The following is a 54,025-nucleotide window of genomic DNA, read 5'->3' on the forward strand; positions in this document are numbered from 1 at the left end:
CGCGATCACTGATCGCCTACGACCACTGACCCTTGGAATAGGTCATCTAGGCACATCGCCAGGTGCAGGTCCGTCGGATCCACGTCCTCCGATTCGGCCACGATGGTGTGCAGTTCGACGAGATTGCCGATGGCCAAGCGGTCGGGCTCGAGCGGGAGGTCGTCGACCGGGATGAGCAGGTGGACCATCGTGCCGTCGGCCCGGAGCCAAGCGAGGAACAGCCGGCGACAGGACGGCGGACCGTCGAGGTGGAGCAGGTTGCGCCACCGCTCGGTGAGCTCGGCTTCGCTGGTCACCGGGATGTCGGGGTGCGGTCGGGTTTGCATGGCGGAGGACTCTGCCGCGCACAGGTCTCTCGCCGCTGGCGTTGTCCACAGGCGGGCGAATGGTGCCGTTAACTGGTCGCATGGACGACGTCGTTGCCGCCTTGCGCGGCCTGCCCGTACCGCTGGCCGAGGCCGCAGCCGATGTGCCGGCGGCGCCCGGGCTGTACGCCTGGTGGGGGCGGTTCGGAGCGCTGCCCGGGATTTCCGGGCCGCGGCACGAGACGGCCGATCTGCAGCTGCTGTACGTGGGGACAGCTCCGAACGGGGCGACGTCGCAGGCGACGTTGCGCAGCCGGGTGGTGGGGGACCACATCCGCGGGACGACCGGCTCGTCAACGCTGCGCCGGTCGCTGGCCGCGTTGCTCAGCGAGCAGCAGGGCTGGCGGAGCCGGTGGACGACCCGACCGGTGCTGGTCAACGCCGACGAGCTGCGGCTGTCGGAGTGGATGGCGGAGCGGCTGCAGCTGACCTGGGCGGAGCACCCCGAGCCGTGGACGGTCGAGGCTCAGCTGATCGCCGACCTGGAGCCACCGCTCAACCAGGCCGACAACCGGGATCACCCGCTGCACCCGTTCGTCCGGGAGGCCCGGACGCGCTGGCGCGAGGCGGCGAGATCCGGCGGGTGACCCGGACGCCGTTGTGCGCTCGATGTCGGTTCGACCGGGGTGGACCGACACCGAGCGCACAACGGCGCACGGCTCAGGGACGGCGAAGGGCGGCGGCGCCGGCGAGGGCGAGCTGGGCACCGACCAGGGCGAGGCCCAGCCACATCAGCGACGGCGACGTCCCGCCGTGGTGCGCGTGCACCGGTGAACCGCCCATCAGCTGCGCGTGCAACGCCAGCATCCCGGCGTCCACGAGCGCGGTGAACCGCCACACCGACCCGGTGGGCCACCGCCACAGGTGCCACGCGCACGGCAGGCAGGCCGCCGCCATCAGCACCATCACCACCGACCCGAGCGAGCCGTCGACCAGCAGCAGGTGCACCGCCGCCGACGCCACCGCCAGCCCGGCGGCCACCCGGCCGAGGGCCAGCGCCCTCGGCCGGGCCACCAGGACGGCGGAGCTCACGAACAGTGCCCCTCGCCCGTCGCGCAGTGCGAGGACGTGGACTTCGGGACACCGAGCGCCGGGTTCTTGTCGAAGAAGCCGACCGGCTTGAGCGTGAAGCCGCTGTAGTCGGTGGGCATGACCGGCCAGTCCTCGGGGCGCGGGAAGTGGGTGAGCCCGAAGGTGTGCCACAGCACGACGTCGGTGTCCTCCAGGGGAGCGTCGTCGGCGACGAAGGCGGGCAGGCCGCCGTCCCCGGGGTGCTGGTTGACGAAGTCGCCGGCCGGATACCGCTCGGCCGGGTCATAGGCGGTGACCCACAGGCTCTTGGTCGAGAACGCGGCGCGGGAGGCCACCGACGACGACTCGTCGGCGAGCAGCACCGGCGAGGCCTCCGGGTGCAGCGCGTACCCGACCGGCTGGCCCAGCCGGTTGCGCACCGAGGGGTTGACGATGTGCCAGGTCCGCCCGACGGTGGCGTCGGTGAGCCGGGCGGCGTCCAACTCGTGAGTCAGCGGGGTCAGCTTGCGGGTGAAGGCGTTGCCGTACGGGTTGGTCTCGCTGATCGGCACCCGGACGGCGTCCACCTCGTGCACCGTGTTGTCGACCCCGTCCACCGCCATGTCCAGCCGCGCGGAGAACAGGTGCTGGTGGAACGGCGCCCCCAGGCCCGGGGCGATCTCGGTGGCGTACGGGTGCTCGTCGCCGCGGTAGGCGGAGGTGAAGACGATCCCGGTGGCCTTGGACTCCAGCTGGATGGTGCCGTCGGTGTAGAGGTACCAGTAGAAGCCGTAGTCGTAGTTGCCGATCGTGGTGAAGAAGCTGATCACCAGCCGCCGCGACCGCCGGGTCTCCAGCATCCCGTTGAAGATGTCGCTGTGCTTCCAGGCGACGCCGTAGTCCTCCTCGTGGAGGCAGACGGCGTTCTTGATGGTGCGCGGGTTGCCGTCCTCGTCGGCGAGCACACCGTCGAAGTAGTGGATCTCGCCGAGGCAGTCGCAGCCGAGCTCGAGGGAGTTGGTGTAGCGGGCGAAGAGGTACTCGCCGGTGTCGAAGTAGTTCTGCCAGAACCGCACCGGTGAGGGGTCGGCGTAGGGCACGACCATCTCGCTGATCGAGGCGCGGTGGACGACCGAGCGGCCGTCGATGGAGACCTGGTTGAGCGTCAGCCCCTCGCGGGCGTCGAAGCCGACCCGCACCTCCCAGCCGGCCCAGCGGATGACGTCGTCGTCCACGGTGAAGCTGCGGCCCTCGGGCTGGGCGATCTCGATCGGCTTGAGGTCCCGGACGACGTCCGGAGTGAGCTCGGCGCGCTCGGCCGGGACGGGCAGGTCGAAGTGGTCCTGGACGTCGAGGGCCACGCCGCGGGTAACGTCGACGAACGCGACGACGCCGTCCACCGGGTGCGCCCAGGGGAGGTCCTCGGGGTCGGCCTGGTGGAAGCCGAGCACCCGGACGACGCGGTGCCCGTGCTCGTCGGGGAAGTAGGAGCCGGCCGACAGCGGCACCGACCGGACGTCCGCGACGTCCAGCCCGCGCTTGCTCATCGCCGCGACCCAGCGCTCGTCGGCGGCGAGGATCGGCTCGATCGCCTCGAACTCGGCGTCCAGGATCGGCACCTGGCCGTCGACCAGGGCGTCGATCGGCTTGTTCTCGACGACCGCGCCGGCGGTGATCGACACGGTGAGGTCGGCGCCGTTGCCGGTGGCGCGGTCGAGCAACAGCACGCGCGCCTTGCGCTCGATCGGGTCGCCGGGCGACCAGGCCAGGACGACGGACTTGTGCGGCTCGTCCAGGCCGACGTAGACGAACTTCGTCTGCTCACCGACCAGGCCGGCCTCGGCGACGATCGACCGGATCGCGGTGAACTCCTCGGCGCTCAGCCGGGACAGCGGGTGCGTGGCGGTGGTGACGGGAGCGGTCATGGTCATGGGTCAGGCCTCCAGGTTCGAGTCGGTCAGAGCAGCGGCTTCCGGGCGGGCCCGGGCGAGGACGGGGCCGGCGAGCAGGGTGGCGAGCAGCAGGACTCCGGCGGCGACGCCGAGGGTGGTCGACTCGCCCATCAGCAGGGGCAGGTTCTGCACCAGGACGACGAGGACGGCGGCCAGCCCGAGGAACCCGAGGCCGGGTGCGATCAGCGTCTGCCAGGGGCGGGTGTCGACCTTCGTGCGGCGGAAGAAGACGAGCACCGCCGCGCAGGTGAGCAGCATCAGGGCCACGATCCCCACGGTGGCGATCCCGGGAATCGGGAGGTACCCGACTGTATCGGGCCTGCGGGTCACATAGGTTCCGGAAACGGGGGCAAGCAGCACTGCACCCTTCTCAAAGGGCGGTGTCCCGACACTCCCGCTCATTGCCCTCAATGAACCCAACTTCGGTGTGCCTGACGTACCCTTCATCGGTCGACCAGCTAAGGAGTGTCGTGGCCAATCTGCGTGTCTTTATCTCAAGCACGGCCTTCGACTTGTCCGTCTTGCGATCGTCGCTGCGCACTTTCGTAGGCGGCTTGGGTTACGACCCGGTTCTCAGTGACTACTCGGACGTCCTCTATGACCCCAGGGAACACGCTCATAAAAGTTGCCTCGCTGAGGTTCGGACCTGCGACATGGTCATCCTGGTGATTGGTTCCCGCTTTGGAAGCGATCTTGATCCATCGGTTATGACTGATTCATTGCAGGACCTAGATGTTGATCGCCTTCTAGACGGCGATGATGGAGCTCGTCTTTCAATAACGCAAGCCGAGGCGCTGACTGCCGCGTCGGAGGGGATCCCCCTGTTTGCGTTCGTTGATGCCGGCGTTTATCACGACTATGCCGTGTACCAGCGGAACAAGGGTCAGTCATTCGCTAAGCAGATCGTGTACCCGTCAATCTCGCAGGAGGGTACGGCTGAACCGATCTTCAATTTTATCGATTACCTGCAGGGCCGGTCCTTCAATAATGCCGTCATTGGGTTTGAGCGCATTGAAGAGATCGTCGAACACTTGCGAAAGCAGTGGGCTGGGCTCTTTCAACGAATGCTCGCTGAGGCACGCACGCGTAACGATGACACTTTTCGTATCGACAGATTGGCTGATCAGTTTGAGGACTTGAAGACCGCTCTGCTAACAACGGTGGGGGACGCCAGTAGTCGGGCAGTGGCCAAGGCGGTGATCCGGTATCGGCGACTTTTCGACTTTTTGCGGTCGCTACCGAACGCCGGTCGTCCCATGCGTGGCGCGGTTATCGCTGGGAACTCTCCCTTCTGGGACCTGTTAAGAGAGACCGCGGGGGTCATTGGCGTCACCGAGGAGGAAGGGGAGAGTCGGCAAACAAATATGTGGAGCTGTCGACTCCAGTTAGAGGATGGTCAGGAGCTCTTGTCCAGATTCAGTCCGTCGATGCTAGGGCGACTAGAGTCAGACTGGCAAAATTTTCTTGCTCTTTCGTCGGCTGATCGTGAAGTCGTATATGACGCCCTGTTGGACACTGAGGACCGCATCGGCCCGTCGCTCGTTCGTCGAGCGGTCAAGAGAAGCATCGGAGCATCGACCGATGCTAACTCAGCTCCTTCGGCATCTACGGTTGGCGATCAGGCCGAGGTGGCAAATGTTACAGCCCCTCCGGGCTGAAGTGTCCTGCCTTCTTCTCTTCTCGTGAACGTTGCTACTTCGCTTGAGCATCATGTTGGAGAAATTCGGAGACCGAATGGCTGTTGCGGTGGAAGCAGCGGCTGGGGCCGGTGGCTCGCCGCCCGGGTCGGTGCCGTGCCCTTCACCGCCCAGTAGGTGCTGCGTCGTCGCCCGCTGGCTGCACCGTCTGTCCCACACCGACCGGGTCGCCGGTGAATCCGTCCGCTGCAACGAACACGACCGGCGCGGGGCGCTGCTGCACGTGGAAGCGAGAAGCTGGGCAACGGCTGGCCCAGTCGCTGGGACTGGTCGAGCTGGACCTCTTTCACGCTGGCCGCTGGCGTTAACCGGCACCGCCCACCCATCACCCGCTGGACCAACCTCTCCCGGTGATTACAGCTAGATCAATGTGCCCGTGAGGCGCAGGACAGCAACGACCGTGTCGGCGCAATCGTCGAGCATCGACGGAAACCGTGGCTTCGCGGACAAATTGCCACGGGGCGTCGTCTGCGCGAGCAAGACCTCGCCGGTCTCTTCGAGGACGGCGTGGACCTTATGTTCCAGGTACTTGATGTCGTCGCTGCTGAACTGCTGCTGACCACCGCTCCGCACCAGAAGTGCTCGCCGCCACTCGGGCTTGGACTGGCGATGGCTACTGAGGCGACCCAGGAAGTCCTCGCTGAGTCCCACGTAGGCCCACGGGCGAACGATCAGAGTGGTCGTCAGAGTTCGCTCGTTACCCGTCCGGGCTGACGACTGCTGCAGGTCGGTGCCGGTCAGGACGTAGATGCCCGGAACGCCGGCCCAGTCGCTTCCCGGGTCCACGTGTCGTGGCGTCTGCTCCATGGCCAGTGCCGGGTGCGGACAGCTGATCCGCGCGCGACCTTGACCGTCGAGCTCGATGTCGAGCTGGGCGACCGCTCGCGGCCGCGGGGCAGGCGCGATGCGCACCTCAGGAGCCTCGTGCGCGCGCAGGGTCGTCGGCGTCGAGGTGGGTCGCTGGGAAGCGCCATTCGGAGTCAACGGTTCCAGCGCCGTCAGGAAACCACGGAACTCGGCCTCCACGGCGGTCGGGCGGAAGACCGTCGACAACGAGCCCATGGTGTTGGCAGCCGCTTCGCTGATGTCGTCTCGCTGAAAGCGCCCCAGCCACTCCACCGCCCGCCGATGGGGACCGGAGAGCGGTGCATCGGGAATGTGTTGGTAGGGCCCGGTGACGCGCGCGACGAGGTAGTCCCGGTTGGTGGCGGTCAGTCGAGGGACGATCACGATGTCCCCGACCGAAATCCGATAGCCGAACGAGATCAGCTGAGTCGCGTGGCTGCGGTTCACCGGGGACGTCACTCGGGCTTTGATCTTCTCCTCGTCGGTGCGCGCCAGATCATCGGGCGCGAAGTCGACGAAGTTGATCGCGACGTAGGAGTTGTCGATGAACTCCTGAGCGAACCGCGCCTTGAGTCCGGCTCGCACGACCCACATCTCGTCACTCATCGAAGTCTCCCGCTTGGTGGGTGCTCAAGCCGCGTTGTCCGCGTGTTTGCGGCGCGCCGCCCGATATGTCTCAGGCATCACGACCTGCCATGCGGCCTGCGCCAGCTGAGGATCTTCCAGCAGCCGTTTGAGCAACTGCATGGATGCCTCTTGCCGGTCGTAGAGGGCCCCGACCATCTGGTCGTGCTTGAGCGTCAAACCGAACTGTTCCTCGGTGTTGTCGGCTGCGCGCTGCTGCACCGCGGGGTCGTCCGAGAGAGCGCTCGGCAGTCCGATGTAGATCTCCAGCGCGTCCTGTTCGGAGATGTCGATGTCGAACAGGCTGTTGAACTGCTGGATGAGCTCTGACAAGCGGATCTTCAGCGCCTCCTCCACAGAGCTACCGCGCCCGCCGCCGGTGAAGCCCGCGATCTCGCCGTCGTCCTGGCCCGCGACGTTGCTCCCAGAGCTCACCGTGCCGCTCTGGTGGCCCAGGAACTCCAGCGCAGTGTCACCCAGGTCGATCTCCCCACCAGCGGGCCCGGGTGCCTTGATCTTCGCCAGTAGCAGCTTGGCGTAGAGGTACAGCGACTCAAGCTCCGGATCGGTGAACGGCACGACCTGGCCGAGGAAGGCGTACGCCCGGACGAATGCCTTGAGTGCGTCGCGGAGGTCGGTGAGCTCGTGCTCGGGCAGGTCGTGCGCCCGGACGACGGCCGGGTCGACGTTCGCCGACACCACGGCGTGCGTCGCAGAGCTGCCCGAAAGCAGGGCCGCCACGGCCGCCTGCTGCTCGTCGGGGTGGATGACGTTGTGGGACTCGATCCGGGTGAGCAGGTTGTAGAGCAGGTTCGGGTCGGTCTCCTCGGTCCACGTGGTCTCGAAGAACGGCGCGAACTCCTCCTTCATCTCCTCCGCGGTGTTCACGAAGTCCAGGACGAAGGTGTCCTCCTTGCCCGGCGCGGTCCGGTTGAGGCGGGACAGCGTCTGTACCGCCTTGACCCCGGCCAGCCGCTTGTCCACGTACATCGTGTGGAGCAGCGGCTCGTCGAACCCGGTCTGGTACTTCTCCGCGACGATCAGCAGCTGCCCTTCGTCGTGAAAACGCTGCTTGGTCTGCGACTCCGGGAAGCCGTTGAGGCTGGACTCGGTCATCGGCGTCTCTGTGGTGCCGTCCGGGTCGGTCAGCGACCCGGAGAACGCAACGACGGCGTGGACGTCGGAGATCGCGTTCTTGTCCAGGTAGGCGCGGATGGCCTGCACGTAGCGGACGGCGTGCAGGCGGCTGCGGGTGACCACCATGGCCTTGCTGCGCCCGCCGATCTTGCCGGCGGTGACGGCCTGAAAGTGCTTGACGATGATCTCGGCGCGCTGCTCCAAGTTGGAGGGGTGCAGGTCGACGAACCGCGCCAGTGCGACAGCCGCCTTTCCCTTCTCAACTTCGGGGTCGTCGCTGGTCAGCCCGTTGGCCAACCGGTAGTACCGCTTGTAGGTGAGGTAGTGCGCGAGGACGTCGAGGATGAAGCCCTCGTCGATCGCCTGCCGCATCGAGTACAGGTGGAACGCTTGGTGCTGGGTGGGGTCGTCGCTGCGTCGCTGACCGAACAGCTGCAGCGTCTTGGTCTTCGGTGTCGCGGTGAAGGCGAAGAACGACAGATTGCCCTGCTTCCCGCGCGCCCGGGCCGAGGCCAGGACGGCGTCGACCTCGGCGGCGAGTGCGTCCTGCCCGTCGACCTCCTCGTCCTCGGGGTCCAAGGCCGCGCCGAGCACCTTCTTGACGCTCTGCGCGGCGTCGCCGGACTGTGAGGAGTGCGCCTCGTCCACGATGACGGCGACCCGCTTGTCCTCGAGCTGGGTCGAGGCGATCACCGGGAACTTCTGCAGCGTGGTGATCACAATCTTGGTCTGCGTGTCGGTGAGCGCATCCCGCAGCTGCTCGGAGTTGCCGTCGATCCGCTTGAGCAGGCCCGGGACGTGCTCCAGCCCGGCGATCGTGGCTTGCAGCTGCTGATCCAGGATCTTGCGGTCAGTGATGACGACGACCTTGTCGAAGACCAGGGTGTCGACGCCGATGGCAGCGCCGGGGGCCAGCTCGGCCGGGTCGCCGGGGGTGTGCAGGTCGGCGAGGCGGTGGGCCAGCCAGGCGATGGAGTTGGACTTGCCCGACCCGGCGGAGTGCTGCAGCAGGTAGGAGTGCCCGGCGCCGTGGGTGGCGGCGTGTCGGGTGAGCTGCTGGACGACGTGCCACTGGTGGTACCGGGGGAAGAGCACGCTGCGGGTCTTGGTGCTCGAGTTCTCCTGGACGAACCGGTGCAGCACGTCCAGCCAGGTGTCGCGGGCCCAGACCTGCTCCCACAGGTAAGCGGTGCGATGCCCGTTCGGGTTGACCGGGTTGCCGGTGCTCCCGTTGCGGCCGGCACCTCCCGAGCCCTGGTTGAACGGGAGGAAGATCGTCTTTGCGCCGTCCAGCCGGGTGGTGAGGAACACCAGGTCGGGGTCGACGGCGAAGTGCGCGAGCGCCCGTTTGGCGAAAATGCGGTCCTTGGGGTTGCGCTGGGCTGGGTCCCGGTACTGGGCCTTCGCGTGCTCGACGGTCTGCCCAGTGAAGTGGTTCTTCAGCTCCGCAGTAGCGACCGGAATGCCGTTGACCGCCAGCATCAGGTCCAGGCTCTGGTGCGGTGACGACTCGCTGTGGTGCAGCTGCCGGTAGACCAGCGTCCGGTTCGCCGCGTACTTCACGGCCAGGTCGGGGGTGAGCCCGGTGGTCGGGCGGAAGAAGGCCAATCGCAGGTGGACGCCGTTCATCCGTACCCCGCGGCGCAGCACGTGGACGACGCCCATGGCATCGCACTCGCTCGCGATGCGCTGCAGCACCTTGGTTTGGGTGGTGGCGCCGAGCTGAGTGGTGAGCTTGGCGAGCTCTGTGGGCTGAGTGTCGTTGAGGAAGTCGAGCAGCTGGACCGGGTCGAGCCCAAGGGTGACGTTGAAGTCGTTGGGGGAGCCGTGCAGCCAGCCGCAGGTCAGAAGATGCGCCTCGATCGTGGCCTCGAAGGCGGCCTCGTTAGTGCCAGCCATCAACCCACGCTCCGAGCTGTGCTGACGTCGAACTGTCCGGTGACGGCAGCTGTGATCAACGCCTGCTTCCGCTCCTCGATGAGATCCGAGCGTCGAGCCAGGTGGGCTAGCGCTTCCTGGGTGGCCAGACCTTGGGCATCAAGCTCCTCGGCTATGGCTGCTTGCTTTTCCTGGGAGGGCAGGCCGACGGTAAGTCCCAGGTAGCGATTGCTATCGAGGTTTTGAATCCCGGTTGTCTGAGTTACGAATGGACCGTTTTGTCGCGTCTGGTACAGGGCGGCCATAACTAAAGCGGCAAAACGTGCATGGACGCTTCGCCTGGGGCGCAATACGGCGACAAAATTCGAACATACGGCTGGCTCGTCCGAGTCGTACGACACGGCGCATCCCACCGGCTTGTCGGCGGTCCCGCCGGACTTTTCTAATAAAACGTCCCCCCGGCGAAGCAGCCTGGGAGCTCGCTGAGTAGACGGCACACTTCTAACGGTCGGCGCGAGGTTGGCGACAAATCTGCCTCGATCAAAGTCGGCGACTCTAACGCATGAAATATCGTCCGGGCCGCCGCTTGGCTCGCCGCCCCAAATACCGTTGCGTTCGTAATCGAACAGGTGGCGTAAGGGGGTTTCCCGTCGCTCACCGGTGTTCCGCTCGAGTGTCAGGTGAGAAAGGCTCGTTCGGAAGCGTTCGAGCGAGAGGGAGCGTTGAGACCGGGTCTTCTGTTGCGTGTGATCCAGACGCGCGACCTGGTCGTCGAGAAAGTCGGCGATCCGCCGCTGCTCGTCCAGAGGGGGCGCGGGGATCTCCAACGCCTTCAAGTCTGGCATATAGATCGTCAGGTGCGTCGACCCATAGGCGATGCGCATAAGCTCTGGGCGCATGGCAGCAATGGAGAATAAGAGGTAGCGAGGCAGAAGCTCGGGCCCGGCAGTCCATGTCACGAACGCCTGCGTCGTAGCCATTGGCTTATCGGTGATTGTCAGCAGTCCGACAGAGGCGGTCCGACAAAACATCACGGTCTCGGCCGGATGGACGACGGCAGACGAGTTGGCTACGCCAAGATGACTCACGTGCTGAGCTGTTTCAGTGAGCGGCTCGAACTCTGATGGTCGCGCACTTAAGTCGGCCGCCGTAACCCACGGGATCGTGCAGTTCTCCCAGTATTCCGGTTTGGTTCGGTCAGGTGTGTGTCCGGTGCCCATCGCAGCTACACCGCGAAGCGGAACCATCGGCCAGTCCGCGCGAACGCCTTGGTACCAGTCGGAGAGGGGGTTCATCGCTTCAGTCCAGCCAGGAGCTGCTGGATCTGGACCTCAGTCGCATCCAGCTCAGCGTCAATCTCGGCCAGCGCTCGCGGCGACACGTGCTTGTAGAAGAATCGGGTGAATGGGATCTCGTAACCGACCTTAGTTCTCGAGTGGTCGACCCAGGCGTCGGGCACGTGCGGCAGCACATTTCGCGCGACGTAGGTATCGACTTCCTCCGCGAGCGGCACGTTCTCGTTGTCCCGCAGGTCCGGGTCAGGCAGCGGCGAGCCCGTCTTGTCCAGCACGAGTGGCGCTTCCGGATCGGTCACCGCGGCGGCTACCAGCACCGCCTTCTTCAGCGCCGGGGTCAGTCCGATCTGCCCTCGAGCGGTGCACGCGTTGAGCAGCCGCTTGATGAAGGCCCGTTCGTCGTCCTCGATTACGCCGTCAAGGTCACGCAGTGCGCCGAGCACTGCCTCGCGGCACTTGCGCGCGTCGTCGCCCCCACTGAGAAGGGCGACCACCGGCTTGGCGAGCGCGACCTGCTCGGCCGTCTCCCCTGAGACGCAGAAGCGGCGGCGCAGCGGCCGTTCGACGGTGATCCGGCGGAAACCAAAGGTGTCGTTTTCGAACACCTTGACACGCTCGTCAGTCGCCCCGTGTGCGCCGTCGGCGTAGAGCCGGGCGACCTCGGCGATGTGCTCGTCGTCGAGAAACTTGCGCTTGTCGCCCAACGACTTGCGCATCTTCGACCACTCGTTCCGGGCGTCGACCAAGGCGACTTTGCCCTGGCGTTCGGGGCGCTTGCGGTTGGTCACGATCCACACATACGTGCTGATACCGGTGTTGTAGAACAGCTGGTCGGGCAGGGCGACGATGCCTTCGAGCCAGTCGTTCTCGATGATCCAGCGGCGTATGTTGCTCTCCCCGGACTCGGCCCCTCCGGCGAAGAGGGGGCTGCCGGAGAACACGATGGCGACCCGGGCGCCGCCGTCCTCGGGAGTTTTCATCCGGGCGATCATCTGCTGCAGGAAGAGCAGGCTGCCGTCGGAGACCCGGGGCAGTCCGGCGGAGAAGCGGCCGCCAGGCTGCGCTGCCTCGGCGCGAATCGCGGCGGCCGACTTGTTCCAGTCGACGCCGAACGGCGGGTTGGCGAGCAGGTAGTCGAAGCGCTTGTCGGCGTGGCCGTCAGCAGTGAGCGTGTTGCCCAGGACGATGCGGTCGGGGTCCTGGCCCTGGATCAGCAGGTCGGACTGGGCGATGGCCCACGTCTCGGGGTTGAGCTCCTGACCGAACATCTCCAGCCGAGCGGCGGGGTTGCGGCGGGTGAGCCACTGGTCGGCGATGTTGAGCATGCCGCCGGTGCCGCAGGCCGGGTCGTAGATGGAACGGACCGGGGCCTTGCCGGTGAGCACGTCGCCGTCCTCGGCCAGCAGCAGGTCGACGATGAGGCGGATGACCTCGCGCGGGGTGAAGTGCTCGCCCGCGGTCTCGTTGGAGAGCTCGGAGAACCGGCGCAGCAGCTCCTCGAAGACGTAGCCCATCGCGTGGTTCGGCACGACCGACGGGTGCAGGTCGAGGTCGGCGAACTTACCCAGCACCTGGTAGAGCAGGCCGGCCTCGTCGAGCCGGTTGATCTGCTCGTCGAATCGGTACTTCTCCAGTACGGTGGCCGCGCCGTGGGAGAAGGCGCCGATGTAGGCGCGCAGCGAGTCGGCCAGGGCGTTGGGCGAGTCCAGCAGGGTGGCGAAGCTCAGCTTGCTGGTGTTGTAGAACGGCAGGCCGCCGGTTGCCTGCTTGAGCAGCAGGTCCGGGGTGTCGGTGACTCCGGCCAGCTGCTCGGCCCGCTTGAGTACTGCCTCCTTGGTGTCGGCCAGGACGGCGTCCATCCGGCGCAGCACCAGGAGCGGCAGGATCACGCCGCGGTACTCCGCCGGCTTGTAGTCGCCGCGCAACAGGTCAGCGACCTGCCAGACGAACTGGACCTTGCCCTCGAACCCCTGTGTCTGGTCGGACGTAGCGCTGGTCATGGATTCTCTGTGCTCCTTGCTCTGCGTCACCGTGCGGCGACACCGCCTCGGACTCTGCCGGACGTAGCCGTTCCGTCCAACAACGGGGCCCGGCGTGCCGTCTGCGGCGAATGCACCGGCAGGCGGGCCAACCCCATGCAACGCATCACGGCGGCAGAGCTCGCCGGCCTCCTGGGCATGAAGACGTTCGAGGCGCCGCTCCAGTCGACCTCAGACGATCCGCTGTTTGATGACTACGGGCGACGGCTTCTCGACCAGCTCGGTGAAGCACATCCTGAGGACGCAGGCGCGGTGCTCGAGGTGCTGGACCGTTGGCAGGCGGATGGCGGGCACCTCTCCTTCGGCCGGGGAGACGAGACGTCGTGCTTGCTGACGGTCCAAGGGCCAGATCGGCGGGATCAGGAGTCCTGGCCGCTGGCGATCTACCCGCGTGCGGGAACGGTCGAGGTCGTCTTCCAGTACATGCGTCGCCGTCCGGTGTTCGACGAGCTCGACATGCGGCGTGCCTTCCGCGAACGTCTCTCCGCCGCAGGGGTCGAGATTCCGGACGCCAAACTCAACCTCCGTCCATCGTTCTCGCTGGAGGTCCTCCGCGACGACGAGAGGCGCCTTGTCGTGATCGAGGCGCTCGCGTGGTTCGTGCAGACATTCCTGAAGGGGGATGCCGAGAGCCACCCCAATGAGGCGGTCAGCTGACAAGCGGCGCAGAAGTCGGCGAGCCGGACCCGCGGGTCCCGGGTGCGCCGCCACCTCGGAGTGACGCGGCAGGTCAAGACGAGAGAACCGTCACCCCGTGGTGCGAAGATCTGTGCGGCGGCTGACACAGACTGCCGGAGGCATGGGGGAAATCATTGTTCCGAGAGCTGCCAGCCAGGGTGGACGCAACGGGCAACCCGGCAACCGCGATCGGCGTTCCGGAGTGACGATGCTCCCTGCGGTTGCGACCGACGTCGTTGAGACCCACCCAGAGCACCAGGTCGAACAGGCGTACGTAACTCGCGCCTATGAGCTTCTCGACAAGGGCCTTGCCGCGGTTGAGGTCACCTACCAGACCTACGAGGAAGGCAATCGGGCCACCTCCTACGCGCTGAGGCGTGCGCTCGAGCTGCTGCGCAATTCGCGCGGGTCGGGACAACTGGTCTTCGGACGCATCGACCGCCCGGGCGATCAACCGCTCTACATCGGTCGGCGACGGGTGCACGACGAGACGAAAGACCTCGTCGTGGCCAGCTGGCATGCGCCAGCGGCTCAGGTCTTCTACGAGGCCGGGCCGGCAGACAGCCGAGGCCTTGACCTGAAGCGCGTGTTCGTCGAGCAGGATCGCTTGGTCTCACGCGTCATCGACGAGATCACCGCCACTGCCGCAGCCGATGTCTCGGCCGGGCAGCTGGATGTGCCCAGTTTGCTGAGCGACGCCCTCCTGATGGAGCTCGACCGTTCGCGCGACGGGGTCATGCGCGAGGTCGTGGCCACCATCCAAGCCGAGCAGTTCCGCATCATCCGAGCTCCGCGCGATGGGGTGCTCGTGGTCCAGGGAGGACCCGGCACCGGTAAGACCGTCGTCGGCCTGCACCGAGCTGCCTGGCACGCCTTCAACGACGCCGAGCTGAGGCGAGCCGGGATCCTGGTGGTCGCACCGTCGACGGCCTTCCTCAGCTACATGAGCGGCGTCTTGCCATCCCTAGATGCGTCCGATGTTTTGCAAGTCGATCTGGGGTCCCTCTACGCCGGGGAAGCCCTGCCTTCGGGAATTGACACGCAGGCTGCAGCGCGGGTCAAGGGCAGCGGAGCCATGGTCACGGTGTTGAGCCGGGCTCTGTCCGCCCGGCGCGGCTGGGAAGGCGAGGGTCTTGAGTTCTCGCTTGGTGGCGCCCGTGCGGCCCTCACTGAGGACCAGGTGCGGGCGTTGGTCGCCGACGCTGCCAGCAGGGACCTCCCGCACAACCAGACCCGTGACGTCCTGAGGCGGTTGCTGTCGGCGGCCGCGTTCCGCGCCCACTCCGAGGCTCAGGCGGCAGCGGGACGGGCGGTGATCGCCACCGAGCCAGCCATCCGCCGACTCTCCACGTTCACGAACGCGCTCGACCGGATGTGGCCGACCTTCACCCCCGAAGAGTTGCTCCGGAGCCTCTACGGCACGCAGACCTGGCTCGTGAACGCCACCACCGGCGTGCTGTCCGCCGACGAACGGGCGAGCCTGTTCCGCGACCCGCAACCCGGCATCGATGACGAACCGTGGACTCAGGCAGACCTCTTTTGCCTCGACGAGCTCTCGTTCCTGCTGAACGGGGACGGCCGCACCTACGGTCACGTGGTCGTGGACGAGGCGCAAGACCTCTCGCCCATGCACGCACGGGCGCTGGCCCGGCGCTGCCCCAACGGCTCCTTCACGCTGCTCGGCGACCTCGCTCAGGCGACAGGTCCGTGGATCCGGGACAACTGGCACGAGCTCACGCAGTACCTGGGTGACGATTCCCCTTCCATCGAGGAACTGACGATCGGTTACCGCGTGCCCGGCCCCGTGGTCGACCTGGCGGCGCGCTTGCTACCGACCATCGCACCCAGCCTCGCTGCGCCGCGATCGATCCGACGGGGGCTGGGCGAGCCATCCGTGCATCTCGGCCCTGATGACGGGTCGAGCGGGGTGGTCGAGCGCGCCACGTTGCTCGCCGAAGCTGATGTCAACGCAGGATTGACGACCGCGGTCGTTGTCGCTGACGCAGCCTTCGCGGATGTGCTGGCACAGATCAGGCAAGGTCTCCCGGATGCGGGGGACGGATCGGTCGAGGACTTCTCACAGCAGCTCACCGTCATCCCGGTGTCCCTGGTGAAAGGCCTCGAATTTGACTCCGTAGTGCTCCTCGAGCCGAGCGCCATAGTGGCTTCGGGGACGGACGGACTGCGCCACCTGTACGTCGCCATGACGCGGTGCACCCAGGTCCTCCGTCTGGTCGACGGCGCTGATTTGCCGCTGGCTCTCGACCACCGGCAACCCGACCCCGTGACTCGGGGGGTGTCCAGGGAGGAGGCAGTCCTCCCTGGGGCTCCTGGCCCAGCCGACGAAGCGACCCCCACGCTGCATGAGCTGATCGAGCAGCTGGACGACGGCGACCGTGCGCTCGTGACCGCGGTGGTGCTCCGGCTGATGGAAGGAAGAGACGTATGACCAGCGGGCGGCAGTCGACCTTGAGCAGTGATGCCGAGACGAAGTTGACCCGGCAGTTCGAGGCGTGGAAGCGCGCTCTCGTCGCGGTCGACCGCCGCCAGCGGCTGGTCTACTTCAAGCACACGAAGGCTGCATCGCTGGAGGTGGACTCCTCAGACCTCGGCAGTCTGTGGCAGGAGCTGGGAGCCGGAGCGGTCATCGTCCGCGGCACGGCCGTCCCGGGGGACGAGTCCCAGCGGTCTTCACCGCGAGCTGGGCGGGCGGTCCTGAACGTCACCAACAAGTCCGAAAGGGACCTGCCGGCGTCCCTGCGACGGCAGGACCAGGTCAGCCAGCAGACCTTCGCCGACCGGGGGTTCTGGAGCCTGTACCTGGGAATCGGGTTCCTGTCCTGGGTCGACGTCGATGACAAGCCGGTCGAGAGCCCGCTGCTCTTGCTGCCGGTGCGCCTGTCGCGCGAGGGCGACGCCTCGCACTGGACCTTGACGGCGACTGAGGACGACGTAGTGCTCAACCCAGCGCTCCAGCTGGTCATCGAGCAGCGGTTCGGGATCTCCCTGCCTCCAGCAGACATCGACTCCACCGATGTCGGCGGTTACCTCGGTCAGATCCGAGCTGCGGTGGCCGAGGACCCGCGCATGGGCGTACAGGAGCGGGCAGTGCTCGCGACGTTCAGCTTCCACAAGGAAGCCATCTACCGCGACCTGCAGGAGAACGAGCAGGCCGTGCTCACCGACCCGATGGTCCAGGTGCTCGCTCTTGGGCCCGATGCGCCGTCGGGGTCGGACTACGACTTCGACCCGAGCTCGTACGACGACGTCGACCGAGTGCTGCCGCCCGAGCGGATGATGTCCATCCTCGACGCGGACAGCACGCAGCGGCGGTGCATCATCGCGGCGCGCGACGGCAAGAGCTTTGTCATGGACGGCCCACCCGGGACCGGCAAGAGCCAGACGATCGCCAACATCATCGCCGAGCTGATGTCCGCCGGGCGGTCAGTGCTGTTCGTCAGCGAGAAGGCGGCCGCGCTGGACGTCGTCCGCAATCGGCTCACCGCCCAGAAGCTCGACCCCTTCCTCCTGGAGCTGCACAGCCACGCGGCGACCCGCAAGCAGGTGGCCGCTCAGCTGCACACCGCGCTCACCAGGCGATCACGGGTGTCATCGGGATTCAGCAGCGCCCAGGAAACCGCGCTGGTCGCGGACCGGCGCAGCCTCTCGGCCTTCGCGGACGCGATGAACGAGGTACGGGAAGGCATCGGCCAGAGTTTGTTCGACGTGCTCGGCCGTGCTGCGCAGCTGTCGGGGTACAGCGGCATCGCGGTTCCCTACCGTGATGAGTGGTTGGACTTGCGAGAGCACGAGCTCGCCGAGATCCGTGACCGAGCGGCACGCCTGAGCCGGGTGTGGGCACCCGTTGTGCAGGGTGCCGACTTCGTCTGGCGGGGTCTCGAGGTCCCCCCCGGAAAGCGCATCGAGCCCGACGACCTGCACCGACGCGCCGACCAGGCCCGTGGTGCGGCCAGTGCTCTGGCGGGCCTCGTCGAGGCGATCGACGCGGAGATCGGCCGCTCGTTCCCCACGTCGGATGACGGGCTGCGCCGCCGGCTTGCCCTCCTCACCGCCGCTGAGCAACGCCCGGTGGAGGCGCCGGTGGAGTGGTTGAGCGTCGACGCTGGCGCGTTCGCGGCCAAGCACTCCCGGCTGGCCGCTCGCCGGGAGTCGATCGATGCCCTTCGCGCGGCCGAATCCGAGCTGGAGCGCATCGCCGGCGCACGGCACGCCCAACTCGACAGCGAGATGGTCAGCCAGATGGCTGGTCTGGATGACACCGACCGCTTCGGGTGGGCCATCGCGAGCACAGCTCGGGCAAGCGAGGTCGCTTCTCTCACCGCATGGCTGACGGCACTTCCAGCCAGGCTCGTGAGCATCGACCAGCAGGCGCGCCGGCTCGGGGTCGACCTCGGATTCGGCGGTGACGGGCCCAGCTTGGAGGAGGGTCACCGCCTCGCCGAGCTGGCCGTCCTAGGAGCCTCCGCGGCGCGGCCGTTGGGGGAGTGGTTCAACCCGCACCTGCAGGCCGCGCTCACCGAGTCGGAGCAGGTGCTGCGAACCCTCGTGCACTCCGTGCGCGGCCGCAGAGCCGCACTCGACCAGGTGTTCACGCCGGCGGCTCTCGACCTCGACCTTCGCGCGCTGCACCACCGCTTCCAGCACGTGCACACGGGCCTCGGGCGCTTCTCCGGCCAGGCGCGGGCTGACCGCAAGGCGCTCAAAGCGGTCACCCTCTCCGGGAAGGCGAACGCCGCGGTGCTCGCACACCTCGACGAGGCGGCTGAGTGGCAGCACGCCGAACGTGAACTTGCACGGGGAGAACAGGATCGGGCTGCCCAGCTGGGGTCCTACTACCGGCACGTCGACACCGATTTCGACCGGGTGAGCATGGCGATGGAGGTTGCCCGTCGTGCGGTCCAGATTGCCGGCCGGGACCTCGATGTCCCCGCACTGGCCAACCAGCTGGGGGCAGAAGGGCACCCAGACCCGCTGCTGAGCACGATCGGCGCTGAGCTGCGCGACACGATCGCGCAGCTGTGGGCTGAGGTGCACCAGAAGTTCGGTGACCACACCGGGCACCTGACCAACCTGCCAGTGGTCGAGCTGGCTACCTGGGCAGCCGACCTGGCGAATGCGCTTGTGCCCGTCCGGACCGCGTCCGAGCACGTTGCAGTCGTTGCCGGACGTGACGTCACCCTCTCCGATGCCCGGCACGTTCTCCTCAAGGCTGCAGATCGGGACGCCCGCACCGCCGAAATCCTCGATGCTTTCGATGCTGACCGTTGTGAGCTGGGCGATGCCTACACCGGGATGGACACCGACTGGGAATCGGTCGCGGCTGCCTTGGAGTGGGCAGGTCAGATCCGCGGACTGCTCGGTAAGCCCGCCGAGCCCGTCGTCGCACAGGCACTGTGCTCGGCGACGATCACGGCCGCTGATCTCGACACGAGGTTGCGGGGTTGGGGGGAGTCTCGCCCGAGGATGCTGGATGTGTTCACCCCCGAGCGTCGGGAGGAGCTGACCGCTGACCTCGCATCGAATCTTCGTGAGGCGGTGAACCTGCTGGAGGAGATGAGCAGCGAGTCCGGCACCCAGATCCCGACGTACGTCGAGTACGTCCGGCAGAAGGCCTGGTTCGGGGGCCGCTTGGCGAGCGTGCTCGATGAGGTCATCGACCAGGTCCGCCCGGCCGAAGAAGTCGCTTCGCTCCTGGAGCGTGCGGTGCTGCTGGCGTGGATCGACGCTGTTGTCCGAGCGGACGACAGGTTGGAACGTCAGCGTCCGGAAGACAGGGAGGCGCTCGTCGAGCACTTCCGTGAGCTGGACACCCGGTTGGTCGAGCACCGCTTCGCCGACGTCATCGATGCCTGCAACTCCCTTCGACCGGCCTCGCTGCACTCACCGGCAGCGGCTGTCATCCAGCGGGAGGCGCAGAAGAAGTCCAGGCACAAGCCGATCCGGACGTTGATCGGCGAGACCGCAGGCCTTCTCCAGCAGCTGAAGCCCTGCTTTATGATGAGCCCGCTGGCTGTGTCCCAGTACTTGCCCAGCGACATGCGATTCGACGTCGTCATCTTCGACGAGGCGTCCCAGGTGCTCCCGTGGGACGCGATCAACTGCGTGTACCGGGGCAGGGCGCTCATCGTGGCGGGGGACCAGCGACAGCTACCGCCCACCAACTTCTTCGGCGCGACGGACGACGACGCGGGCGACGACGACGAGTCCTCGCCGGACTCGTTCGACTCCGTCCTCGACCTCGCCAAAGCGGCCGGCTCGATCCCCAGCCTCGGGCTGGACTGGCACTACCGCAGCCAGCACGAATCGCTCATCACCTACTCCAACCACCGGGTGTACGAGGGTCGGCTGCACACCTTCCCCGGGGCGACATTCGCCGCCGACGACCTCGGCATTGAGAGCTTCGTGGTCGACGGCAAGTACCAACGGGGGACGACACGCGACAACCCGATCGAGGCCGAATCCGTCGTCGACCGGGTCGTGCACCACCTCGAACACTGCCCCGCGCAGTCCCTGGGCGTGGTGACGTTCTCGGCGGCCCAGGAGGACGCTGTCCTGGCGGCGCTGGAACGCCGGGCAACAGTGAAGCCTGCCCTCAACGCCTTGCTGACTCGGACGGATCGTCTCGACGGGTTCTTCGTCAAGAGCCTGGAGAACGTCCAGGGGGACGAGCGGGACCTAATCATCTTCAGCATCGGTTACGGGCCCGATGAGGACGGCAAGTTCACGATGAACTTCGGTCCGTTGAACAAGAAGCAGGGGTGGCGGCGCCTGAATGTGGCGATCACGCGGGCCCGCCGCCGAGTAGAGGTGGTGTCGTCCTTCCGAGCCGGTCAGATCACCACCAACGAGTTCCCGGGCCCAGACCCTGACCAGGGTGGGATACCCCATTTGAAGGCGTACCTCGACTACGCAGCCCGCGGCCGGGTTGCGCTCGTTGCAGGACCCGTCGATGCGGAAGCAGCGCCCGAGAGCCCGTTCGAGGCGGACGTGCTCGACGTTGTCCGGGCCATGGGCTACCAGGTGGAACCGCAGGTCGGAAGTGCGGGCTACCGGATCGACCTGGCCGTCAGGCATCCGGAGCGACCGGGCGAGTACCTGATCGGCATCGAGTGCGATGGTGCCCAATACCACTCGGCGAAGTCCGCACGGGACCGTGACCGGCTGCGGCAGCAAGTGCTGGAGGGGCTGGGCTGGCGCATGTACCGCATCTGGGGTCTGACCTGGGTGCGGGACCGGAACGGATCGGTCCGGCGGCTGCAGCAGGCCATTGAGTCGGCACTCACCGGTCGCCCCATCACCGCTGCTCCGCTGCGGGAAACGCCCTCCGCAACGGAGGTCGTGGAAGAAGAGGTCGATTTCGACGCACCGCCCTCGTGGGCGGTCTCGTTGCCGGCTACGGCTGGTTACGGGCGCAGGAGCGCTGAGCAGAGCTACTACGTCCCCGGCGCCGTGGAGTCCCGTCCGGCGCTCCGTGCCTACGTCGAGCGGGTGTTGAGGGCCGAAGCCCCGATGCACCGCGACCGGTTGCTCGAGCTGCTGCGGAACGACTGGGGCATCGGTCGGGTTGGGTCGCAGATCCAGGCAAACGTTGATTGGGTGCTCTCCAAGGTCACGGTGGACGGCCTGCGGGTGATCCGAGACGGACAGGACTTCCTCAGCCTCTCCGGTCAGCAGGTCACTGCAGTGCGGGTGCCGGCCGACGACGATGCCGTGCGCAAGATCGGGCAGGTGCCGCCGGCCGAGCTCGACCTGGCGGTCCTGTTGCTTGTGCGCGATGCGCGCTCGATGACCAGTGACGGTGTGCTCAATGCTGTTCGCAACCTGTACAGGTGGCGGAGAGCAGGGGCTGACATCCAAGCTGCCATCTCCGCGTCGGTCTCCCGCTTGACGGACAACGGCAAGCTCATCGCCGATGGAGAGGAGCTGTGCGTTGCGGAGGGAGTGGCCGTCGACTTGCCGCAAGCCGAGACGTCCCCGTTCCGCCCGTTCACCCGGCGGCAGGGTTCCCACGATGGCAATTCCAACACTCGGCCAGCTACGCGCACCCGCGCACCTGTTCAAAGCGGGCCTCATAGCGACCATGGCCTCACGCTTCTCCCGGGCTTGCCCGGTAGCAGAGGCATCTCGTTCCCGTCATGGAGCAAGATGGAAGAACGACTGCGGCAGTTCGTTCGAGCTGTTTGTCTCGACCAGCCGACGATCCAACGGGCTACTCCAGAGATGGGGTGTGACTTCTTCATTACCGTGGAAGTCGCTCTGGTGCCAGAGCCGGACAACTCGCACGACAGCCGCGCTGTCTCCGTAGCTGCGCCACCGACGCACGGCGGGTCGGTGGCGGAGAGGCACATGGGGTACTTGTACGAGGAGTACCTCTCGTCGTTGAGCCACGTGGTTCGCAAGCTGACCGATGAACTCGGCCTGGAGGTGGGGTGTCGCGGGTACATTGCGCTTCACGAACTGGAGCTTGACGATCTATACAGCAGCGAGTTCTTGTCTCCGGAGGAAGAATCTTCGATCGGCTACGCCGTGGGCGACACGCTGTTGTGGCTGGCGCAGGGAGAGGAGCTCGACCAGGAACTCCGGTCGGTGGGGTGGCAGTGATACATGACTTGATCTGCTCCCCACCGCAAGCGGCTAGCATTTCGGTCCCATGCGCGCCGTCGACGAGACGGATCAGCTACGGCATTCAAGCCACTCTCGCCGCGTGGTAGACGTCGCCGGGCAGCGCGTGGTCGAGTCGCCAGAGGATGCGCATCGGCCGGTTGCCGGTGTGCGACTGATAACTCATGGGCCCGGCGTACAGGTACGGCGGCACGCCGAGCGCGCCGTCCGCCGTCTTCGTCTCCCGCACGAACAAGTGCACCGAACTGCCCCGCTCTCGGTGGTGCACGTACCGCTGGCCGACCGGTGACGCCTCGGTCGTGGTGTTCTGCGACTCCCACTGGAACAGCGTCGGCGTGATCGCCGAGTCGGCGTACATGGTGGTGGGAGAGAAGTGCCCCTCAGTCTTGGCCAGCGTCACGAAGAACAGGTCCGCTCGCTCGTCCGGCACCCAGCGCACCCCTGACCCGAAGGTGCCGGCCAGGTCGGTCATCCCGAACGCCGCCAGCGCCTCCTCGCGGCTGTACCGCGCGTGCAGGTGCAGCGGCCGCGATCCGCCGTCCAGCGCTGGCGCCACTCGATGGATGCGCTCCCGCAGCACCCCGATCAGCTGAGCCAGCTCCGCCGATCGAGCCCGGTCAGCGAGCAGCCGCGCCAGTGACTCCTCAACCGAGGAGAACGGCGTCCGTGAACCCCAGAGCGTGAAGTGCAGCATCGCGGCCAGTCGCCGGGCTCGGTCGGTTGACCCCAGCGCCGCGCCCGTCAGCACGTCGCTCAGCCGGTCGAGTCGCTCGGTGTCGTCCAGGTGCAGCATCCGGGCGAAGGCGCCGCGCAGCCGGGCGTCGTCCGGTCCTGGCTCGGCGGTGACCACGCCGGCCGCTCGCTGCAGGTCCAGCCAGGTCCGGTTGCCTCCGCGGTAGAGGTCCTCGACGTCCAGCCCCGTCTCGTCCAGGAAGGTGGGCAGGTCGGCGTCCGGGGAGGCGGCGAGCTCGCTCGCCAGCTGCGGCCAGGGCAGTCGCAGCGACTGACGCACGTTGTCCAGCACCACCTGCTGCGCCACCCGGTCCAGCTGGATCGAGCAGCCCGCGGGCAACGTCGGGAAGCCGAGGTCGATCTCCCGCTCCAGCCCACGCCGGGGGGTGCCGGTCAACGCCCGGAAGCGCAGGTCGAAGCGGAAACTCCGGTGCTGGACGCCGAAGAAGTCCAGCACGGTCAGGCACGGCTTGTCCTCAGCCAGCCGCAGGCCGCGGCCGAGCTGCTGCAAGAACACGGTGGCGCTCTCCGTCGGGCGGAGGAAGAGCACCGTGTCGATCTCTGGCAGGTCGAAGCCCTCGTTGAACAGGTCGACGGTGAACAGCACGTTCACCTCGCCGTTCCGCAATGCGGTCAGGGCTGCCGCCCGGGCTTCCGCGCCGTCCCGCGATGTCACCGCGCGGCTCGGGATGCCGGCCGCGTCGAACCGAGCAGCCATGAAGACGGCGTGGTCGATGCTCACGCAGAAGCCCAGTGCTCGCATCCGTGTCGGCTCGGCCACCGTGTCGACCACGGCCTGCAGGATCAGCCGCACCCGCGCGTCGCTCCCGGTGTAGAGGTTGGTCAGCTCAGCCACGTCGTAGCCAGAACCCCGCCGCCAGCGCACTGTGTCCAGTGGGACGTCGTCGTGCTTTCCGAAGTACTGGAACGGCGCCAGCAGCCGCTGCTCCAGCGCCTCCCACAGTCGCAACTCGACCGCTGCTCGACCGCCGAAGCGGGCGATCACATCTCGTCCGTCGGCCCGCTCGGGCGTCGCCGTCAGCCCGACCAGGACCTTCGGGCGCAGGTGGTCCAACAGCCGTCGATAGGTCGCGGCCTCGGCGTGGTGGAATTCGTCGACCACCACCAGGTCGAACAGGTCCCGCCGCAGGTCGGACAGGTCGAACTGCGCCAGCGACTGCACCGAGGCGAACACGTGCTGCCACTGCGTGGGCTTGGCTCCGTCGACCAGCAGCTCACCGAAGTCACCGCGGCGCAGCACCTGGCGGAACGTCGACCGGCTCTGGGTCAGGATCTCCTTGCGGTGGGCGACGAACAGCACCGTCTCGACGTGCCCTTGGGCGCGTAGCCGCCGGTAGTCCAGCGCGGAGACCACCGTCTTGCCGGTACCGGTCGCCATCACCACGAGGTTCTGCCAGCGGTCGTGCACCAGCCGCTCGGCGTCCAGAGCCTCGAGGATCTCCTGCTGATAGCCGAACGGCCGGACGTCCAGCGAGGTGATCTCGGTCGGCGCGTCGCCGCGACCACCCCGTTCGGCGGCGATGGCGGCGGTGAACCGCTCGGCGTCGTAGGGCTCGAACGCCGGGTCGTGCCAGTAGGAGTCGAACATCTCGGCGAAAGTCTGCAGCAGATGAGCCTGCTCCACCGACGACAGCCGGACGTTCCACTCCAGGCCGTCGATCAGCGCCGCCCGGGACAGGTTCGAGGAACCGACGTAGCCGGTGGAGAAGCCGGAGTTGCGGTGGAAGAGCCAGGCCTTTGCGTGCAGCCGTGTCGTCCGCGTCTCGTAGGAGATCCGGACGTCGGCGCCTGCGGCGATCAGTCGTTCGACGGCGCGCGGTTCGGTCGCGCCCAGGTAGGTGGTGGTGATGACCCGCAGTCGTACGCCGCGCTGCTGCAGGTCCTGCAGGGCCTGCTCCAGCACCCGGACGCCGTGCCAGGTGATGAACGCGCACAGCAGGTCGACGCTGTCCGCGGACGCCAGCTCGCGCTCCACCTCGTACCCGATTCGCGGCTGTCCGCGGCCGTTGACGAGCAGTGCGCTGGTGCTCAGCGGCACCTCCGGCCGCGCCGGGAAGGCCACCGGCGTGGGCGTGGCGGAGGGGGGCGCAACGGCCAGCAGGTGCTGCGCGGTGTCCGCGATGCGGTCACCGGCCAGAACGGCGTTCGGCGCACTGAGCTCGCCGACGGCGGCCGCAATCCGGTTGGCCAACGCGATCTGGGCAGCCAGGCGCTCTCGGTCTGACCCCGGTACGGCCTGCAGCGATCGGCTGATCATCCCTGCGAGGTGCCGGGTCAACGAGAGATGTGAGTCGGCCGCGTCGAGCGCTTCGTACTGCACTAGCTCTGCAGGTGTCGCGGCCAGCGTCCCGGCCAGCTCCTCGGTGACCAGTGCCTCGTAGATCCCAGCGGCGAGTCGGCCACTTGCTGGGAATGGCGAGGTGTCCGGCTGATGCACCGCCGCAGCCTGACATTACTCGCGATCAAGGCGTCCGCGGGGTCCCCCCAGACCGACTTCCCGACCTGCGCGTCCTCGACGGCGTTTCTGGGGGAACGGTCGTGTTCGAGATCCTGCGGCCGCAGCCCTCGAGCGCGACCCCGTGGAGGACAACGACACACGTCGAATCCCGGTACCGGGGCCCGGCTGGAGGGGTAGCAAAGTGGGCGTCACAGTTGGTAGATGGTTCTTGCGGAGCCCCGTCCATGTCGTCAGCTGGCGGGCGGGCGACTCAATGGTTCCGCTGTCGGCGCGGATCGTCTCCCTGGCTTCGAGTCGGCCGCGGTCGTCTGCAATGTGACCGTCCGCACGTATTCCGAATGGCCGGCGACCCATCGGCTGACATTGCGGTCCTTGATGCTTGAGCGTTTGGATCCGAAGCCAGTCTGCCCCACGGCGACTCCATTGCCCTCAGCCAACCTGTATAGCCATCGCAGCACGTTGTCGTTCTCCGACCAGTAGTTCCACACGTCGTTGTCCACGGCGGCGGAGAGACCGTGCCAGTGTCCCTCTCGCCCGACGGTCGCACCCAGGAGGTGCATGGAATCGATCTGCGCGTTGCCGGAACGGGTTGCCAGCGTCTCCGCGGCGGTGACCATTACGCGTGCACCCAGGCTGTGACCCATAAGAACGTAAGGCCCTTCGTCACTCCTGGCGATCAGCTCGGCCAAGGTGGCGCCAGTCATCCCCGCTCGCGTCTTGGCGACGGTCCACGGGTTGGTCGCAATGCCGTGGGCTCCCATGACCCAACCGAGGCCCGGTATCCCCGCGGCCTTGCTCCCACGGCGAGCGCCTTGGAGAAGTATCGCCCGGACCGCGGCCTTACCTCCAGCGACTGCCAGCAGAGCGGTCAGGTCTTTGAGCTCTTTAGCACCCCAGTGGACCTGGTAGACCGGGGCATCTGGGTAGCGGGTGTCGATGAGACGTTGCCACATTGACCACGCTGATTGGCCTTCGGTGAGAAAACCCGTAGCGAACACGACTGGTGTTCCCGAACCTGGCCGCACAAGCTCGATGGAGAAGGACCGGTCGTCTCCTACGTAGGACGACACCGTGGCTGCGCCGAGAGCGCCACCCAGAGCGGTTCCGGTAGCGGTAACCACGGCTGTGCCCCCAGCTATACCGAGCCCGCCGGACGCAATTGCGCCGCCGCCGAGCATCGCCAGGCCATGAGTCGTCGCCGCAGCCCCGGTGAGGGATCCTCCAAAAAGCGAGCTACCGAGCGCAGCTCCGACCGCAGGTGCTGCAAAGAACGCCAGCGGCGCGACGACGGCGGCGGCTCCGACGGTCCCGCCGGCGACCTTGGCAATGCGTACCGCATTCCTCGCCTCATACTTCAGGAAGCTGCGGTAGTCGCCGAGATTTGGGATCCGCGCTTCCAGCTTCTCGAAGGCGGGAATGGCATGGCGGTGCTCGGCGCAGTAGCTGAACCGGATGCGAGTGCGTGGCCGGATGACGGCGCGGTGCGAGCAGCCAGGCACGCCGCAGTCCACCGTCGGGGTACCGCACTGTTGGCACAGGTGGGTGCGCTTCGGTCGGTCAGACCGTCGGACGTGCCGGTGCGTCGCCTTGCTGAAACACCCGGAGCACCATGCGAACGTGGTCTTGTCGCCCAGTCTGGACACCAGATCCGCGAGAGCGATGGCGTCCTTCTGTTCGACGTCGGCAGCCTCGCGATGTCCCGCTCGCTTCTCGGGTGAGCGGGTCCTGCGGTAGCCCAGCTCGTTGGCCGCATATCCCAGAACAAGCGCAACCAGCGACACGTTCTTCAGCAACAAGGTGCTGCCCTCGATCGCCGGGTTGGCGTCGTCCGGTCCCGTTCCGCTCGCCATGAGCTCGAGCTCTCCCGAGACCAGCCGCACGGTGAAGCCACGCTGTCGAGGGGTGTAGGTCAGTTCCGCCATCTCACAACCTTCATCTCAGAGTGCAGGAGCCAGCGGGCCCCTGCGCGCCTTGTCCCGACGGTCGGAGCAAGAGACCGCCGGCCGGGGTGCGTCCGTGCGAGGTGGGCGCACGCGCTCCTGCCTCGCTCATCGGCACGCGGCCGCCCTCTCCCAACCGAAGTGGCTTCTTTGCGCCTTGTCTTCGAGGTGGTCGCCGCCGCAGTCCATGGGGACGGCGGGGGTTGACTCAATCCGCTACCACGTCGTGTCATGATGCCGCTTCGTCGCGTTACGGGGGATTGAGATGACTCTGCACGAGAAATCCGCACAGCAGCCGGTCCCAGCGGCGAGCCGCTCCCTGGGGGAACGGTTCAAGGCGGGCGGTTGGTACTACGTCGTCGTCTTCGCTTCGGCAGGCATCCTCGCGCCGATCCCTATGTGGCACGCATGGACGCGGCTCCGCACGCGCTACATGTTGATCATGGCCAGCGCGTACACAACTGTCGCAATTCTCCTGGTCTACGTGCTGCCCAGCTCGTCCGAGCGTGCTGCGGGCGGAGAGCCTGCGAGCAATGTCAGCGGGCTGGCCGCTGTTGCGCTCATGATCTCGGCGTGTTTCCTGCTCATTCGGCCCCGCCGTGATGTCTTCGGCCTCGGACAGCCGGTGGCGCACCACGAGGACCCAGCCGTGCAGCGCGCACTCGACGGACGCGCCCGACGTGACAGGGCCCGGGCGATCGTCGAGAGCGACCAGCCGCTGGCACGTGAGCTCCGCATCGGTCGTCCAGACCTGCCGCGGGACTACGACGACGGTGGTCTTGTCGACGTCAACAGCGCTCCCGCCCAAGTCGTTGCTGACGTGTGCGGGATCGACGCACGCTGGGGCGAGGAGATCGTTGCGGCCCGCGAGCTGCGGGGCGGCGGCTTCTTTCACATCGCCGAGCTGCTCATCGAAGTCCAGATGCCCGGGCACGTGGGCGAACGGATCCGGGACCGCGGCGTCTGCATCGCTTGAGCGCTCCCGTCAGACCGTTCTGTCGGACCCCTGTCTCGAAACCCGCGTCCGGTCGCTATGGGGCGGCCGCCCACCGTCGTCTGATCACGGCTGGATGGTGACCGTCACCGGGACGTGGTCGCTGCGACCGGTGGCGACCCACGTGTCGAAGTCGCCCGCCTCGACCGCCGCCCCGTCCGCCCAGGCGGAGGCACGAACACGTGGTCGATGTGGAACGGCTGGTCCTGCCGGCGGTGGTGGAAGTACGTCGGCTCGGTTGGCTGCTCGTCGAGCTCGAGCCCGTGGGCCACCCGGTAGGCGTCGACCAGGCCCAGCTCGTTCAGCCGGCGTTCGACCTTGTCGTAGGCATTCTGGGTGGACGAGATCGGCGCGTTGAGGTCGCCGGCCAGGACGGTTGGCGCCTTCGTGGAGAACGGCTCGACCCAGTCAGCGGCCCGGTCGAGCTGCGCCACATAGCCAGGCGTGCCCTGGAAGACCAGGGTCCAGACCGCCACCAGCGTGAACGATGTCGGACCGCTGACCCGGACCGGCAGCACCCACGCCGGCGCGGAGCCGGCGTGCTCGTGCAGTGTCACCATCCACGGCTCGCGGGCGACGACGACCGGCTCCTTCGAGCTCCCCGACCACACCCGCCGCCCCAGCCCGGTCACCGACCGGCCGTCCGCGGTGCTGATGCAGGTGAGGTGCCCTCCGTCGAGCTGGGTGAGGGCCGAGAGCCGGGGCATTAATTGGCCGATCGGACCCGCTTGGCTCGACACTGTCGGCAGTGTCAGTGTCGTGCGGTCCTGCGGGCCGCGCCGACGCGGTCGATGAGGTCGGATTGGGACCATCTATCGCCGTCGCTAAGCTCTCGACTTCCCTCAAACGCCGAGAGACGAGGACGTCCCCATGGCCAAGACCGTCACGAAGTCCAGCAAGAAGTCCGGCAAGAAGGCCGACAAGCTCACCGCGAAGTTCAAGGCCAAGGCCGCCGAGGCGAAGGCCAAGGCGAAGGCGAAGAAGGCCGAGTCCAAGGCGAAGAAGGCCAAGGGCAAGAAGGCCAAGAAGAAGTAGCGGCGGCGCGGTCCCGCCCCCTTGCGGTGGGCGGGACCGGCACGCTGTCAGGCGGTGAGCAGGCCGGACGCCGCCGCTGTCAGCCGGCCGGTGGACGTGGCAGCGGCCAAGGCCGACTCCAGGACGGCGACCTGGGCCGGCGTGCGGCGGCGGAAGCCGAACACCTTTAGCGTCTGCGCGAACAGCTCGTCCTTCGTCATCCCCGCGCTGGCCCGGCACAGCCCGACCATCGCGTTCCCAATCTCCTCCGGCGCCACCTGCTCCATCGGGCGGGTCGCCGCCGGATCGCGACGGAAACCGGTCCACGACGACCGGTCCAGCCCAGCGGGCCACATGAACTCACCGACCCGAGCTGACGCCGGAACCAGCGCCGCCAGCGCGTCCTTGCGCGCCTGCACCACCCGCCCGAGACCGAACGCGCCGGCCGTGAGCCGGGCCAGCCGGTCGAGGTGGATCGGCCCCTCCGCCTCGGCGCCCGCCTGCAGCACCCGCCCCACCTGCTCGGCCACCCGCCGGTTCCCCAGCTGGTCGAGCAGGCTGCGCTCACCCGCCGGCTCCGGCGTCCACGGCACGAACGGCTCCTCACCCTCCAGGACCGCCGCCGGGGGATCAGCCTCCAGAGTCGGACCGACCGGAGCTGGTACGACCGGCGGAACGGGAAGGGGTCCCGCCACAAGAGGGGGAGCGGCCGGGGTCTGGGCGGCGGCGACCAGCCGCTCCACCACTGCGTCCCGGTCGGCCAGCCACGCCGGCAGCCACACCCGCTCCACCGCCGGCCAGCGCAGCATCCCGCCGAGCACCTCCACCGGCAGCCCGTCGCGGTCACCGACCGTCCGCCGTCGCGCCCACGCCGGGCCGTCGAGCAGCACCGCCAGCACCGGCACGTCGGGCGCCGAGGCCAGCGACACGGCCAGGTCGACCTTGAACTCCGACAGCCCGACGTCGGTCCGCACGACCAGTCCACGGGCACGCAGCGCGGCGGCGACCTCGTCCCGGTGTCGGTCGGGCACTGAGGCGAACCGCGCGTCCCGCGGCAGCGCATCGGTGCCGTGGGCCGCCAGGTCCAGGTACGCCCGCAGGTGCTTGATCCCCACCGACGACGTCTGCTCTGCCCGGAGGTCGGCCGGGTCGAAGGAGGAGAACACCACCACCTGCCGCCGGGCGCGGGTGATCGCCACGTTCAGCCGTCGCTCACCGCCCACCTTGTTCAGCGGCCCGAAGTTCAGCGGTAGCTGCCCTCGGTCGTTGGCGCTGAACGCGGTGGAGAACAGCACGACGTCCCGCTCGTCGCCCTGCACGTTCTCCAGGTTCTTGACGAACAGCCCCTCGCCGTCGGTGCGGTCCAGCGCCTCGACCAGCCGCTCGTCGCCGGCGTCCCGCAGCAGTGCATCGATCAGCGCGCGCTGCTGGGCGTTGAACGTCACCACGCCGATCGAGGGCGGCTCGTCGGGGGAGAGCGCGAAGCGGCGGCGGATCTCCGCCACGATCGCTTCGGCCTCGACCGGGTTGGTGCGCAGGAGTTTGCCCGCCCCGGAGCGGTGGAACGTGCCGTCCACCCGCACCAGCGAGACCCCGCGGCCGTCCGGGGCAGAGGAGGCCGGCCCGTGCACCGGTGCCGGGAACGAGGACAGCCGGTTCTCGTAGTACTGGCCGTTGCTGAAGGCGATCAGCGACTCGTCCTGGCTGCGGTAGTGCCAGGACAGCCACTGCCGCGGTACCCGCGCCTGTACGCATTCGGAGAGGATCGACTCCTCGTCCTCCACCGCGGTGGCCAGGTCTTCGGGCAGCGCGTCGTCGTCGGTCGTCGGCTCGGCGAAGGACGTCGGCGGCATCTGCTTGCTGTCCCCGACGACGACCGCGGCGTGCGCCCGGCCCAGCGCGCCGACCGCGTCGGCGACCCGGATCTGCGACGCCTCGTCGAACACCACCAGGTCGAACAGGCCGGCCCGGGCCGGGAAGAACCGGGCCACCGAGTCGGGGCTGACCAGCACGCACGGCATGACGGCGGTGACCAGCTCGCCGTACTCGGCGATCAGCCCGCGCACCCCCAGCCCGCCGCGCTGCCGGTTCAGCTCCCGCTGCAGCGCCCCGACCCGGCCACCGCGGGCGGTGACGTCGAAGGACCGCGCCGAGACGACGGATGCGGGCAGCGCGGCGGTCAGGTGCCGGCGCACCGCCCGGGACGCCGCCGTGAACCGGGAGATCGCCCGCTCGTGCACCGGCGCGTCGAAGGCGGCCAGCCCGGTGGCCTCCTCCCGTTCGGTCATCGCGGCGCGGGCCAGCCCGAGCTCGAAGGAGCGGACGGCGTCGTCGGCCGGCACCGCGCCGGACAGCAGCGCCGACCGGCCCTCACCCAACCCCGCCGAGCGCAGCGGCTCGACCGCGGCGACCAGGTCCAGCCACCGGCGCAGCGACGGCACCCCGGGCGCCGTGACCGCCCGCTCGGCGCGGGTCGCCTGCCACCGGGCGAACAGCCCGTCGATGCCCGCCCACGCCGCGAGCTGCTCGGGCGTCGACCGGCAGACCACCAGCAGTTGCTGCAGCGCGTTCTGCGCGCGGCCGACCACGACGGCGGCCGACGGGTTGGTCGCCGGCCCCTGGGCCAGCAGCGCGCGCAGCGCCCCGGGGAAGCCGTCGCCGCCCTCGACCACCGCGCCGGCCAGCCGGAGCCAGTCGACCTCCCGGTGGACCAGGCCCGGATCGGTCAGCGGGTTCCACGTCGCAGGGATTTGCAGCCCGGGGATCCCTGCGGCCCGGGCGGCCAGCGCCCGCGCCGCCGTCTGCGCGGCGAGCAGCGCCGACGCCAGCGCCGGCACCTCCTTCGGTGCCACCTCGCCGGTCAGCACCGGAGCCAGCTGATCGCGGACGGCGATCAGCCGCTTCTTGCGGCCGAAGAACCCCGACTGCGTCGCGGCCTGCCCGGCGGCGGCGATCTCGGCCAGCGGCAGGTCCAGCGCGGCCGCCGTCGCTCCGTCCACGCCCGGTGCCGCACAGAACGCGGCGACGTCGGCCGACAGCGCGGCCGTGTCGCTGCGCCAGCGGGCCGAGCGGGTCTCGTCCAGCACCGCCAGGTCGACCGGCGGGCCGTCCAACACCCGGGCCAGCCCGGCCAGGTCGCCGGGCGTGCGCACCGCGGCCAGCACCGGCGCCAGCCGTGCGGACCCCAGCAGCTCGGCGACGGCGGCATCGACCGCAGCAGCGGCGGTCGCGGCGGCCGGCACGTCGACGTCGGCGACGTCCACGAAGCCCCACGGGTGGCCCGGCCGCGGCCGGGCCAGGTCGGCGACGTCCGGGAGCCCGGCCAGTGCGCGCCGCACCGCCGTCACGTCCTCGGCGGTCAACCCACCGACCGCGGCCGGGGAGACGGGCAGCGGCGGCACGGAGTCGCCCACGCTCAGCGCGCCGGTGTGCGCGCTGTACAGCGACAGGCCGGCGGCGTTCGGCTCGTGCAGCCGGGTGGCGTACCGGGCCAGTGAGCGCCGGGCCGAACGGAGGTCCTCCCCGTCGGCCGCCAGCCCCTGCTCGTCGACCTGCACCGCGTGCTCCAGCGCCGCGCGGATCTGGGCCCGCACCACGGCCGGCCGGCTGCCCTTGTCGTGCAGGTCGAGGGCGAACGGGCCCATCCCCACCGCGTCCAGCCGCCGGGCGACGACGTCCAGCGCGGCGCGCTTCTCCGCCACGAACAGCACCCGCTTGCCGTCGGCGACCGCCCGGGCCAGCAGGTTGGTGATGGTCTGGGACTTCCCCGTCCCGGGCGGGCCTTCCAGCACGAACGTCCGGCCGGCGGCGGCCTCGGCGACCGCGGTCAGCTGGGAGGCGTCCGCCGGCACCGGCACGGCGGCGGCGAGCTCGTCGAGGTCGACCGAGCCGTCCGCGGCGACCGGGTCGTCGAACGGGTCGGTGGGGGAGTCCACCAGGTGGGCGACCAGCGGGTTCTCGCTCAGCGTCGCCCAGTGCTCGTCGAGGTCTTTCCACAGCCGGAACTTCGCGAACGCCAGGATCGCCAGGTCGGCGGTCGGCTCGACCCGGTACGGCAGCCCCTGCTCGACCAGCGCGATTCGCATCGCCTGCAGCGCGGCGTCCAGGTCGATCCCGGCGCCGTCCTCGGTCGGTTCGGCCAGGCCCGGCACGCTCAGGCCGTGCAGCTGGCGCAGCTTCTCCAGCAGGCAGTAGTTGGGCGTGCTGGTGCCGGACTCGTCCACGGTCAGCCGGTAGGCACCCGACCGCGAATGGGCCTTCAGCACGACCGGCACCAGGATCAGCGGTGAGCGCAACGGCCGGCCGTCGAGCTCCCAGGCGAGGCTGCCCAGCGCCAGGTACAGGTTGTTGGCGCCGGTCTCCTCCAGCACCGTCTTCGCCTTGTAGGCCAGCGCCCGCATCCGAGTGAGGTAGGAGTTCTCCGGGACGTCGACGTACAGGCCCAGGCGGTCCAGGAGCAGCTCGGTCAGCTGCTCCTGCGGCAGCTCCCGGGCCGACCGCAGACCGCGCTCGCGCTGGACGGCAGCCAGCTGGTCGCTGGGCAGCAGGGTCAGCGCCGTCCCGCCGTTGACCAGGTCCTCCAACGCGCCCAGCTGCGCATCCGGCACGGTTAGCGCCATCCCGGCGCGCGGCGTGTAGTTGATCAGCCGGTTGCGCAGGCTCAGGTCCAGCAGCGCGTTCTTCCACTGCGCGATCCGCGGCGGGGCTGCCTCACGAGCATCGAGCGGAGCCGCCGTCCCGCTGTCGGCCGGGCGGGCCGGGGTGCTGTGCACGGCCGGCCGGTACTCGACCACCTGCACGGTGCCGTCGGCGTCCCGCGTGCGGGCCGGCAGCGGGAGGACGCCGTCGCGCCGGGCGCGGTAGACGTCGACGACGCCGATGACCCGGTCGAGGTCGCCGGTGAGCCAGGCGGCGTACGGCGGGCGGTGCAGCTCGTCGAAGCCGACCGGCTCGCTGCGGGTGGTGAGCATCGTGGTCTCCACCAGCCGGATCAGCCCGAGGTCGACCAAGTTCACCAGGCTGGCGACGTCGGTGGTCGCCGAGCTCTGCGCCGACAGCTCCTCGCGCCAGTAGCCGAGGAAGGCGTGCCCCTCCACCAGCCACAGCAACGGGCGGATGCCGGCCTGCTCCAGCGCGGCCGCCAGCACGACGACCAGGTCCAGGCAGGTGCCGACCCGCTCGTCGAGCACCTCGCCGGGGGTGCGCACCTTCTGCCCGACGTCGGCCCAGCTGGCCGGCGGCTCGCTGTAGCGGACGGCACGGCCCTGCACCGCGGCGCAGATCGCGGCGACGATCGCGTCCACCCGCCCGGGGCCGGCCTGGTAGCCCTGGATCGACGGGCTGCCGGTCTCCGTGTCCAGCACCTCAGCGGCCTCGGTGACCAGCGCCGGGATCGACGGGTGGTTGGGCAGGACGTGGGCGGCGAGCATCTCCATCGCCAGCTCCAGCGGAGTGGCCAGCCACTGCGCGGCGGCCAGGAGCTGCACCGGCACGCGGGCCCGGCCGAGCACCTCGCCGTCCTTCTCCACCAGGACCGACAGCCAGCCGGGACGGCGCTCCTCGACCTGCAGCATCGCGGCCGGGTCCAGCCGCAGTCCGACGTCGGTGAGCACCGTGGTGTGCCCGGGGTCGATGTCGGCGAACAGCTCGACGGCCTCGCCGATCGGGCCCTGGGCGTCCCGGACGGCGACGTGCACGCTGGCGTGCCGCACCGGCTGGTCGTGCCCGGTGAGCACCAGTTGCGAGACCACCGCGATGCCGTTGTGGGCCAGCGCGTAGCTGAGCACGGGGACCGCGGTGACCTCGACGGTGACCCGCGCCCCTGTCGCCGCTACGTCGGTCGCCATCGGCTGGGAGGTCACGGGGGCAGTCATGCGCCCTGTCTACCGGCCGGCAGCGACGAGTCCGGGTCAGGCGGTGACGGTTGTGGCAGCTGGGGCGGCCCTGCCGAAGCCGGTACGGATGAGCGCAGGCCAGCGACCGCTGTCGTTGCGGCAACAACGACTAGCTCGTCCTGGGGGGATGGGGGAGGCTGAGCGACATCTGTCGTTGCGATCGCAACGACAGATGTCGTTAGATGGGGCGACGGCTCCAGCTGAGGCGTTATCGGCCTCCTAGCAACGACAAGGGAGTGGCATGTCGGCACCCAGTGGCCCGCGGCGTCGCCGCAAGGACGACCTGACCGGGGTGGGGCAGTTGGTCGCCGACCGGCGGCTCGCGCTGAACCTCACCCAGGCCGAGCTCGCCGACCTGGCCGGGGTGGGCATTTCTTCCGTCCGGACCCTCGAGGCAGGGGCTGACACGCTGACCCTCGCGGTCGCCCTGGCCGTCCTGGACGCCCTCGGGCTAGTGCTGGCCGTCGGCCCACGGCCCGCGCTCGACGCGGTCCCGGACGCCGTGCTGCTCCGACCCGGGACCGGCTCCCGGTGACCACGCCCTCCGTCGCCGACCTGGTCGGTGTCGCGGAGGCCGACGTCTACAAAGCCGGCCTCCTGGCCGGCCGACTGCGCCGGGACGGCGATGACGTCGAGTTCCGCTACACAGACGACTACCTGGCCGATGCCGCCCTGCCGGCGATAGCCGTCTCGCTCCCCAGGAACGCCGAGCCGGTGCGCGCCACCGCAGGGGCAGTCCCGCCGTTCTTCGCCGGCCTGCTCCCGGAGGGTGCTCGCCTGCAAGCGGTCATGGCTGGGGCCCGGACGTCGATCGACGACCACCTCACCCTGCTGCTGGTCGTGGGTTCCGATGCCATCGGCGACGTGCAGGTGCTCCCGAACGGCGCGCCACCCACCGACCCGGCCCTGCTATTCGATCCGGACAAGGCGGGGACGAGCGACTTCGCCGACGTCTTCGCGCGTGCCACGTCCACCGATCCCGACCAGCTCGAGCGGGTCGCGCTGCCGGGGGTGCAGGTCAAGGTCTCTGCGGCGATGCTCTCCACCCCGGTCGGCACCACCTCCGGCCCCGCCATCCTGAAGCTCGACCCGAACGGCTACCCCCACCTGGTCGAGAACGAGCACTTCTTCCTCGGCATGGCTCGCGCATGCGGCCTGCCGGTGCCGCACCACTGGCTGCTGCCCGACCGAGCCGGCCGGCTGGGCCTGCTGGTGGAGCGCTTCGACCGGATCAAGGCAGCCGGCGCGCCGCCGCGCCGACTGGCGCAGGAGGACGCCTGCCAGGTGCTCGGCCGCTACCCGGCAGCGAAGTACCGGCTCACCTTCCAGGAGGCGGCGACCGGTCTGGCCCGCGCCGTCGAGGTGGCCGGTGGCTCGAGACCGCTGGCGCTGCGTCGCATCCTGGAGACAGCGGCCTTCAGCTACCTCATCGGCAACGGCGACCTGCACGGCAAGAACCTGTCCATCCGGCAGGCGCCGTCCGGTCTGTGGGAGGTGACCCCCGCCTACGACCTGCTGTCCACGCAGCCGTACTCGTCCTGGCGCGACCCGATGGCGCTGCCGATGTACGGCCGGGCGAACCGGCTGAGCCGCCGGTGGTGGCTCGACGCGGCGCAGCGACTCGGCCTGGCCGAGCGGGCCCTCGCTCGCGCGCTCGACCGGCTCGTCGACGTCGGCCGGGCACACCTCGACCGACTGGACGAGATCGGCTTCGGCGATGCGACGACCGACCGGCTCCGGGACCTGATCGCGACCCGGTGCGACGAACTCGCAGGCTGAGGGGACCGGAGTCCCGGGGCGATGGAGGTCGACCCGGTCAACCCTGCAGGTCCGAACACCTGGCCCGCGAGCGGCGCCTGAGCCGCGTGTGGCTCATGGGACGAATTCGTTCCGCAGACGCCGGATCCCGTCGGTTCGCCATGTCATGGTCCGCCTCGTTGCACCGAGAGCGGGGGACGCATGAGCGGGATCATCGTGGTCGATCAGCCGACCGACGAGCAGGTGGCCATCTGGCAGGTGAGCGTCGGCGACGGCCTCGAGTCGACGATGGCGGGGGCCTGGGTCCTCCCGGCGGACGACGAGCGGATCGACGGGCTGGTGCGCGGACGCCTCCTGGTGACCACCGAGTCAGCCTCCGGGCGGTTCGGCGTCGGAGCCGACCCCGCGGCCCTGGCGACGGCGATCGGGCAGGAGATCGCCGACCTGGACCGCGCCTTCGCCAGGCACCTGGCGTCCCTCCCGTCGGCCCGCCGGAGCCTCGTCCGTCCGCGGTGGCCCTCCGTCCCCGACACGGCCACCGCCGAGACCGCAGGCGACCCGCTGGCCTCGAGGGCGCTCACCCTGGCCCGCTGGGCCTCCGACCTGCTCACCGCGTGGGACGAGGTGGAGAGCCAGCGGCTCACCCGGCCGTTCCTACTGTCCTCCGGCGGTGAGACCGCCCGCGAGCACCCGCCCGGCTGGCCGGCCGCGCCGGGGACGACGCAGGAGGAGGCAGCGTGAGCGTCGCCGTCCTGGACCTGGAGACCACCGGCCTGCGCCCGGGCGTCGACCGGGTGGTCGAGGTAGGCGTCGTCCTGCTCGACGACCGCGGTGAGGTGGAGGGCGAGTTCTGCACCCTGGTCAACCCCGGCCGCGACGTCGGGCCCACCTCGGTGCACGGCATCTCCGCCCGTGACGTCGCCGACGCACCGGCCTTCACCGACATCGCCGGGTACCTCAGCCACCTGCTGGCCGGCCGGCTCCTCGTCGCGCACAACGCCCTGTTCGACCTGCGGTTCCTGGGCCGTGAGTTCGGCCGCGCCGGCCTGCCGATCGCGCTGTCGCCGTCGCTGTGCACCATGCGCCTGGCGCCGCTGTTCTTCGGCGCCGGCACCCGCTCGCTGCAGGCGCTCTGCGACTACATGTCCATCCCGCTGGATGCACACGCCGCGCTGAACGACGCCCGCGCGACCGCCGAGCTGCTCGTCCGGATGCTCGCCTCCGACCTCGGCACCGAACCGCTGGTCGGCGCCGGCCTCGCCGTCCGCTTCGCCGCCGACGGCGGCTACGAGGGCTTCGAACCGCTCGACGCCGTCTGGGCCGACCTCGTCGCCCGGGCGGTCGAACCCGGCCCGTGCGCGCCGTGCGACCCCTGCCCTTCGGTGCCCCGGGACGCGGCCACCGCACTGTCCCGCCGGCGGGACGGCTACCTCGGCGGGCTCGTCGCGGCCCTGCCCGCGCTGGACGGCGCACCCCCGAGCATGGCGCCCTACCTGACCGTGCTGGACGAGGCGCTCGAGGACCGGCTGGTCAGCATCACCGAGGCCGACCAGCTGTTCTCCCTCGCCGCTGAGCTCGGCTGCGGGCCGGACCACGTGCGGGCCGCGCACCGCCTCTACCTGGAGGCCCTGGCCACCACGGCGCTCGCGGACGACGTGGTCACCGACGCCGAGCTGACCGACCTGCGGCGGGTCGCCGAGCTGCTGGGCATGGAGAGCCGGGACGTCGACGTCGCGCTGACCATGGTGCGCTCCGGCGCGAAGGTCTCCCTGCCTCGCCGGCCCGGGCTGTTCTCCGCTGGCGACAAGATCGTGTTCACCGGCGAGATGTCCCGCAGCCGCGCCGACCTCGAGCAGGCCGCTCAGGACGCGGGCCTCCAGCCGATGTCCTCGGTGTCCGGCAAGACCAGCCTGCTGGTGTGCGCAGACCCGGACTCCCAGTCGGGCAAGGCCCGGAAGGCCCGCAGCCTCGGGGTGCGGGTCATCGGGGAGGCGGTCTTCTGGGAGTCGCTGTCCCTGGCGGGCGCCCGGTGAGCAGCAGGCCGGCGTGACCGCGCGCGTGTTCCCGACGGAGCCGACCTTCGAGTCAGCCGCCGAGCAGTCGTTCGTCCAGGCGCTGCGCGACCAGTTGCCCGACGACGCCGTCCTGTTCTGCAACCTGCGCTTCACCGACCGGTCCGGGGACCGAGAGGCTGACGTCATCGTCGCGTGGCCGGGCGTCGGCGTCGCGGTGATCGAGGTCAAGGGCGGCAGCGTCTCGCTGCGCGAGGGCCAGTGGTGGCAGACCGGCGGGAAGAGCAAGGCGATCCACCCCGTCGAACAGGCGTTGAAGTGCAAGTACGCGTTACGCGACTTCCTCTACCGGCACCCGCGGTGGTCCCGGGGCAACCCACGGTCCAACCACTTCGTCGCGCTGCCGACGACCGTGCTGCCCACCGACTTCGCGGCTCCGGACGCGCCACGCTCGCTGGTCATCGACAGCACGGAGACCAGCCACGCGGCTGGCCGGATCGAGTCGGCGCTGCGCCGCACCGAGGAGGAGCACGACGCGCCGACGCCGGACGACGTCGATCTGCTGGTCGACTGCCTGGCCGGGACGGCGATCCCGCAGGCCGACCTGGTCGCCGACCTGGCCGAGCGGGAGGCCGCCTGCGACCTGCTCACCCACGCGCAGGCGAAGGTGCTCGACTACCTGAGCGGCAACCCCCGGGTGGAGATCCGCGGCGGCGCAGGCTCGGGCAAGACCTGGCTGGCGATCGAGAAGGCCCGGCGGCTCACCTCGGACGGCCAGCGGGTCGCCTTGATGTGCTACTCCCGCGGCCTGGCTGAGTACCTGCGGCGGTGCGTGTTGACCCTCCCGGCGCGTCAGCGACCGGTGTACGTCGGCACCTTTCACAACCTCGGGATCAGCTGGGGCGTGGCTCCCGGCTCCGACGACGACAGCTCGTACTGGGAGCAGCAGCTGCCCGAGACGATGGCGTCACTGGCGGAAGGGCTGCCGGCGGAGGAGCGGTTCGACGCCATCGTGATCGACGAGGCGCAGGACTTCGCCGAGTCGTGGTGGCCCGCCGTCCTCGCGGCGCTGCGGCATCCGGACGACGGCTGCTTGTACGTGTTCTCCGACGAGGGGCAGCGGGTGTTCGCCCGGCAGGGCCGGCCGACGGTGCCACTGGTGCCGATCGAGCTGCCGGAGAACCTGCGCAACACCAAGCAGATCGCCGGCACGTTCAGCAGCCTCGCTCCGGCTCAGATGCGGATCCGCGGCGGTAGCGGCGTCCCGGTGCGGTTCCTCCCGTGCGCGGCGGAGGACGCGATCAGCGTCGCCGACGACGCAGCCGACGCACTTCTCGGCGAGGGCTGGCCACCGGAGTCGCTGGCGCTGCTGACGACGTACAGCCGGCACCCGGTCCAGGTCGAGCGGCAGGCCGCCGGTCAGGACGCGTACTGGGCGACCTACTGGGACGGCGACGACCTGTTCTACGGTCACGTGCTCGGCTTCAAGGGGCTGGAACGGCCGGCCGTCGTCCTCGCGGTGAACGGCTTCCGGAGCGAGGAGCGGGCGCGGGAGATGCTGTACGTCGGGCTCTCCCGGGCGCGTGACCTGCTCGTCGTCTGCGGCGATCTCGAGCTGATCCGCCGCGTCGGTGGCGAAGCAGTCGCGCGGCGGCTGACCTCGGGACCTCCCCGATGACCGCGCCAGGAGCCCGTGGTGGTATCACTTCGGTACCATCGAACGATGGCCATGACCCTGCGGACCGACGACGAACTCGAGCGCGCACTCACCGCGCTCGCGGAGGCGGAGGGCACCTCGCGCCAGGAGATCGTCCGGCGCGCCGTCCTGGAGCGGTATGAGAGAAGCGGCCACGCCGCTCGCGTTCAGGCGAGCTCGGGCCGCCTGATCGAGAAGTGGGGCGACGTGCTCGACCGGCTGGGCACGGTGTGAGCCAGGTCGAGCACCTCGAGCTGGACGACCTCCTGGCTCTCGTCCGGGCGCTGGACACCGGCCCGGTGCGGGATGTGGGCCTGCTGGACTCCGCGGCTGCGCGGCCCCGGGCGACGGCTTTCGGAGAGCCGGCCTACCCGACGTTGTCGCTGCAGGCCGCCGCGCTCCTCCACTCACTGGTGGGCAACCATGCGCTCGTCGACGGGAACAAGCGACTGGGCTGGTTGGCCACAGTCGTCTTCCTCGACCTCAACGCCCACGAACCGGAGCTGAGCGACGACGCCGCCTTCCAGCTGGTCATGGACGTGGCGGCCGGCTCGGCCGAGGTCGAGGAGATCGCCGAGCGACTTCGGGTCAGGTCGCGCTGACCCGCCGCGGATGCCGGGCATGACGAGCGGGTCACCAGAGGGGCAGTTCACGGGCGACGCCGCCGGCCGCAGCGACTCAGCTCGATCGTCCGCCGCGTTGACCTGTTCGGGGGACGGCCTCGACCTTCGCCGCTCGTAGCCAGGCCGGTCCGCTGACTCAGCCACTCGCTGCGCCGGTCGACCGGGGCAGGCGGTCCAGCGTGGCGGTGAAGCTGTCGTTCCAGAGTCCGAGGTGCGGCCACGCGTCCCGCACCCTTGCCGTGGCCTCCGCGGTTGAGAGGCCCTCGGTTCGACGCAGCCACGCCCGCAGCACCAGCCCGGTGCGCGACGCGCCGCCGTGGCAGTGCACGAGCACCGGCCGGCCCTCGGCCCGGAGGGCCGCGATGTCGTCGAGGACGTCGGCCAGCACGGCGTCCAGCTCGCTGTTCGCGTCGTCGTCGGTCAGGTACGCGAACCGCTGCACCTCGTGCCCGAACGGCTCGCCGGTCCGGCACAGCGAGACGACGGCGAAGTCCCGAGCGCTGATCCGCGCACCGTCCAGGTCGGCGGCCCACACACCCGGCAGCACCTCGCGCGGCTCGATCCGGAGGCTGCGGGCCGCCACGTGCCGGTCCGTCCGGCGGCCGTCCAGGGTCATGGCGAGGGCGTGCAGGTCGGCCAGGTCCCAACGCTTGTGGGCGTAGCCCGGCACCCGGCCGTGGACGACGGAGGTCCACCGCATCGGGATGCCGGCGATGCCGAGCACCGCACCGGCCAGCCCGCCGGCGACGGCGGCCACCGTGTCGGTGTCGCCACCGAGGTCGATGACCAGCCGCATCACCCCGGCGAAGTCGGCCGCGTGCCGCAGCGCCCACACCGCCGAGCCGAGCGTCGGCCACACCGCGCCGTTGCTCTCGGTCGCCTGGTCCGGCGTCCAGTCCGGTGCCAGCACGGTCGCCCAGCGGTCGCGGTGCTCGGGAGCCACGAGCTCCAGGGCCGCGGGGATCGCGGCCAGCGGCTCGCCGCCGTCCAGTGCCACCCGAACCAGCTCGTGGAAGACCGCGCAGCCCTCCCCGGCCGACGGGTCGCCGTGGGTCAGGGCGGAGATCCGCCGGGCGGCGTCCATGGTGGCCTCGGTGCCGGACCGGGCGAACCAGATCGCGGCCGGCGTCGTCCGCATCAGCGAGCCGTTGCCGGCCCCGTGCCCGGAGCGGGCGAAGTGCTCAGCCGCGGCGACGTCCCACGGCCGACCGGAACCCAGGACGGCGCGGGTCTGCTTCCCGGCGTCCGGCGCGCCGGCGCGCAGCCAGGTGCGGAACCGGTCGAAGAGGTCGGCCTCGTCCAGACCGTCCCGCTCGACCAGGGACGCCGCCACCAGCAGCGCCATCTGGGTGTCGTCGGTGAACTCGCCCGGCTCCCGGTCCAGCGTTCCGCCGCCGCACATCTCGGTGGCCACCCCGCGGGCGTCGGTGGGGAAGCGGGCGGAGAACTGGCCGGCCGGGCCGAACTCGAACGGCGCGCCGAGGGCATCGCCGACGGCGGAACCGATCAGCGCACCGGCGACACGGTGGTCACGCGGCATGGGTCCGGACATCTGGCCTCCCTCGGTGGCACGGCGTGCAACCGCGTACGAGTCAGCCGCACACGCGCCCTACGGTCAACGGGTGAGTGACCAGGGAGAGCAGGACCGTTCGTCGGCGGGCCACCGACGCCCGTCCGTCGCGGTCGACACCGCCGTCCTGACGGTGGACGTGCGCAACGGCGCCCTCGGCGTCGTCCAGCACCAGCGCCGCGGGGAGTGGGCGCTGCCTGGCACCTTCCTGCACGAGGGCGAGACGCTGGCCGACGCCGTCCTCCGCTCGCTGGCGGAGGAGGTGGGCCTCCGAGGAACGCGCCCGCAGCAGTTGCACGTCTTCGAGGATCCCGAACGCGACGACCGGGGTTGGGTCCTCTGCGTCGCCCACGTCGTCCTGCTGCTCGCCGAGGACGTCGACCCGGTGGCGACGAGCCGGGACGACGTCCGGGTGGTGTCCGTGGACGACGCCGTGGGGCAGCCGTTCGACCACGACGCGATCGTGCGCCTGGCCGTCGACCGGGTGCGGCAGGACTACGCGCTGCAGCCCGACCCCGCCGGCCTGCTCGGCGAGGCGTTCCCGCTCAAGAGCCTGCAGGCGCTGCACGACGCGGTGGCACCGCAGCCCGGGCCGGGGGAGAGCCGGCCGTCCATCGACACGTTCCGGCGGTACATGGTCGGCAAGGGGCTCATCCAGCCCACCGGGGAGTTCGCCCGCAAGGAGCGGCCGGGCGCCATGGGCAAGCCCGCCGAGCTCTACCGCCGCGCGGGAGAGAGCCGGGACGGCCTCGGCATCCGCCCGGTGCGCCAGGAACGGAACCGGGCCGAGCGACCGGCGGACGACGCGGGCTCGGCCCGGACCTTCGGCGAGCTGGGCGCGCACAACGTGGCGCCGGCGATCCAGCGACTGGTGGACGAGGTCGGTGCCGAGGTGCCGCTGACGCTCACGGTGATGCCGCACTACGTGGCCGTGCGGCCGGCGGGGGAGGAGCGGGTCGCTGCCTACGCCCGGCCGCAGACGCTCTCCGTCGGACTCGACCCGGACGCCGCGGTCACCGTCGCCGACGACCACCCGGACTTCCGGCTCGAACGCACCTCAGCGGCGACGCACCACGTGCACGTGCCCGCGTCCGCGCTGGACGAGGCGGCGCGCCGGCAGGTGGCCCGCACGGCGCTGGAGCAGGCCCTCGCCCGCATCACCGGCGCGCACTGAGCCTCGGGGAACCCGCCGGGAGTGGATCTCGTCGTCCTGGGGCACAGGTCCGAAGATGCGCGGCCAGCACCGGCCGCTTCACCAGAGGGAGACCACCATGGCAGGCATGATCCGCAAGCTCCTGATCTCCGGCGTCGCGTCGAAGGTCATCCAGGAGGCCCGCAAGCCGCACAACCAGGCCAAGATCAAGAAGGCGATCGCGGACTTCCAGAACAAGCGCGGCGGCGGAGGTCGCCCGGGCGGCACCACGCGCTACTGAGCCGGGTTCCGGGGCCGCCTGCGGCTCCCGGCCGCCGGTAGCCGCGTTCCTCGAGGCCGGCCCAGCGGCGATCGATGCGCGTCCGGGCGACTCACGCCGGGTGGCTGCGCCACCGGGCGACTCACGCCGGGTGGCTACGCCACCGGGCGATGACGCCCGGGACCAGTTCAGCGCCCGCGGCTCCGACGGCGGCCGACCCGAGCACCACCGACCACGACACCGGGTCCAGCGGCGTACAGCCGAAGAACCGGCTCACCCCGGGGGTCTGCACGATCCCCACGAGGACGGCGAGCGAGCCGGCCACGGTGGCCAGGACCAGTGGGCTGCGCCGGCCGGACCACGCGGTCTGCGCCAGCTGGGTGGTGATCAGCGCGGCCAGACCCATCGTGCTGGCCCGGCCGGGCAGCGGCCCGGTCAACCGGCCGACGACCCAGGCGCCGGTGGCGCCGGCCGTCGTCGCCGCTCCCCGGACCAGGACCATGTGCCGGACCGCGTCGGTGAACCCGCGGTGGGGACCGGCCCGCAGCACCGCGGCGAGCGGGTGCCCGGCGAGCGGGCCGTCGTCATCCCCGGCCGGGACGTGCCGCGGCGCGGCGACCGCGACGGCCAGCGCCGGGAACATGTCGGTGAGCAGGTTGACGAGCAGCAGCTGGCGAGTGCCCAGCGGCGCCCGCCCCCCGACGGCGGTGCCGAGCACGGTGAACGCCACCTCGCCGGCGTTGCCGCCGACGAGGATCGACACCGCGTCGCGGACGCGGGACCACATCGCCCGGCCCTCGGCGATCGCGTCGACCAGCCGAGTGAGGTCCAGGTCGGTGAGCACCAGATCGGCAGCGGCGCGGGCGGCCGGCGACTCCGCGCCCTCGACCCCGACGCCGACGTCGGCCAGCCGGATCGCCGCGGCGTCGTTCACCCCGTCGCCGGTCATCGCGAGCGTCGCCCCGGCCCGGCGCAGCGCGGCCACCAGGGTGACCTTCTGCTCGGGCGAGAGCCGGGCGAACACGGCCGTCTCGCGGACCATCCGGGCCCGCTCGGTGTCCGACGCCCGGGCCAGTTGAGCGCCGGTGACCACTCGGTCAGCGTCGGGGACGCCGGCCTCGGCGGCGATGGCGCTGGCGGTCCCCGGGTGGTCACCGGTGGCGACCACCACCCGGACGCCGGCGGCCCGCAGCTGCTCCACGGCGCGCACCGAGGACTCGCGCAGTGTGTCGGCCAGCCCGATGAACCCGCGCAAGGTCAGCCGGTCGGCCGCCTCGTCGAGGTCCTCGGGCAGGCCGTCGACTGCGCGGTCGGCGACGGCGAGCACCCGCAGCCCGTCGCCGGTCAGCTGCCGGACGCGGTCGCGCACCTGCGGGTCGTCGGCGCAGCGGCGGAGCACCACCTCGGGGGCGCCCTTGACCACGAGCCGGCCGTCCCGGACGGCGGCGGAGAAGCCGCGGCCCGCGGTGAAGGCCAGCGCCTCGTCCGGCGCGCCGTCGTGACCCAGACCGCGATCGGTGGCGGCCGCCACGACCGCGCGGTCGGTCTCGTGCGCCCGGTCGTCGCCGTTGCCCATGCCCGCGGCGGCCAGCCGGAGCAGCTCCGGCTCGGCGGCCTCGTCGTGGGCGGCGCCGCCGTCGGTGCCGCCGTCCGGACCGACGGGGACGAGACGCGCGACGCGCAGCCGGTTCTCCGTCAGCGTGCCGGTCTTGTCGAAGCAGACGGTGTCGACGCGGCCGAGCGCCTCCAGCACCCGGGCGCTGCGCACCACCGCACCGCGCCGGGACAGCCGCCGGGCCGCGGCCTGCTGGGCGACCGTGGCGACCAGCGGCAGCCCCTCGGGGACCGCGGCCACCGCAATCGCCACCCCTGCGGCCACCGACTCGCGGAGCGGGCGGCGCCACAGCAGGCCCAGCGCGGTGACGGCCGCGCCACCGGCGAGCGTGAGCGGCAGGACGGCGCGGGTGAGTTCGGCCAGCCGGGCCTGCACGCCGGCCGGCGGGGCCGCGCCCCCGGCGGCGCGCGCGGCCCGGCCGGCCTGCGTGGCCTGACCGACGGCGACGACGACGGCCCTGCCGCGGCCGGCCACCACCGTGGTCCCGTCGAAGAGCATGCAGCTGCGGTCGGCGACCTCGGCCCCCGGAGTCGGGGCCACCGACTTGGCGACCGACAGCGACTCGCCGGTGAGCCCGGATTCGTCGACCTCCAGGTCCTCGACCTCGAGCAGCCGGGCGTCGGCGGCGACGACGTCGCCGGGTTCGACGAGGACGACGTCGCCGACGCGCAACGCGGTCGCGGGCACATCCTCACTCCCGCCGTCGGTCTCCCGGCGTGCGCAGTGGCCCTGGTCGAGCAGCAGCGCTTCCAGGGCGGTCTCGGCGCGCAGCCGCTGCAGGCCGCTGACGACGGCGTTGATCCCGGTGACGCTGCCGACCAGGAACGCGTCGGTGGCCTCACCGAGGACCGCGGTCGCCGCCGCGCCGGTGGCCAGGACCGGAGTCAGCGGATCGGCGAGCTCGGCGGAGACCGTGCGGGCGAACCGGGCCGGTATCCGGACCGCGGGCACCTCGGCCACCCGGCGGGCTGCGGCGGGCACGCGGCCGGGCCGGTGCTCGGGCTCCCTGGGCAGGTCGGCCAGGCGGCGCAGGACCTCGTCGGGCTCCAGCGCGTGCCAGGGGGTGTGCGCGGTCGGTGCCGGGACAGGGCGGCCGGCGGAACGCACGGCGACCCAACTCCCGGTGGTCATCGTCATGACGGTCGCCCACTTGCCCGGCGTCGTGGCCCGGCGCTGGCCGTAGCGGGCGCTGCCGACAGCGGCGAGCAGGCCGCCGAGGACGTTGCCGGTCAGCGCGGCGCCGGCCGCGCGTCGGCTGACCGCCTTTCCGTCGGGAACGGCGGCGACGATGCGGCAGGCGTCGGCCAGCCCGGGAGCGGTGACCAGGTCGGCACCCCAGGCCGGGCCCCGGCCCTCGAGAACCGGGGCCACCGCGATGTCGGAGGCCAGCAGTGCCGGGCCGTCCACCGCGGACACCAGCAGGACGCCGCGCCCGTCGGACTGCAGCCGCCGGACCGTGTCGACCAGGCCCTCCTCGGCGGAGGTCACGTCGTCGGCCAGGCCGGCGATCTCCCGCGTGCCGACGTGCCGGGAGAGGACCAGCCGGAGGCCGGCGTCGGCGGCGGTGGTGAGCAGCGACTCGGCGTGCGGGTCGAGCTCGGGGGCGACCATGGCGGTGCCGACCCGGCGGCGGCCCCTCAGGAGCGAGCGGACCTCGCCGCCCGGTGCGTCGGACGGCGTACGTGGTGGGCCGAGCCGGAGCCGGCCGGTGCCGTTCCCAGCAGCGGCGTCGGCGTCGGCGTCGGCGTCGTCGTCGGCGAGCAGGCGGGCGGCGGTCGACCAGACGTCGGCGTCGTCCCATCCATCGGCCTCGGCAGTGGCCTCCACGACCGTTGGCGGTCCGGTGCACAGCGTCCGGCCGTCGACGACGACGGTGTCGATGCGGTCGAGCCGGCGGTAGGCCGAGCCGTCCAGCGGAAGGATGCCGTGGCGGGACAGCAGGAGGTCCAGGACGGCGGCGAAGGACTCCCGGCCCTGGACGGCGGCCTTCGGCGTGAGGGCCTTGAGCAGGTCGGCGGAGCGGCCGGGGCGGCGGGTGAGCGCGACCAGACCGAGCGCCGCAGCGAGTTCGGTGGGCGCCAATCGTTCGCGGTAGGTCTCGATCGGGCCGGCCGGCAGGGATCCCGGTCGCGGGCCGGGCGGCTGCTCGGGGGCGGCGTCGTCGGGCTCGGGTCGGCAGAGCTCCCGCTCGCGGCGCCGCCAGACCTGGCGGCGCGCGCGCATCTCCAGGGCCCGCTGGATCGCGGCGGCGGCATTGAGTGCCGGCACGGTGGGGCTCTGGGTGAGGGCGTGCAGCAGCGCGCCGGTGCCTTCGAAGACCAGGTCGGTGCCGACCGGCCCGACGCGGTCGGAGACCGCCCGCTTGAGCCATTGCTGGGTGTCCAGCAGCGCCATGAGCAGGGTGGCGTGCCGGTGCACCGCGGGGATCGGCAGCACCTTGGCGGCGGCGGCCACGCCGACGGCGACGGTGTCGACGGCCGCGGCGAGGACGGCGGCCAGCAGCGGTTCGAGGTCGGCCGGGTGGTCCGGGCGCTGTGGGAAGACCCCCGTGGCGCCGCGGGCCTGCTCGATCTCGGTGACCACGCCGACGACGTCGTCGAGGGTGACCCGGCGGGCGTCGACGGCGACCAGCACCCGGCCGACGACGTCGTTGACCGTGGCCCACTCGACGCCCTCGAGCCGCTCCAGCTGGCGGCGCAGGGCGGTGCGGGCCTCGGGAGCCTCGTCGTCGGCGGGCGCCTCGACCTCGATCTGGAGGCGGTCGCGGTCACCCCAGACCCGTCGCGTGTGGCGGGCGAGCGGCGGCTCGACCATGCCCCTCGCCGCGTCGACCAGGTCGTGCAGGTGGCCGCCGGGGAAGGGGTCGGCCCCGGTGACCAGGGTGCCGACCGCCCGGGTGCCGGAGACGGCGGCGTCCCTCGCGAGGTGGATGGAGCCGGTGGCCACGGTGGCCCCTGCTCTGGCGACCCGGGAGGTGACCGAGGCCGTCTCGCCCAGCAGGCCGGCACCGACGACCACCGGCACGGCGGCCAGCGCCGCGGCGCCGGTGGCGAGGCGCGTGGCCTCGCGCGCGGCGCTGCCGGCCCACGCGATCGGGCGGAGCAGCGCCATGGGACCCCCCGTGTGACGACGGTCACCAAACGGTACGTCGTCGGCCGGCCCTTCGTGTCGGTGTGGTTCGTCCGGCCGATCCCGGCAGTCGCGTCAGTGGGGTCCGCTACCCGACGGCGAGGCAGGTCGGAACCCGGGGCGCGGAGTGACCCATGGGGTGACTCACGGTCGGCCGTCGTCCGGATCAGCCGTTCGTCGCACCCCAGCGGCGGATGACCGGCGAGGATGGCGGTGTGCCAGCCGACCACCGTCCGGCGCTGCCGCCCTTCGCCGGCGAAGAGCACGTGTGCCTGTCGTGCCCGTTTTCCTACGGGGATCACGACGTCGACAGCGCGTCAGCAGTCATCGCGGCCATCCCGGCCCGAGCCCGGGCGCTGTTCGGCTCGATCGACGATGCGACGTGCCGGCAGCCCGGCCCGGACGGCGCGTGGTCCGCGGTGGAGTACCTGTGCCACCTGCGCGACGTCTACGCCACCTCCACCATCCGGCTGCACCGGGCGCGCACCGAGGACGACCCTGCCCTCGAGCCGATGCTCAACGACCTGCGGGCCCGCCGCTTCGGCTACCTCGACGCCGCGGTCGAGCCTGCGCTGGACCAACTGCAGGCCCACGTCATCGGCTTCCTCGCTGAGATCGAGCGAGTCCGACCCGAGGACTGGGGCCGACCAGTGCACCGCCTCCCGGACGAGCACCGCAGCGCGCGGTGGCTGGTCCGACAGGCAGCGCACGAAGGCGTCCACCACCTCCGCGACATCACCGAGGTCTCGCGGCAGCACTGACGGTCGCGGGGGCTCCGCCCGGAGGATGCCTCGGGACGGCGATGACGTCGAGTTCTGCTGGCACCGACGACCACCTGACCGGCTGACGGCTTCGAAGCGCCCGGTGTCAGCGGCTCGGGTCGGAGAACGCATCCCGCGCGGCGATCAACTGCCGCCGCCGCTCGGACGTCAGATAGCGCGGCGATCCCAGCTGCGGCCCGGCCGGGTCATGGGCCGCAGCGCCGATCGCCTCCAGGAGGGTGGTGCCGCGCTGCGACGGCGACCCGGTCAGGCCGAAGTGGGCCATCAGGTCCTGCGTCGTCAGGCCGCCTGCGATGAACGGCCGATTCGACCGGACCACCAGCCAGCACGCCGCTGCGGCGAGGGTGTCGGAACGACCGCGACGGCGGAAGACCTCGGGACCGCCCTCGGCGGCTGCGGCCACCAGCCGACGGGTCGCGGTGCGGTGTTCGACGTCCAGCAGCGCATCGCAGCAGCGGTCGACCAGCTCCACGACCTCGCCCACCCGGCCACGCACGTCATCCGGCACCCGATCCCAGGCGAACGGTTCATCGGGCAGCGGTTCGGCGTCCAGCTCCTCGAGAGCCGCAGCCCCGCCGACGACGCGAGCCAGCTCCTGGGCCTGCTCGGCCAGGTGCTCGTCCGGGTCGAGCACGCCCAGGGCCGCGCGCAGTGCATCGGGTCCCTGGAGGCGCGGGGAGCGGATCGCCTCCTGGTACTCCGGCTCGAACTCGTCGACCGCGGCCAGCGTCTCCGCGGTCAGTTCCGGCCGAATGCCGCGTTCGGTGTGACTGAACCGAATCAGGGTCCGCAGGACGTCCGGCGCCTTCGCCAGCAGGCGAGCGTCGGCGACGATCTTCCGCGGGATCCAGTCGACCAGCAGGATCTCCACAGCCACCGGGCTCCAGCGCAGCGGATCGCCGGGCCCGTAGTCGGTGCCGAACCACAGGATGTCGCCGAGCAGCTCGCGGTGGTCAGCACCGGTCAGGCCGGTCCCGAAGGGTGACTCGAGCACTCGTGCGGCCAGGGCCTCCCGGTCCGCGGTGCTCCACTCGGGCCGCTGGTAGCCCTGCCCACCAGCGGGCAACAGGCCGAGGGCCCACTCGACCAGCGGGCGGTTCGTCGGCCAGGTGTCGGTCTCCAGGGGTGGGGACAGCCGGGCCCCGTGCTCGATCGCCTCGGTCGCCCGGGCACGCACGTCGGCGGGGGCGAGCTCGGTGATCCCGAGGTCGGGATCGTCGGTGGTGTCCTGCATGAGCACGATCAGGTCCGGCAGCGCACCCGGGACCACGAGGGCGTCCTTCACGACCGTCCCGAGGTTGTGGTCGACGTAGACGGAGACCGCCAGCTCCGACGCGTCGGCGAGCGTGACGCCCAGGAGCAGGCTCTCCCCGTCGCCGAGCACGTGCCCGAACTCGGCTGCGCGATCGGAGGCGCGGGCCCGGTCGAGCTCGGTCAGCCAGCGGGGGAGGACGTGCCCGCGCAGGGCGACCTCGCGGTCGACGCGGGCGCGCAGGACCCGGTCGCCGGTCAGTCCGGCGACCGCCGCCACCAGGGCGGAGGACTCCAGGCGCGGCACGTGGAGGAACGCCTGGACGAGTTCCTCCCGGGGCGGCAGGGACTCGGCGTCGTCCGACCGGAAGGGGGAGTCCCTGCGCGGGTCCGTGGCGGAGAGAAAGGCGCTGGCCACGTCGAGCAGGCCCAGCGGCTCACCTGTGGCGAGCGCTTCCGCCACCTGATCGAACAGGTCGGGAGTCCGCCGGCCCCCGCCGGCTCGACCGATCCGGCGGCTCGAGCTGGCTCCGTGCTTCCGTCGGCGTGAACGCTTCGGCACAGGACGACGCTAGCGGGTGCAGCGGTGGCTGGCCGACGTCGCAGCAGGGACGTCGACCCGCCGGTCGTCGCGCGGAGCCGCTCCTTCAGGCGTTCGTGTCCACGACGGCGAGGCCGTCGTCCCGCCAGGCGCTGAGCAGCTCCTGATCGCCGCTGGCCGCGACCAGGTCGTCCTTGGCGACGGCGAGCGCGGCCGCGCAGTGGACGGCGTCATAACCTCGCAGCCCGTGCCGGAGTGCGGCTGCGGAAGCCGCCCGCAACCGTGGTCCGTCTGCAGGCACGACCGTGACGTCGCTCCACAGCCCGTCTAACAGGCCCAGAGCGGCATCGCTGGCCGAGCGGAGCAGACGCCCAGTGCGTTCCGTACGGGCGATCGCCGCCGACGCCTCGACGTGTCCCACGGCCGAGCACAGCACCACGTCGGCGGCGTCCCACAACTGGCGGCAGCGCGGAGACGACGCCTCGCTGACCAACAAGGGAACGAGCGCCGACGTGTCCAGGTACAGGATCACCGCCGGTCGGCGAGCACGGTCTCCGAGAGCGAGATGTCCGCGACGACGGGGTCGGGCGCCGGACGCTTGCGGTGCGCCGGCGGCTGGACGATGCCCTCGGCGATCAGCTGATCGAGTGCGGTCGGAACGCCGATCGGGGTGATGCGAGCGACCGGGGTGCCGTGGTCGGTCACCGTGATCGTGGCGCCACCTCGAACGTCGGCGATGTGCTTGCTGAGCCCGTCCCTGAGGTCGCGGATGCCGATGCTCGTCATGTCCACCCCTGTGTAGCCAGTAGTCCTTACTCGAATATAGCCACACGCGTCTGCGCCAACCAGAGGGTCCGCAACGGGCACGCGTGTCGCGAGTGGGGCGTCGGAGCCGGTCGGGCAGGCCGCCGGGCGGCGACCGGGGTCAGCAGGGGCCAGGTGTCAGCAGGGGCCAGGTGTCAGCAGGGGCCAGGTGTCAGCAGACCGATCGCGCCACCCGTGGGTCGACCGGCGCAAGCAGCACCATGGTCGGTGGAGCGAGGGCCGGCTGGCCGATGGCCGCTGCGATCGTCTCGTCGTACCGCTGGATCTGTGTCTCGTGCAGCAGGTCGTCGAGATCGAGGTAGATCACGGACCGAGGCGCTCGAGAGCTTCGGCGTGACGGGGGAGTTCGGTCTCGAGCACCCGGTCGAGGAGCTCCCGCCTGCTGGTGCGCTCGATGTAGTCGCGTAGCGCCTGGCGAGCGACCTCCTGCATCGACCGGCCCTCGAGTTCGGCCCTGCGCGCAGCGCGTCGGTCTCCTGGTCGTCGAGGAGAATTCATGGCCGCACAAGAAAGCGGCGGACGTGGACGGGCATCGGGGGAGCGCTGCTGGTGGTCGCTGTCGTGGGGTCTGCCGCCCTCACCTTCGAACTGCTGCCCGGCCTCGAGGCGACGGCCACTGATCGCACCGGGCCGACGGCCGGCATCGAGGCGGCCGGCAGGCCGCTGGGCACGCCTCTCGCCCCTCCTGTGGGCGGCGGGACCCACCAGTTCGCGCAGCTGCAGGACGACGGGATGACGCCGATCGCCTACGACCCCTGTCGTCCGGTGCACTACGTCGTCCGTCCGGACAACGCCCCGGTCGGCGGCGACCTGCTCATCTCCGACGCCGTCGCCCAGATCTCGGCGGTCACCGGGCTGCAGTTCGTCGACGACGGCGCCACCGACGAGGCCCCGAGTGACCAGCGCGATCCCTTCCAACCCGACCGTTACGGCGATCGGTGGGCGCCCGTGCTCGTCATCTGGGACACGGTCGCCGAACAGCCCGACCTCGCCGCCGACGTCGCGGGCCTGGCCGGCAGCCTCGCCGTCTCGTCCGGCGACAGGCCGGGCGTCTACGTCACCGGCCTGGTCGAGCTCGACGCCGCCCAGTTCACCGAGGTCCTCAGCGGACCGGGCGGTCAGGCGGTCGCCCGCGCGATCGTGGTGCACGAGTTCGCGCACCTCGTCGGCCTGGACCACGTCGACGACCCGACGCAGCTCACGTACCCGACGACCTCCGCCGTCCTCGACTTTGCCGCCGGTGACCTCACCAGCCTGAGCCGGCTGGGCGCGGGAGCTTGCGTCCCCGCTGTCTGACGGCCGACAGCCCGGCACCCGGAAGCGGAACGTAGCGACAAGGGGAGCGATCGCCAGTGCATGGGCGCACGAGTGCCCACCGACACCCTGTCCCCCGACGCTCGTGCTCTGGTGCGCCAGTACAGCCAGAGCACGAGCGTGCGCCGACGACGTGTGGCTGACCAGCGCCGGCGAGCTGCTGTGGTCGGGTGTCGGGTGCGCGAGGTTTACCGGCGGCGCCGCGGCCACATCCCGGTCTTCCGGCGGCCCTCGGACGCCCCCCCGCCCCCACCCGCGCCGAGAGCACCGGCGGCGAGC

The 54,025-nt window shown here is 70.4% G+C and carries 36 protein-coding genes; 18 read left to right on the forward strand and 18 right to left on the reverse strand.

All coding sequences use genetic code 11. The features are described 5' to 3' along the window. Positions 1-5 precede the first annotated feature (5 nt). On the reverse strand, positions 6-326 hold the full coding sequence (locus tag G5C62_RS05920; protein ID WP_164700279.1) for a hypothetical protein: 321 nt from the start codon (positions 324-326) through the stop codon (positions 6-8). Between the two features lie 80 nt (positions 327-406). Between G5C62_RS05920 and G5C62_RS05925 the strand changes: the two genes are divergently transcribed. Further along, positions 407-952: a GIY-YIG nuclease family protein gene (locus G5C62_RS05925; RefSeq protein ID WP_164700280.1), complete on the forward strand. Its 546-nt coding sequence runs from the start codon at positions 407-409 to the stop codon at positions 950-952. Positions 953-1,025: 73 nt separating this feature from the next. On the opposite strand, the gene G5C62_RS05930 is transcribed toward G5C62_RS05925, so the two are convergent. From G5C62_RS05930 to G5C62_RS05940, 3 genes are read right to left on the reverse strand one after another with little or no spacing between them, the layout of a single operon-like run. Further along, entirely contained in the window at positions 1,026-1,397 is a 372-nt protein-coding gene (locus G5C62_RS05930) for a hypothetical protein (RefSeq protein ID WP_164700281.1), read from the reverse strand. Then, positions 1,394-3,307 carry a primary-amine oxidase gene (locus tag G5C62_RS05935; RefSeq protein WP_164700282.1) on the reverse strand — a complete coding sequence of 638 codons (1,914 nt, stop codon included), beginning with the start codon at positions 3,305-3,307 and terminating at the stop codon, positions 1,394-1,396. The genes G5C62_RS05930 and G5C62_RS05935 overlap by 4 nt, the downstream gene beginning before the upstream one ends. A gap of 3 nt (positions 3,308-3,310) precedes the next feature. Then, the gene (locus G5C62_RS05940; RefSeq protein WP_164700283.1) at positions 3,311-3,595 is read right to left on the reverse strand and encodes a hypothetical protein; all 285 of its coding nucleotides are present in this window, start codon (positions 3,593-3,595) and stop codon (positions 3,311-3,313) included. A 203-nt stretch (positions 3,596-3,798) separates the two neighbouring features. Here G5C62_RS05940 and G5C62_RS05945 point away from each other — a divergent pair, with 203 nt between their 5' ends. Next, the gene (locus G5C62_RS05945; RefSeq protein ID WP_164700284.1) at positions 3,799-4,986 is read left to right on the forward strand and encodes a DUF4062 domain-containing protein; all 1,188 of its coding nucleotides are present in this window, start codon (positions 3,799-3,801) and stop codon (positions 4,984-4,986) included. Positions 4,987-5,385: 399 nt separating this feature from the next. On the opposite strand, the gene G5C62_RS05950 is transcribed toward G5C62_RS05945, so the two are convergent. The 4 genes from G5C62_RS05950 to G5C62_RS05965 are packed head-to-tail and all read right to left on the reverse strand — an operon-like array spanning position 5,386 to position 12,835. Then, the gene (locus G5C62_RS05950) at positions 5,386-6,477 is read right to left on the reverse strand and encodes a hypothetical protein (protein ID WP_164700285.1); all 1,092 of its coding nucleotides are present in this window, start codon (positions 6,475-6,477) and stop codon (positions 5,386-5,388) included. 24 nt (positions 6,478-6,501) lie between these two features. Next, positions 6,502-9,531: a type I restriction endonuclease subunit R gene (locus tag G5C62_RS05955; protein WP_164700286.1), complete on the reverse strand. Its 3,030-nt coding sequence runs from the start codon at positions 9,529-9,531 to the stop codon at positions 6,502-6,504. After that, positions 9,531-10,805 carry a restriction endonuclease subunit S gene (locus tag G5C62_RS05960; RefSeq protein ID WP_164700287.1) on the reverse strand — a complete coding sequence of 425 codons (1,275 nt, stop codon included), beginning with the start codon at positions 10,803-10,805 and terminating at the stop codon, positions 9,531-9,533. The genes G5C62_RS05955 and G5C62_RS05960 overlap by 1 nt, the downstream gene beginning before the upstream one ends. Then, positions 10,802-12,835 (reverse strand): class I SAM-dependent DNA methyltransferase, encoded by a 2,034-nt coding sequence (locus G5C62_RS05965; protein WP_241175723.1) that lies wholly within the window; start codon positions 12,833-12,835, stop codon positions 10,802-10,804. The genes G5C62_RS05960 and G5C62_RS05965 overlap by 4 nt, the downstream gene beginning before the upstream one ends. 105 nt (positions 12,836-12,940) lie before the next feature. On the opposite strand from G5C62_RS05965, the gene G5C62_RS05970 reads away from it, so the two are divergent. The 3 genes from G5C62_RS05970 to G5C62_RS05980 all read left to right on the forward strand — a co-directional run bounded on the left by G5C62_RS05970 (position 12,941) and on the right by G5C62_RS05980 (position 22,144). Beyond that, positions 12,941-13,501, forward strand: coding sequence for a hypothetical protein (locus G5C62_RS05970; protein WP_164700288.1), 561 nt, complete (start codon positions 12,941-12,943; stop codon positions 13,499-13,501). A gap of 229 nt (positions 13,502-13,730) precedes the next feature. After that, positions 13,731-15,971 carry an AAA family ATPase gene (locus G5C62_RS05975; RefSeq protein ID WP_164700289.1) on the forward strand — a complete coding sequence of 747 codons (2,241 nt, stop codon included), beginning with the start codon at positions 13,731-13,733 and terminating at the stop codon, positions 15,969-15,971. Then, complete coding sequence (locus tag G5C62_RS05980; RefSeq protein WP_164700290.1) at positions 15,968-22,144, forward strand: DUF3320 domain-containing protein; 6,177 nt, start codon at positions 15,968-15,970, stop codon at positions 22,142-22,144. The genes G5C62_RS05975 and G5C62_RS05980 overlap by 4 nt, the downstream gene beginning before the upstream one ends. Before the next feature lie 85 nt (positions 22,145-22,229). Here the strand turns inward: G5C62_RS05980 and G5C62_RS05985 are convergent, their stop codons facing one another. Beyond that, complete coding sequence (locus G5C62_RS05985; RefSeq protein WP_241175724.1) at positions 22,230-25,109, reverse strand: DUF3427 domain-containing protein; 2,880 nt, start codon at positions 25,107-25,109, stop codon at positions 22,230-22,232. 497 nt (positions 25,110-25,606) lie between these two features. Then, complete coding sequence (locus G5C62_RS05990) at positions 25,607-27,298, reverse strand: DUF726 domain-containing protein (RefSeq protein ID WP_164700292.1); 1,692 nt, start codon at positions 27,296-27,298, stop codon at positions 25,607-25,609. Between the two features lie 283 nt (positions 27,299-27,581). Here G5C62_RS05990 and G5C62_RS05995 point away from each other — a divergent pair, with 283 nt between their 5' ends. After that, a complete protein-coding gene (locus tag G5C62_RS05995; protein ID WP_164700293.1) occupies positions 27,582-28,292 on the forward strand; it encodes a hypothetical protein in 711 nt (236 codons plus the stop codon). Positions 28,293-28,396: 104 nt separating this feature from the next. Here the strand turns inward: G5C62_RS05995 and G5C62_RS06000 are convergent, their stop codons facing one another. Continuing rightward, entirely contained in the window at positions 28,397-29,017 is a 621-nt protein-coding gene (locus G5C62_RS06000) for an endonuclease/exonuclease/phosphatase family protein (protein WP_164700294.1), read from the reverse strand. A gap of 163 nt (positions 29,018-29,180) precedes the next feature. Between G5C62_RS06000 and G5C62_RS06005 the strand changes: the two genes are divergently transcribed. After that, positions 29,181-29,345, forward strand: coding sequence for a hypothetical protein (locus G5C62_RS06005; protein ID WP_164700295.1), 165 nt, complete (start codon positions 29,181-29,183; stop codon positions 29,343-29,345). 47 nt (positions 29,346-29,392) lie between these two features. On the opposite strand, the gene G5C62_RS06010 is transcribed toward G5C62_RS06005, so the two are convergent. Next, positions 29,393-35,197 (reverse strand): DUF4011 domain-containing protein, encoded by a 5,805-nt coding sequence (locus G5C62_RS06010; RefSeq protein ID WP_241175725.1) that lies wholly within the window; start codon positions 35,195-35,197, stop codon positions 29,393-29,395. A gap of 262 nt (positions 35,198-35,459) precedes the next feature. On the opposite strand from G5C62_RS06010, the gene G5C62_RS06015 reads away from it, so the two are divergent. The 7 genes from G5C62_RS06015 to G5C62_RS06045 all read left to right on the forward strand — a co-directional run bounded on the left by G5C62_RS06015 (position 35,460) and on the right by G5C62_RS06045 (position 41,286). After that, positions 35,460-35,753, forward strand: a complete 294-nt coding sequence (locus G5C62_RS06015; RefSeq protein ID WP_164700296.1) for a helix-turn-helix domain-containing protein — start codon at positions 35,460-35,462, stop codon at positions 35,751-35,753. Further along, complete coding sequence (locus G5C62_RS06020; protein ID WP_164700297.1) at positions 35,750-36,997, forward strand: type II toxin-antitoxin system HipA family toxin; 1,248 nt, start codon at positions 35,750-35,752, stop codon at positions 36,995-36,997. The genes G5C62_RS06015 and G5C62_RS06020 overlap by 4 nt, the downstream gene beginning before the upstream one ends. A 180-nt stretch (positions 36,998-37,177) precedes the next feature. Further along, a complete protein-coding gene (locus G5C62_RS06025) occupies positions 37,178-37,717 on the forward strand; it encodes a hypothetical protein (RefSeq protein WP_164700298.1) in 540 nt (179 codons plus the stop codon). Further along, positions 37,714-39,009: an exonuclease domain-containing protein gene (locus tag G5C62_RS06030; protein WP_164700299.1), complete on the forward strand. Its 1,296-nt coding sequence runs from the start codon at positions 37,714-37,716 to the stop codon at positions 39,007-39,009. Before G5C62_RS06025 ends, G5C62_RS06030 begins: the two co-directional genes overlap by 4 nt. Positions 39,010-39,022: 13 nt before the next feature. Further along, a complete protein-coding gene (locus tag G5C62_RS06035) occupies positions 39,023-40,666 on the forward strand; it encodes an NERD domain-containing protein (RefSeq protein ID WP_164700300.1) in 1,644 nt (547 codons plus the stop codon). A 45-nt stretch (positions 40,667-40,711) separates the two neighbouring features. After that, positions 40,712-40,918: a CopG family transcriptional regulator gene (locus G5C62_RS06040; RefSeq protein WP_036337326.1), complete on the forward strand. Its 207-nt coding sequence runs from the start codon at positions 40,712-40,714 to the stop codon at positions 40,916-40,918. Next, entirely contained in the window at positions 40,915-41,286 is a 372-nt protein-coding gene (locus G5C62_RS06045) for a type II toxin-antitoxin system death-on-curing family toxin (protein ID WP_036337176.1), read from the forward strand. Before G5C62_RS06040 ends, G5C62_RS06045 begins: the two co-directional genes overlap by 4 nt. A gap of 157 nt (positions 41,287-41,443) precedes the next feature. Here the strand turns inward: G5C62_RS06045 and G5C62_RS06050 are convergent, their stop codons facing one another. After that, positions 41,444-42,859, reverse strand: coding sequence for an ADP-ribosylglycohydrolase family protein (locus G5C62_RS06050; RefSeq protein WP_164700301.1), 1,416 nt, complete (start codon positions 42,857-42,859; stop codon positions 41,444-41,446). A gap of 70 nt (positions 42,860-42,929) precedes the next feature. On the opposite strand from G5C62_RS06050, the gene G5C62_RS06055 reads away from it, so the two are divergent. Both G5C62_RS06055 and G5C62_RS06060 read left to right on the forward strand, forming a co-directional pair. Continuing rightward, positions 42,930-44,051: an NUDIX domain-containing protein gene (locus tag G5C62_RS06055; protein ID WP_206330493.1), complete on the forward strand. Its 1,122-nt coding sequence runs from the start codon at positions 42,930-42,932 to the stop codon at positions 44,049-44,051. A gap of 106 nt (positions 44,052-44,157) precedes the next feature. Next, positions 44,158-44,310 (forward strand): hypothetical protein, encoded by a 153-nt coding sequence (locus G5C62_RS06060; protein ID WP_164700278.1) that lies wholly within the window; start codon positions 44,158-44,160, stop codon positions 44,308-44,310. Between the two features lie 121 nt (positions 44,311-44,431). Here G5C62_RS06060 and G5C62_RS06065 read toward each other — a convergent pair whose 3' ends face one another. Next, positions 44,432-49,015 carry a cation-translocating P-type ATPase gene (locus G5C62_RS06065; protein WP_164700303.1) on the reverse strand — a complete coding sequence of 1,528 codons (4,584 nt, stop codon included), beginning with the start codon at positions 49,013-49,015 and terminating at the stop codon, positions 44,432-44,434. A gap of 233 nt (positions 49,016-49,248) precedes the next feature. Here G5C62_RS06065 and G5C62_RS06070 point away from each other — a divergent pair, with 233 nt between their 5' ends. Then, the gene (locus G5C62_RS06070) at positions 49,249-49,794 is read left to right on the forward strand and encodes a DinB family protein (protein ID WP_241175726.1); all 546 of its coding nucleotides are present in this window, start codon (positions 49,249-49,251) and stop codon (positions 49,792-49,794) included. A 106-nt stretch (positions 49,795-49,900) separates the two neighbouring features. On the opposite strand, the gene G5C62_RS06075 is transcribed toward G5C62_RS06070, so the two are convergent. From G5C62_RS06075 to G5C62_RS06090, 4 genes are all read right to left on the reverse strand, one after another. Further along, positions 49,901-51,529: a DUF6398 domain-containing protein gene (locus G5C62_RS06075; protein ID WP_164700305.1), complete on the reverse strand. Its 1,629-nt coding sequence runs from the start codon at positions 51,527-51,529 to the stop codon at positions 49,901-49,903. Between the two features lie 184 nt (positions 51,530-51,713). Next, complete coding sequence (locus tag G5C62_RS06080) at positions 51,714-52,139, reverse strand: type II toxin-antitoxin system VapC family toxin (RefSeq protein WP_164700306.1); 426 nt, start codon at positions 52,137-52,139, stop codon at positions 51,714-51,716. Next, positions 52,136-52,393, reverse strand: coding sequence for a type II toxin-antitoxin system Phd/YefM family antitoxin (locus G5C62_RS06085; RefSeq protein WP_164700307.1), 258 nt, complete (start codon positions 52,391-52,393; stop codon positions 52,136-52,138). Before G5C62_RS06085 ends, G5C62_RS06080 begins: the two co-directional genes overlap by 4 nt. Positions 52,394-52,583: 190 nt before the next feature. Continuing rightward, on the reverse strand, positions 52,584-52,739 hold the full coding sequence (locus G5C62_RS06090; protein WP_164700308.1) for a hypothetical protein: 156 nt from the start codon (positions 52,737-52,739) through the stop codon (positions 52,584-52,586). A gap of 242 nt (positions 52,740-52,981) precedes the next feature. On the opposite strand from G5C62_RS06090, the gene G5C62_RS06100 reads away from it, so the two are divergent. Next, entirely contained in the window at positions 52,982-53,728 is a 747-nt protein-coding gene (locus G5C62_RS06100) for a matrixin family metalloprotease (protein WP_241175727.1), read from the forward strand. The last annotated feature ends 297 nt before the right edge of the window (positions 53,729-54,025 follow it).

It is taken from the genome of Modestobacter sp. KNN46-3, assembly GCF_011039295.1.

Coding starts and splice junctions, on each gene's coding strand:
- G5C62_RS05920 (WP_164700279.1), bottom strand. CDS start 326: ATGCAAACCCGACCGCACCCCGACATCCCGGTGACCAGCGAAGCCGAG.
- G5C62_RS05925 (WP_164700280.1), top strand. CDS start 407: ATGGACGACGTCGTTGCCGCCTTGCGCGGCCTGCCCGTACCGCTGGCC.
- G5C62_RS05935 (WP_164700282.1), bottom strand. CDS start 3,307: ATGACCATGACCGCTCCCGTCACCACCGCCACGCACCCGCTGTCCCGG.
- G5C62_RS05950 (WP_164700285.1), bottom strand. CDS start 6,477: ATGAGTGACGAGATGTGGGTCGTGCGAGCCGGACTCAAGGCGCGGTTC.
- G5C62_RS05955 (WP_164700286.1), bottom strand. CDS start 9,531: ATGGCTGGCACTAACGAGGCCGCCTTCGAGGCCACGATCGAGGCGCAT.
- G5C62_RS05960 (WP_164700287.1), bottom strand. CDS start 10,805: ATGAACCCCCTCTCCGACTGGTACCAAGGCGTTCGCGCGGACTGGCCG.
- G5C62_RS05970 (WP_164700288.1), top strand. CDS start 12,941: ATGCAACGCATCACGGCGGCAGAGCTCGCCGGCCTCCTGGGCATGAAG.
- G5C62_RS05975 (WP_164700289.1), top strand. CDS start 13,731: ATGCTCCCTGCGGTTGCGACCGACGTCGTTGAGACCCACCCAGAGCAC.
- G5C62_RS05980 (WP_164700290.1), top strand. CDS start 15,968: ATGACCAGCGGGCGGCAGTCGACCTTGAGCAGTGATGCCGAGACGAAG.
- G5C62_RS05990 (WP_164700292.1), bottom strand. CDS start 27,298: ATGGCGGAACTGACCTACACCCCTCGACAGCGTGGCTTCACCGTGCGG.
- G5C62_RS05995 (WP_164700293.1), top strand. CDS start 27,582: ATGACTCTGCACGAGAAATCCGCACAGCAGCCGGTCCCAGCGGCGAGC.
- G5C62_RS06000 (WP_164700294.1), bottom strand. CDS start 29,017: ATGCCCCGGCTCTCGGCCCTCACCCAGCTCGACGGAGGGCACCTCACC.
- G5C62_RS06005 (WP_164700295.1), top strand. CDS start 29,181: ATGGCCAAGACCGTCACGAAGTCCAGCAAGAAGTCCGGCAAGAAGGCC.
- G5C62_RS06010 (WP_241175725.1), bottom strand. CDS start 35,197: ATGACTGCCCCCGTGACCTCCCAGCCGATGGCGACCGACGTAGCGGCG.
- G5C62_RS06015 (WP_164700296.1), top strand. CDS start 35,460: ATGTCGGCACCCAGTGGCCCGCGGCGTCGCCGCAAGGACGACCTGACC.
- G5C62_RS06025 (WP_164700298.1), top strand. CDS start 37,178: ATGAGCGGGATCATCGTGGTCGATCAGCCGACCGACGAGCAGGTGGCC.
- G5C62_RS06040 (WP_036337326.1), top strand. CDS start 40,712: ATGGCCATGACCCTGCGGACCGACGACGAACTCGAGCGCGCACTCACC.
- G5C62_RS06050 (WP_164700301.1), bottom strand. CDS start 42,859: ATGTCCGGACCCATGCCGCGTGACCACCGTGTCGCCGGTGCGCTGATC.
- G5C62_RS06060 (WP_164700278.1), top strand. CDS start 44,158: ATGATCCGCAAGCTCCTGATCTCCGGCGTCGCGTCGAAGGTCATCCAG.
- G5C62_RS06065 (WP_164700303.1), bottom strand. CDS start 49,015: ATGGCGCTGCTCCGCCCGATCGCGTGGGCCGGCAGCGCCGCGCGCGAG.
- G5C62_RS06085 (WP_164700307.1), bottom strand. CDS start 52,393: ATGACGAGCATCGGCATCCGCGACCTCAGGGACGGGCTCAGCAAGCAC.